This is a genomic window from Streptomyces sp. JLYT201 (assembly GCF_059448825.1).
Genome location: NZ_CM182551.1, coordinates 5,075,875 through 5,132,232 on the forward strand (window position 1 = coordinate 5,075,875; position 56,358 = coordinate 5,132,232).

General features: G+C 72.9%; 47 protein-coding genes, 3 tRNA genes and 1 pseudogene (2 of these 51 cut by a window edge). 23 read left to right on the top strand and 28 right to left on the bottom strand.

Annotation, left to right across the window (positions count from 1 at the left end):
- A protein-coding gene (locus AC5WAM_RS21055) for a M23 family metallopeptidase (protein WP_495518477.1) crosses the window boundary here: on the top strand, positions 1–1,022 show its 3' portion. Its footprint begins 37 nt before the window's first position; 1,022 of the gene's 1,059 nt are visible here — the last part of the coding sequence; its start codon lies off the left edge, out of view; its stop codon occupies positions 1,020–1,022.
- Between the two features lie 91 nt (positions 1,023–1,113).
- On the opposite strand, the gene AC5WAM_RS21060 is transcribed toward AC5WAM_RS21055, so the two are convergent.
- The 8 genes from AC5WAM_RS21060 to AC5WAM_RS21095 form a co-directional block, all read right to left on the bottom strand.
- On the bottom strand, positions 1,114–1,998 hold the full coding sequence (locus AC5WAM_RS21060) for a Cof-type HAD-IIB family hydrolase (protein ID WP_366790827.1): 885 nt from the start codon (positions 1,996–1,998) through the stop codon (positions 1,114–1,116).
- Between the two features lie 134 nt (positions 1,999–2,132).
- The gene (locus AC5WAM_RS21065) at positions 2,133–3,035 is read right to left on the bottom strand and encodes an LLM class flavin-dependent oxidoreductase (RefSeq protein WP_366790828.1); all 903 of its coding nucleotides are present in this window, start codon (positions 3,033–3,035) and stop codon (positions 2,133–2,135) included.
- A 106-nt stretch (positions 3,036–3,141) separates the two neighbouring features.
- Complete coding sequence (locus AC5WAM_RS21070) at positions 3,142–3,588, bottom strand: hypothetical protein (protein ID WP_495518478.1); 447 nt, start codon at positions 3,586–3,588, stop codon at positions 3,142–3,144.
- Positions 3,589–3,607: 19 nt separating this feature from the next.
- Positions 3,608–4,132, bottom strand: a complete 525-nt coding sequence (locus AC5WAM_RS21075; RefSeq protein ID WP_495518479.1) for an RNA 2'-phosphotransferase — start codon at positions 4,130–4,132, stop codon at positions 3,608–3,610.
- A gap of 318 nt (positions 4,133–4,450) precedes the next feature.
- Complete coding sequence (locus AC5WAM_RS21080) at positions 4,451–5,410, bottom strand: MerR family transcriptional regulator (RefSeq protein WP_495523620.1); 960 nt, start codon at positions 5,408–5,410, stop codon at positions 4,451–4,453.
- Positions 5,411–5,528: 118 nt separating this feature from the next.
- Positions 5,529–6,461, bottom strand: a complete 933-nt coding sequence (locus AC5WAM_RS21085) for a metal-dependent hydrolase (RefSeq protein ID WP_495518480.1) — start codon at positions 6,459–6,461, stop codon at positions 5,529–5,531.
- Positions 6,458–8,233, bottom strand: coding sequence for an SDR family oxidoreductase (locus tag AC5WAM_RS21090; protein ID WP_495518481.1), 1,776 nt, complete (start codon positions 8,231–8,233; stop codon positions 6,458–6,460). The genes AC5WAM_RS21085 and AC5WAM_RS21090 overlap by 4 nt, the downstream gene beginning before the upstream one ends.
- Positions 8,230–9,090 (bottom strand): M24 family metallopeptidase, encoded by an 861-nt coding sequence (locus tag AC5WAM_RS21095; protein ID WP_366790834.1) that lies wholly within the window; start codon positions 9,088–9,090, stop codon positions 8,230–8,232. The genes AC5WAM_RS21090 and AC5WAM_RS21095 overlap by 4 nt, the downstream gene beginning before the upstream one ends.
- A 363-nt stretch (positions 9,091–9,453) precedes the next feature.
- Here AC5WAM_RS21095 and AC5WAM_RS21100 point away from each other — a divergent pair, with 363 nt between their 5' ends.
- From AC5WAM_RS21100 to AC5WAM_RS21120, 5 genes are all read left to right on the top strand, one after another.
- Positions 9,454–10,473 carry an ABC transporter ATP-binding protein gene (locus AC5WAM_RS21100; RefSeq protein ID WP_366790951.1) on the top strand — a complete coding sequence of 340 codons (1,020 nt, stop codon included), beginning with the start codon at positions 9,454–9,456 and terminating at the stop codon, positions 10,471–10,473.
- Complete coding sequence (locus AC5WAM_RS21105) at positions 10,470–11,378, top strand: ABC transporter permease (RefSeq protein WP_366790835.1); 909 nt, start codon at positions 10,470–10,472, stop codon at positions 11,376–11,378. The genes AC5WAM_RS21100 and AC5WAM_RS21105 overlap by 4 nt, the downstream gene beginning before the upstream one ends.
- Positions 11,375–12,286, top strand: a complete 912-nt coding sequence (locus AC5WAM_RS21110) for an ABC transporter ATP-binding protein (protein WP_138960644.1) — start codon at positions 11,375–11,377, stop codon at positions 12,284–12,286. The genes AC5WAM_RS21105 and AC5WAM_RS21110 overlap by 4 nt, the downstream gene beginning before the upstream one ends.
- 12 nt (positions 12,287–12,298) lie before the next feature.
- Positions 12,299–13,021: an ABC transporter permease gene (locus tag AC5WAM_RS21115; protein WP_366790836.1), complete on the top strand. Its 723-nt coding sequence runs from the start codon at positions 12,299–12,301 to the stop codon at positions 13,019–13,021.
- A gap of 89 nt (positions 13,022–13,110) precedes the next feature.
- Positions 13,111–13,350: an SGM_3592 family protein gene (locus AC5WAM_RS21120; protein WP_366790837.1), complete on the top strand. Its 240-nt coding sequence runs from the start codon at positions 13,111–13,113 to the stop codon at positions 13,348–13,350.
- Positions 13,351–13,786: 436 nt separating this feature from the next.
- On the opposite strand, the gene AC5WAM_RS21125 is transcribed toward AC5WAM_RS21120, so the two are convergent.
- The 9 genes from AC5WAM_RS21125 to AC5WAM_RS21165 all read right to left on the bottom strand — a co-directional run bounded on the left by AC5WAM_RS21125 (position 13,787) and on the right by AC5WAM_RS21165 (position 24,322).
- On the bottom strand, positions 13,787–14,602 hold the full coding sequence (locus tag AC5WAM_RS21125; RefSeq protein ID WP_366790839.1) for an HAD family hydrolase: 816 nt from the start codon (positions 14,600–14,602) through the stop codon (positions 13,787–13,789).
- Positions 14,599–15,888 carry a serine--tRNA ligase gene (gene serS, locus AC5WAM_RS21130; protein WP_366790840.1) on the bottom strand — a complete coding sequence of 430 codons (1,290 nt, stop codon included), beginning with the start codon at positions 15,886–15,888 and terminating at the stop codon, positions 14,599–14,601. The genes AC5WAM_RS21125 and serS overlap by 4 nt, the downstream gene beginning before the upstream one ends.
- A 675-nt stretch (positions 15,889–16,563) precedes the next feature.
- The gene (gene pheA / locus AC5WAM_RS21135) at positions 16,564–17,499 is read right to left on the bottom strand and encodes a prephenate dehydratase (protein WP_138960639.1); all 936 of its coding nucleotides are present in this window, start codon (positions 17,497–17,499) and stop codon (positions 16,564–16,566) included.
- Positions 17,500–17,602: 103 nt separating this feature from the next.
- Complete coding sequence (gene efeB, locus AC5WAM_RS21140) at positions 17,603–18,862, bottom strand: iron uptake transporter deferrochelatase/peroxidase subunit (protein ID WP_495518482.1); 1,260 nt, start codon at positions 18,860–18,862, stop codon at positions 17,603–17,605.
- Positions 18,863–18,867: 5 nt separating this feature from the next.
- Positions 18,868–20,955: a copper resistance CopC/CopD family protein gene (locus AC5WAM_RS21145; RefSeq protein WP_495518483.1), complete on the bottom strand. Its 2,088-nt coding sequence runs from the start codon at positions 20,953–20,955 to the stop codon at positions 18,868–18,870.
- A gap of 16 nt (positions 20,956–20,971) precedes the next feature.
- A complete protein-coding gene (locus AC5WAM_RS21150) occupies positions 20,972–21,649 on the bottom strand; it encodes a copper chaperone PCu(A)C (RefSeq protein ID WP_495518484.1) in 678 nt (225 codons plus the stop codon).
- Positions 21,646–22,371, bottom strand: a complete 726-nt coding sequence (locus AC5WAM_RS21155) for an SCO family protein (protein WP_495518485.1) — start codon at positions 22,369–22,371, stop codon at positions 21,646–21,648. Before AC5WAM_RS21155 ends, AC5WAM_RS21150 begins: the two co-directional genes overlap by 4 nt.
- 92 nt (positions 22,372–22,463) lie before the next feature.
- Positions 22,464–23,219 carry a YcnI family copper-binding membrane protein gene (locus AC5WAM_RS21160; protein ID WP_495518486.1) on the bottom strand — a complete coding sequence of 252 codons (756 nt, stop codon included), beginning with the start codon at positions 23,217–23,219 and terminating at the stop codon, positions 22,464–22,466.
- A 269-nt stretch (positions 23,220–23,488) separates the two neighbouring features.
- Complete coding sequence (locus tag AC5WAM_RS21165) at positions 23,489–24,322, bottom strand: hypothetical protein (protein WP_495518487.1); 834 nt, start codon at positions 24,320–24,322, stop codon at positions 23,489–23,491.
- Between the two features lie 320 nt (positions 24,323–24,642).
- On the opposite strand from AC5WAM_RS21165, the gene AC5WAM_RS21170 reads away from it, so the two are divergent.
- Complete coding sequence (locus AC5WAM_RS21170; protein WP_366790847.1) at positions 24,643–25,227, top strand: ATP-binding protein; 585 nt, start codon at positions 24,643–24,645, stop codon at positions 25,225–25,227.
- An 81-nt stretch (positions 25,228–25,308) separates the two neighbouring features.
- Here the strand turns inward: AC5WAM_RS21170 and AC5WAM_RS21175 are convergent, their stop codons facing one another.
- On the bottom strand, positions 25,309–26,124 hold the full coding sequence (locus AC5WAM_RS21175; RefSeq protein ID WP_366790848.1) for an NAD(P)H-binding protein: 816 nt from the start codon (positions 26,122–26,124) through the stop codon (positions 25,309–25,311).
- A gap of 118 nt (positions 26,125–26,242) precedes the next feature.
- On the opposite strand from AC5WAM_RS21175, the gene AC5WAM_RS21180 reads away from it, so the two are divergent.
- Together AC5WAM_RS21180 and AC5WAM_RS21185 are read left to right on the top strand one after the other, a co-directional pair.
- Entirely contained in the window at positions 26,243–26,770 is a 528-nt protein-coding gene (locus AC5WAM_RS21180) for a winged helix-turn-helix transcriptional regulator (protein ID WP_495518488.1), read from the top strand.
- A gap of 247 nt (positions 26,771–27,017) precedes the next feature.
- Positions 27,018–27,458, top strand: a complete 441-nt coding sequence (locus tag AC5WAM_RS21185) for a cupin domain-containing protein (protein WP_495518489.1) — start codon at positions 27,018–27,020, stop codon at positions 27,456–27,458.
- Positions 27,459–27,506: 48 nt separating this feature from the next.
- Here the strand turns inward: AC5WAM_RS21185 and AC5WAM_RS21190 are convergent, their stop codons facing one another.
- The gene (locus AC5WAM_RS21190) at positions 27,507–28,433 is read right to left on the bottom strand and encodes an aldo/keto reductase (protein WP_495518490.1); all 927 of its coding nucleotides are present in this window, start codon (positions 28,431–28,433) and stop codon (positions 27,507–27,509) included.
- Between the two features lie 133 nt (positions 28,434–28,566).
- Positions 28,567–30,102 carry a MocR-like pyridoxine biosynthesis transcription factor PdxR gene (pdxR, locus tag AC5WAM_RS21195; protein ID WP_495518491.1) on the bottom strand — a complete coding sequence of 512 codons (1,536 nt, stop codon included), beginning with the start codon at positions 30,100–30,102 and terminating at the stop codon, positions 28,567–28,569.
- A gap of 47 nt (positions 30,103–30,149) precedes the next feature.
- On the opposite strand from pdxR, the gene AC5WAM_RS21200 reads away from it, so the two are divergent.
- Entirely contained in the window at positions 30,150–30,761 is a 612-nt protein-coding gene (locus tag AC5WAM_RS21200) for a carboxymuconolactone decarboxylase family protein (RefSeq protein ID WP_495518492.1), read from the top strand.
- A gap of 233 nt (positions 30,762–30,994) precedes the next feature.
- On the opposite strand, the gene AC5WAM_RS21205 is transcribed toward AC5WAM_RS21200, so the two are convergent.
- Both AC5WAM_RS21205 and AC5WAM_RS21210 read right to left on the bottom strand, forming a co-directional pair.
- Positions 30,995–32,491, bottom strand: coding sequence for an aminopeptidase P family protein (locus AC5WAM_RS21205; RefSeq protein WP_366790853.1), 1,497 nt, complete (start codon positions 32,489–32,491; stop codon positions 30,995–30,997).
- 121 nt (positions 32,492–32,612) lie between these two features.
- The gene (locus AC5WAM_RS21210) at positions 32,613–34,010 is read right to left on the bottom strand and encodes a PP2C family protein-serine/threonine phosphatase (RefSeq protein ID WP_366790854.1); all 1,398 of its coding nucleotides are present in this window, start codon (positions 34,008–34,010) and stop codon (positions 32,613–32,615) included.
- Between the two features lie 735 nt (positions 34,011–34,745).
- Here AC5WAM_RS21210 and AC5WAM_RS21215 point away from each other — a divergent pair.
- Positions 34,746–35,510, top strand: a complete 765-nt coding sequence (locus tag AC5WAM_RS21215; RefSeq protein WP_495518493.1) for a bifunctional DNA primase/polymerase — start codon at positions 34,746–34,748, stop codon at positions 35,508–35,510.
- Between the two features lie 54 nt (positions 35,511–35,564).
- A complete protein-coding gene (locus tag AC5WAM_RS21220) occupies positions 35,565–36,269 on the top strand; it encodes a hypothetical protein (RefSeq protein WP_495518494.1) in 705 nt (234 codons plus the stop codon).
- 508 nt (positions 36,270–36,777) lie between these two features.
- On the opposite strand, the gene AC5WAM_RS21225 is transcribed toward AC5WAM_RS21220, so the two are convergent.
- From AC5WAM_RS21225 to AC5WAM_RS21235, 3 genes are all read right to left on the bottom strand, one after another.
- The gene (locus AC5WAM_RS21225) at positions 36,778–37,743 is read right to left on the bottom strand and encodes a DUF5926 family protein (RefSeq protein ID WP_366790857.1); all 966 of its coding nucleotides are present in this window, start codon (positions 37,741–37,743) and stop codon (positions 36,778–36,780) included.
- A 361-nt stretch (positions 37,744–38,104) separates the two neighbouring features.
- Positions 38,105–38,749, bottom strand: a complete 645-nt coding sequence (locus AC5WAM_RS21230) for an ATP-binding protein (protein ID WP_366790858.1) — start codon at positions 38,747–38,749, stop codon at positions 38,105–38,107.
- 53 nt (positions 38,750–38,802) lie between these two features.
- A complete protein-coding gene (locus tag AC5WAM_RS21235) occupies positions 38,803–39,636 on the bottom strand; it encodes a glycerophosphodiester phosphodiesterase (RefSeq protein ID WP_366790859.1) in 834 nt (277 codons plus the stop codon).
- A 487-nt stretch (positions 39,637–40,123) separates the two neighbouring features.
- Between AC5WAM_RS21235 and AC5WAM_RS21240 the strand changes: the two genes are divergently transcribed.
- The gene (locus AC5WAM_RS21240) at positions 40,124–41,668 is read left to right on the top strand and encodes a S1C family serine protease (RefSeq protein ID WP_495518495.1); all 1,545 of its coding nucleotides are present in this window, start codon (positions 40,124–40,126) and stop codon (positions 41,666–41,668) included.
- A 53-nt stretch (positions 41,669–41,721) separates the two neighbouring features.
- Positions 41,722–41,806: transfer RNA gene (locus AC5WAM_RS21245), tRNA-Ser, on the top strand.
- Positions 41,807–41,972: 166 nt separating this feature from the next.
- On the opposite strand, the gene AC5WAM_RS21250 is transcribed toward AC5WAM_RS21245, so the two are convergent.
- Entirely contained in the window at positions 41,973–42,974 is a 1,002-nt protein-coding gene (locus tag AC5WAM_RS21250; RefSeq protein ID WP_495518496.1) for a bifunctional DNA primase/polymerase, read from the bottom strand.
- Between the two features lie 369 nt (positions 42,975–43,343).
- On the opposite strand from AC5WAM_RS21250, the gene AC5WAM_RS21255 reads away from it, so the two are divergent.
- The 7 genes and pseudogenes from AC5WAM_RS21255 to AC5WAM_RS21285 all read left to right on the top strand — a co-directional run bounded on the left by AC5WAM_RS21255 (position 43,344) and on the right by AC5WAM_RS21285 (position 50,394).
- Complete coding sequence (locus tag AC5WAM_RS21255; RefSeq protein ID WP_138960620.1) at positions 43,344–43,655, top strand: hypothetical protein; 312 nt, start codon at positions 43,344–43,346, stop codon at positions 43,653–43,655.
- Positions 43,656–43,933: 278 nt separating this feature from the next.
- Positions 43,934–44,968, top strand: coding sequence for a bifunctional MaoC family dehydratase N-terminal/OB-fold nucleic acid binding domain-containing protein (locus AC5WAM_RS21260; RefSeq protein ID WP_495518497.1), 1,035 nt, complete (start codon positions 43,934–43,936; stop codon positions 44,966–44,968).
- A gap of 74 nt (positions 44,969–45,042) precedes the next feature.
- A pseudogene (locus AC5WAM_RS21265) lies at positions 45,043–45,432 on the top strand (MaoC family dehydratase); the annotation flags it as partial.
- Between the two features lie 215 nt (positions 45,433–45,647).
- Positions 45,648–46,814 carry a lipid-transfer protein gene (locus AC5WAM_RS21270; protein ID WP_495518498.1) on the top strand — a complete coding sequence of 389 codons (1,167 nt, stop codon included), beginning with the start codon at positions 45,648–45,650 and terminating at the stop codon, positions 46,812–46,814.
- Between the two features lie 52 nt (positions 46,815–46,866).
- Positions 46,867–47,739 carry a DUF1906 domain-containing protein gene (locus tag AC5WAM_RS21275; protein WP_495518499.1) on the top strand — a complete coding sequence of 291 codons (873 nt, stop codon included), beginning with the start codon at positions 46,867–46,869 and terminating at the stop codon, positions 47,737–47,739.
- 183 nt (positions 47,740–47,922) lie between these two features.
- The gene (locus tag AC5WAM_RS21280; protein WP_495518500.1) at positions 47,923–48,486 is read left to right on the top strand and encodes a SigE family RNA polymerase sigma factor; all 564 of its coding nucleotides are present in this window, start codon (positions 47,923–47,925) and stop codon (positions 48,484–48,486) included.
- Positions 48,487–48,744: 258 nt separating this feature from the next.
- A complete protein-coding gene (locus AC5WAM_RS21285; RefSeq protein WP_495518501.1) occupies positions 48,745–50,394 on the top strand; it encodes a long-chain fatty acid--CoA ligase in 1,650 nt (549 codons plus the stop codon).
- A 51-nt stretch (positions 50,395–50,445) separates the two neighbouring features.
- Here AC5WAM_RS21285 and AC5WAM_RS21290 read toward each other — a convergent pair whose 3' ends face one another.
- Together AC5WAM_RS21290 and AC5WAM_RS21295 are read right to left on the bottom strand one after the other, a co-directional pair.
- A complete protein-coding gene (locus AC5WAM_RS21290; protein WP_495518502.1) occupies positions 50,446–55,026 on the bottom strand; it encodes a PAS domain-containing protein in 4,581 nt (1,526 codons plus the stop codon).
- A 292-nt stretch (positions 55,027–55,318) separates the two neighbouring features.
- Positions 55,319–55,795: an SSI family serine proteinase inhibitor gene (locus tag AC5WAM_RS21295; protein ID WP_495518503.1), complete on the bottom strand. Its 477-nt coding sequence runs from the start codon at positions 55,793–55,795 to the stop codon at positions 55,319–55,321.
- 221 nt (positions 55,796–56,016) lie between these two features.
- Here AC5WAM_RS21295 and AC5WAM_RS21300 point away from each other — a divergent pair.
- A tRNA-Ser gene (locus AC5WAM_RS21300) sits at positions 56,017–56,108 on the top strand.
- Positions 56,109–56,350: 242 nt separating this feature from the next.
- Positions 56,351–56,358, top strand: a tRNA-Arg gene (locus AC5WAM_RS21305) (it continues 65 nt past the right edge of the window).

Consider the following 56,358-nt stretch of genomic DNA (forward strand, 5'->3'; position numbering starts at 1 on the left):
CGCCGCCGCCCGCGGCTGCCGACGGGGCCGACGGGCCCGCCGCCATGGACGGCCACGACGGGTCGGGCACCAGCGCCGAGGTGGCCCGCCTCTACGAGGACGCGGCGAAGGCCACCGAGCGCTACGAGGGGGAGCGGCGCGCCGCCGAGGTACAGCGCGGCCGCGTCAAGAAGCTCGACCGGCTGCTCGCCGAGGAGCGCTACCAGGTCGCCGTCCTGCACGAGGACCTCGGCCGGATGGCCAGCGCCCAGTACCGCACCGGCGGCGGCTTGCCGCTCACCGCGCGGCTGCTGCTCGCGGACAGCCCCGACGAACTGCTGCGCGGCAGGCGCGCCCTGGGCCAGGCGGACCTCGCCGTCACCAACGCCGTCGCCAAGACCCAGCGGGCCGCCGCCCGGCTCACGACCGCCAGGCGGTCGGCGGAGCGGGCGCGCGGTGTCCTCGACCGGCGCACGGCACGCCTCGCACGCCTCAAGCGGGACATCGAGACGAAGCTGGAGTCGGCGCGCTGGACCCTCCAGGGAGAGGCCGACGCGTCCGTCGCGGCCGGTCAGTGCCGGGGCGCCGTCCGCCTGGAGCAGCCGGAGGCGGCCGGCACGCGCGCGTGGGTGACGCCGGTGGAGACGTACGAGCTGTCCGCGGGCTTCGACAGCGCGGGCGAGCGGTGGGCGCGGCGGCACACGGGGCAGGACTTCGCCGTCGACATCGGCGCCCCGGTGCGGGCGGTGGGCGCGGGACGGGTGGTGCGGGTCGCCTGCGGCGGGGGCTTCGGCATCGAGGTCGTGGTGCGCCACCCGGACGGCTACTACACGCAGTACGCGCACCTGGCGGCCGTGACCGTCGACCAGGGGGAAGCGGTCCGCGCCGGGCAGTGGGTCGGGCAGGCGGGCACGACCGGCAATTCGACCGGTCCGCACCTGCACTTCGAGGCCCGCCTCACACCGGACCTGGGCTCGGGAGTGGACCCGGTGAAGTGGCTGGCCGAGCGCGGGGTGAGCCTGAAATCGGCCTCTACGGGTTGATCGTTGCCCTGCGTTGACCGTCCGTAGAGGTGGATCGTCCCTGTAAATCGTCCCTGTAAGGGGGTCGGCCCCTCTTGGTGCACCGGCCCGGTCAACCGGCCTCTACGGAGAGGCGGTCCGCCAGGATGCGTTCGATGACGACGGCCACGCCGTCCTCGTTGTTGGCGACCGTACGGCCCGACGCCGCGGCGATCACGTCGGGGTGGGCGTTGCCCATCGCGTACGACACTCCGGCCCAGGAGAGCATCTCCACGTCGTTCGGCATGTCTCCGAAGGCGACGACCTCGTCGGGGGAGATGCCGCGCTCGGCGCAGCACAGCGCGAGGGTGCCCGCCTTGGTGACGCCGGGGGCGCTGATCTCCAGGAGGGCGGTCGGGCTGGAGCGGGTGATCTCCGCGCGCTCGCCCGCGGCCTCGCGCGCGAGGGCCAGGAAGTCGTCCGGCGTCATCTCGGGGTGGTGGGCGAGCAGCTTGAGGATGGGCTCGTCCGCGCAGGCGGCGTCCGCCACGAGGAGCTTCTCGGCGGGTGCCACGCTGCCCGCGGGGTCCATGCGCAGCGGCGGGTACTGCGGCTCGTGGTGCACCCCGCCGGTCCGGTCGACGGCGAAGGACGTGCCCGGGGCGGCGGCGCGGAGCAGCTCGACGACCTCCAGGGCGTTCTGCGCGCTCAGACCCCGCACCTTGGTGAAGCGGTGCGCGCCGGGGCCGCCGTGCAGATCGACGACCGCCGCGCCGTTGGCGCAGATCGCGAGGCCGTGACCGTGCACGTGGTCGGCGACCACGTTCATCCAGCGCGCGGGGCGCCCGGTCACGAAGAAGACCTCGATCCCCGCGGTCTCGGCGGCGGCGAGCGCGGCGACCGTGCGCTCGGACACGGACTTGTCGTCGCGCAGCAGCGTGCCGTCCAGGTCCGTGGCGATCAGCCGGGGCGGGACGGAGGGGGCCGGGGTCCGGGGCCGGGCGGTAGCTGAGGTCACGTAGCCGATTGTCCCGCATATGCGCGCACGGGTGTGTGGCGGGGCGCACATGTGAGTACAACGCGCCCCCGCACGCCCCGTCCGTACCTCGGGCTACGGCGGACGAGCCCCCGGGCCGCCCCCGCCGCCGACGGCTACAGCTGCGCCAGCGCCTCCGTCGCGATGCGCTCGAAGACCTTCTGGTCCGCGGCGAAGTCCGTGCCGGGCAGCGGCCAGTGCAGCACGATCTCGTCGAAGCCGAGCGCGGCGTGCTTGCCCGCGAACTCCACGAAGGCGTCGAAGGACTCCAGCGGCCGGTCCGGCGTGAAGCCGGTGAGCAGGATCTTGTCCAGCTCGCCGGGGTCGCGGCCGGTCTGCTCGCAGGCGGCGCCGAGGCGGTCGACCTGGCCGCGGATGGCCTCCAGGGACTCCTCGGGGGTGCCGGTGGCGAAGATCTTCGGGTCGCCGGTGGTCACCCACGCCTGGCCGTACCGGGCGGCGAGCTTCAGGCCGCGCGGCCCCGTCGCGGCCACCGCGAACGGCAGCCGGGGGCGCTGCACGCAGCCCGGGATGTTGCGCGCCTCGTGCGCCGCGTAGTGCTCGCCCTCGTAGGTCACGGCGTCCTCGGTGAGCAGCCGGTCGAGCAGCGGCAGGAACTCTCCGAAGTGGTCCGCCCGTTCACGGGGTGTCCAGGGCTCCTCGTCGGCGCGGCGCAGCGCGGTGGCGTCGAAGCCGTTGCCGCCCGCGCCGATGCCGAGGGTGATCCGTCCGTTCGACACGTCGTCCAGCGTGATCAGTTCCTTGGCGAGCGTGACCGGGTGCCGGAAGTTGGGCGAGGTCACGAGCGTGCCCAGGCGGATGCGCTCGGTGGCGGCCGCGGCGGCGGTCAGCGTGGGCACCGCGCCGAACCACGGGCCGTCGCGGAAGGTCCGCCAGGACAGGTGGTCGTAGGTGTACGCGGTGTGGAAGCCCAGCTCCTCGGCGCGCCGCCAGCGCTCCCTGCCGCCCTCGTGCCAGCGGGTCACGGGCAGGATCACGGTGCTCAGACGCAGACTCATGTGATCGAGCCTACGGCGGCCCCCCACGGGCCCCGCCCCGCCTGCCGGACGCCTGCGCAGGCCCGGCCACGGCCACTGCCAGGCACTTCGCCCCATGCCTGGGACTTCAGCGGACCTTTCCGCTGAGCCAGGGAGTGAGCGAGATCATGGGGATCAGTTCCTTGTACGCCGTGTCCCCGGGCAGCGGTACGACCAGCCAGTAGCCGGGCGGGAAGCGCCGCCCCTTGACGTACGCGAGGCCGCCGAAGACGGACCGCAGGAAGGGCGGCACGTGGTCGCGCGGCACGTCGTGGCACTCGACGCCGTCGACGTCGATCAGGGCGTCGTCGTCCGGGTAGAGCCGCACGGACACCCGTGGGGAGCCGCCGAACTCCACGAACGCCTCGTGCGGCAGCGAGCCGTCCGCGTCGGTCGTCACGGCGACGCCGGCGGCGGTGCGGCGGGAGGTCCGGTCGGCGCCTATGTCGTGGTCGACCTCGAACTCCAGGTCGTACTCGCGGGCTATCTCCCGCAGTGCCCTCACGGCGGCCTCGGTGCTGTGCAGATGCTCCATGCCGATCGATATTGCCGGGTCAGTCAGGTGCCGGAAAGCGCAGATAGCGGGCGGGCACGGCGGCGGTGAGCCAGACGCCGTTGGCGCTGACGCCGAAGACGTGGCCGTCGCGGTGCATCGCGCCGGAGTCGACGGTCAGGACGACGGGCCGGCCGCGCCGCGCGCCCACGCGCGTCGCCGTCCCGCGGTCGGCCGAGAGGTGCACCGCGTGCCGGGTCATCGGACGGAGGCCTTCGGCGCGGATCGCGGGGAGGTGGCGGGCCACGGTGCCGTGGAAGAGGTACGCGGGCGGGGCGGCCGGGGGCAGCTGGAGGTCCACGGCGACGGAGTGGCCCTGGTTGGCGCGGATCCGTTCGCCCTCGACCGCGAACCGCTGCTTGTCGCTGGCGGCCACCACGTGGTCGAGCTCGGCCCGGGTGAAGCGGAACCCATGGGCCGCGGCGGCCGCGATCAACGTGCCGATGTCCACCCAGCCCCCGTCGTCGAGCGTGATCCCGATGCGCTCGGGCTGATGGCGCAGGTGCTTCGACAGGTATTTCGACACCTTTACGGCGCGGGGGCCGTCGGGAGGGGCCTCTGCGGTGCGAGGGCCATCGGGCGGTGCTTTCGTGGTGTGTGGGCCGTCCGGCGGTACTTTCACGCTGCTCCGGTCGCCCGGGGGCGCCCCTGCCGCGCCGCGGTCGTCCGGAGGTCGGCCTTCCGGGGCTTGTCGTTCTTTCATCTCTTCAGCGTCGCGGTCCGCCGTTCCCCGCGCACTCGGTTTTCTGCCATCGACTTTTCATCGTGGAATTCGGCTTTCCATGTTTGATCCACAGACAAGTGCAGTTATCCACAGGCTACTTGGGAATTCTGTGGACAACTCTCAGGCAGAAGGCGGCTTTTGATCAACTATGCCGGAATCGTTACCACTTGCCGCAAGTGCATCCAATGTCCTGCCCTGCAGCTCGCGTTCGGCGGCCGCCGTGATGAACGCCGCCACGTTCTCCTGCCCAACCAGTGCCTGGACCGCGTCCATTGTGCTGGCGGGCAGCGCCACGTACTGCAGCTCGGCACGCTGTCGCAAAGGCTCCTCGGCGGCGAGGTGACGGCGGAGGTTCCGGGTGGCGAACAAGCGCATGGCGCGGGCCAGTTCCGCGTCGACCGACTTCTGCGCGAGCGGCCTCAGCCTACGGATGAGGGAGGCCGCCTCCGCCGCATCCGCCTCGCTCGGTGGATGGTTTCCGAGATACCGCGCGAAGACGTGTTCATTGGTGAACTCCAGGAAACGCGCAGCTATGTGCTCGACCTGCCCTCGCAACTCCCGCAAATGCCCGGAGATCGCCGACAGCGGAACACCCGCGGCATGCAACTCAGCCGCCACCGCCAGCTCTTGAGGGCTCGGCACCAGGAACTCGTCGTCCGTGTCCGGCAGCGGCTCCAGCACGCCGAGCGCCACGGCGTCCGCGACCGCGGCGTGGTCCGGGGTACCGCCGAACGCCGCCTCCAGCTCCGCCCGGGTGATCCGGTCGGCCTTCTCGTCCGTCCACGGCCCGTCGACCTCGGCGACCAGGCCGAGGACACCGCCGAGGCCCCGGCCCGCGTCCCAGGCTTCGAGCAACTCCTTGATGGAGGCCAGGGTGTAGCCCCGGTCGAGCAGGTCGGCGATCTGCCGCAGCCGCGCCAGATGGGCATCGCCGTACACATTGGACCGGCCGCGCCGCTCGGGCCGCGGGAGGAGGCCGCGGTCCTGATAGGCCCGGATGGTGCGGACCGTGGCTCCGCTGTGGTGGGCGAGGTCCTCTATGCGGTACTCCACCCGGGGCGCGCCCGGCGGCGCCTCCACCCAGGGCGTGCCCGCCGACTCCACCTGAGGCGCGCCCTGCGCCGAGGCGCGGGCTTCCTCCCTGCGTCCGTCCAACGCTCCCCCGTCCTTTCCCGGTGGCACCCGGTCGTACTCCGCGCTACGCGATGGCCGCGCGCCCGGCCGCCGCCACCGCGGCCCGCGCGGCGGGCGACCACGCCAGATACTCGACGGCCCTGCGCAGCGACCCCTCCTGCGACGGATGGTACGACCGCCGCAGATAGCGGGGCACGGCCGCGCCTATCTGCCGCCACGGCGGCAGCAGGCCCTTCCTGACCGCCCTGTGGTGCGCGAGCAGCGAATACCGCAGGCGCCCCGCGAGCCGCGGATCGTGGCGGACGAGATACGCGGCGCCCCAGAGCCACAGGTACAGCATCACGGGGGCCGTGACCGCCATGCCCGCCACCCGGCGGACGTACCGGGGAGCGCCGGTGCCGCCGCAGTGCTGGTACATGTCGAAGGCGACCGCGCGGTGCTCGACCTCCTCCGCGCCGTGCCAGCGCAGCAGGTCCAGCATCACCTCGTCCGCCCGGGCCCGGTCGAGCCCCTCCGCGTGCAGCACCCAGTCGCCGAGCACGGCCGTGAACTGCTCGATGGCCGCGACGATCGCGAGCCGGAAGCGCAGCCACTCCTGCGTGGCCACGGGCGCGCCCAGTGGCGGCCGCTCGCCGAGGAGCTTCTCGAACAGGAAGTCCACGTACTTCGTGAACCCGGTGGTGTCCAGGCGCTGCGCGGCCAGATGATCGAGCACGTACGCGTGCTGCACGCTGTGCGTGGCCTCCTGCCCCATGAACCCCTTGACGTCCGCGCGCAGCACCGGATCGGTGATCAGCGGCAGGCCCTCCTTGAAGACCTTCACGAACCATCGCTCGCCCGCCGGAAGCAGCAGGTGCAGGACGTTGATGACGTGGGTGGCCGTGGGCTCGTCCGGGATCCAGTGCAGCGGGGTGGCGTCCCAGTCGAACGAGACCCGGCGCGGAACGATCGTGTAGTGCTCCTGCGGGGGCGGTGTGGTGCCGTGCTCCGTGCTCACAGCGGTGGCTCCAATCGGGCCAGCGCGCGCAGGGCCCTGGGCGAGAACCGGGACATGAGGTGGGCGCCGCGTGCCTCCGGGGTGACCGGCACCACGGCCTGATTGCGGACCACGGCGCGCAGCACGGCGTCGGCGACCTTCTCCGGCGGGTAGTTGCGCAGGCCGTAGAGCCGGGCGGACCTCTTCTGGCGGCGGGCCTCCTCGGCGGCGGAGACCCCGGCGAAGCGGGCCGTCGCCGTGATGTTCGTGTTCACGAAGCCCGGGCAGATGGCGGAGACGCCGATGCCCCGGCCCGCGAGCTCGGCGCGAAGGCACTCGCTGAGCATCAGGACGGCCGCCTTCGACGTGCTGTACGCGGGCAGGGCGCGCGAGGGCTGATAGGCCGCGGCCGACGCGGTGTTCACGATGTGGCCGCCCTGGCCGCGCTCGGCCATCTGCTTGCCGAAGAGGCGGCAGCCGTGGATGACGCCCCACAGATTGACGTCCAGGACCTTCTTCCAGTCCTCGGCGCTGGTGTCGAGGAAGGAGCCGGACAGGCCGACGCCCGCGTTGTTCACCAGGACGTCCACCACGCCGTACTCCGTGGCGACCTTCTCGGCGAGCTTCTCCATCGCCTGCTCGTCGCTCACGTCGACCGTCTCGGCCCAGGCCGCGGGGGCGCCGATCAGCCGGGACAGCTCGGCGGTGCGGGCCGCGCTCTCCGCGTCCCGGTCGACGGCCACCACGCGCGCGCCCGCCTCGGCGAACGCGAAGGCCGTGGCCCGCCCGATGCCGCTGCCCGCGCCCGTGACGAGGACCAGCTGGCCGGAGAAGCGCTCGGCGTGCTTTCCGGGGGCTTCGGCGGCGCTCGCCACCGGCGGCACGCCGTCCTCGTGGGTGGTGACGAACTCGGTGATCCAGGCGGCCAGTTGGTCCGGACGGGTGCGCGGCACCCAGTGCTTGGCGGGCAGCGTGCGCCGGGTCAGCTCCGGGGCCCACTGGTCCAGGTCGTCGTACAGCCGCTGGGACAGGAAGGCGTCGCCCGACGGCGTGATGAGCTGCACCGGCGCGTGCGCGTACGCGTCGGGGCGGGGGCGGCGCAGGCGGGCGCGGACGTTGTCGCGGTAGAGCCAGGCGCCGTGCGCGGCGTCCGTGGGCAGGGACGGCGTCGGGTAGCCGTCCGCAGGCACCTTCTCCACGCGCTGGAGGATCTTCGGCCAGCGCCGGCCGAGCGGGCCGCGCCAGACCAGCTCGGGGAGCACCGGGGTGTGCAGCATGTACACGTACCAGGACTTGGCGCCCTGGTTGACGAGTTGGGCGGCCCGGCGCGGGGTCGGCCGGGACAGGCGCTTCTTGATCCAGTGCCCGAAGTGGTCGAGGGACGGACCGGACATCGACGTGAAGGACGCGATCCGCCCCTGGGTGCGCGCGACCGTCACGAACTCCCATGCCTGCACCGAGCCCCAGTCGTGGCCCACCAGGTGCACCGGCTCGTCCGGGCTGACCGCGTCGGCGACCGCGAGGAAGTCGTCGGTCAGCTTCTCCAGCGTGAAGCCGCCGCGCAGCGGCCTCGGGGCCGTCGACCTGCCGTGGCCGCGCACGTCGTACAGCACCACGTGGAAGCGCTCGGCCAGGCGCGTGGCGACCTCGGACCACACTTCCTTGGAGTCCGGATAGCCGTGCACCAGCAGCACTGTGGGCCGCTCGGTCTCGCCCAGCTCGGCGACGCACAGCTCCACCCCGCCGGTGCGCACCCAGCGCTCGCGCGCGCCCTTCAGCTCCACGGTCGTCATACGGCAGCCCTCTCAGCGTCTTCCACGGACCAGCGCCGCACGTGCGGCAGGTCGTCGTCCAGCCAGAACGCGCTCTCCTCGGGGTCCCTGGAGTCGGTGACGACCAGGATCTCCTCGAACTTCGCCCCCGTGCCCCGGAATCCGAGGTGCGGCTCGACCGCCCACAGGCCGGGCTGCGGCGGGTGGTCGGAGAACTTGTACGGCGACCACAGGGGGGACCAGCCGTCCCGGTGGCCGTGCAGCGCGTCGCTCGCGAGGCCCTTCAGGGACTGGGTGCCGAAGCCGAACACGTGCGGCGAGAAGCGGCGTTCCTTGACCCGGTCGACCTTGTGCGCGATGACGCCGAAGGGATAGGCGCGATGGCGGTTGGCATAGCCCTGGCGGACCATGAGCCGGTCCACGTGTTCGTAGATCTCGCGCAGCGGGCGGCGCTCGCGCACCTCGCGCAGGATGAGCTCGCGGTGCGCCTGGAGGTCGGCGAGGAGCCGGTCGTGCACCGGGTTGAGCCCGAGGCAGCCCGAATAGCCGATGTCGGCCGTATAGCCCTCGAACACCGGGGCCATGTCGAGGATGAACGGCATCCCCGGCTCCAGCCTGCGGTGGGTGGGGAAGAACTGCAGAGGCACCCGGAAGTTCACGAACGCCGTGCGGTCGCCGAACCAGGCGAAGGGCAGGTGGAACCAGTCCCGCACGCCTCGCTCGCGCAGCCACACCCGCTGCATCCGCGCCGCCTCGCGCTCCGTCACCCCCGGCTTGAGCTGGGCGGCGACCGCTTCCGCGCATTCGTACGCGAGGGTCTGCACGCGGCGGAACCCCTTTAGCTCCGCGGAGAGTTCACCCTTCACTGCTGAGGTCATGCCACCGTCCGTCCCGTGTCCGGTCCACGCCCGCCGAGGCGGCACCGCGACGCACCGCGTCACCGCGCCGTCTCCGTACGCGCCCGCCCGTCACCCGACCGCCGCCCCTGAAGGAGCCCACTGCGCGGGCGCGGCGTTAATTGACACTGATGAATGTGACAATGCTTGGCGGCTGCGTCAATAGGTCTGCGTGAGCCTTCGGGACAGGTCCGGAAGAACCCTGAGGGGACCACCGGAAGAACCCTGAAGGGTTCGACCTTCGGACGACCCCTACGGGCCCGTAATACTCGAGAGTGAGGGCGGAGACAGCCTGTGGAGTGACGCCCCGGTGTGGTCCGCGCCACTACCGTCGAACACGTGACTGTGATCGCGACCGAAAGCCTGAGCAAGCGGTTCCCGAAGGTGACCGCGCTCGACCGGCTGACCTTGGACATCGGACCCGGTGTGACCGGACTCGTCGGAGCCAACGGCGCCGGCAAGTCAACGATGATCAAGATCCTGCTGGGTCTCTCCCCCGCCACCGAGGGCACCGCGTCCGTGCTCGGCCTCGACGTCGCCACCAGCGGCGGCGAGATCCGCGAGCGCGTCGGCTACATGCCCGAGCACGACTGCCTGCCACCCGACGTCTCGGCCACCGAGTTCGTCGTCCACATGGCGCGCATGTCCGGCCTGCCGCCCGCCGCGGCCCGCGAGCGCACCGCCGACACCCTGCGCCACGTCGGTCTCTACGAGGAGCGCTACCGCCCCATCGGCGGCTACTCGACCGGCATGAAGCAGCGCGTGAAGCTCGCCCAGGCGCTCGTGCACGACCCCCAGCTGGTCTTCCTCGACGAGCCGACCAACGGCCTCGACCCCGTCGGCCGCGACGAGATGCTGGACCTGATCCGGCGCGTGCACACCGACTTCGGCATCTCCGTCCTGGTCACGTCACATCTCCTCGGCGAGCTGGAGCGCACCTGCGACCACGTCGTCGTCATCGACGGCGGCAAGCTCCTGCGCTCCAGCTCCACCACGGACTTCACCCAGAGCACCACGACCCTCGCCATCGAGGTCACCGACAGCGACGAGCACCCCGACGGCACCGGCGCGCTGCGCGCGGCCCTGCACGCCCACGGCGTGACCACCCACGACGACGGGGGCGGGCTGCCCGGCGCGGGCCACATCTTCCTGCTCGACGCCGCGGACGAGGCGACCTACGACCTCGTCCGGGACACCGTCGCCGACCTCGGCCTCGGCCTCGTCCGCATGGAACAGCGCAGGCACCACATCGCGGAGGTCTTCCGCTCCCAGGACGAGCCGCAGCAGGAGCAGGTCTCCGGGCGCGCGGCCGCCTGGGCGGCGACCGCGGCCGCCGCCGAGCAGAAGGGAGGCGGCAAGCGATGACCGCCGAGTCGACACGGGCGCGCGACGCCGACTCCACCCAGATCCACAACATCGGATACCGCACCTACGACGGCCCCCGCCTCGGCCGCGCCTACGCCACCCGCTCGCTGTACTCGCAGAGCCTGCGCGGCGCCTACGGCCTCGGCCGCTCGGCCAAGTCCAAGGTGCTCCCGATGATCCTCTTCGGGGTCATGTGCGCCCCCGCGCTGATCATGGTCGCGGTCGCCGTCGCCACCAAGGCCGACGAACTGCCCGTGGACTACACGCGCTACGCGGTGCTCCTCCAAGCCGTCATCGGCCTCTACTTGGCGGCCCAGGCCCCGCAGACCGTCTCCAGGGACCTGCGGTTCAAGACCGTGCCGCTGTACTTCTCCCGCCCCATCGAACGCGTCGACTACGTACGCGCGAAGTTCGCGGCCATGGCGTCGGCCCTGTTCATTCTCACCGCGACACCGCTGATCGTGCTCTACGTAGGCGCCCTGTTGGCGAAGCTGGACTTCGCGGAGCAGACGAAGGGGTTCGCCCAGGGGCTCGTCTCCGTCGCCCTGCTGTCGCTGCTCTTCTCCGGGATCGCGCTCGTCATCTCCGCCGTGACCCCCCGCCGGGGCTTCGGCATCGCCGCCGTCATCGCCGTACTGACCATCTCCTACGGAGCGGTGTCCACCGTCCAGGCCATCGCGCACGAACAGGGGGGCAACGGCACCGCCATCGAGTGGCTCGGCCTCTTCTCGCCGATCACCCTCATCGACGGCGTACAGACCGCCTTCCTCGGCGCGACCTCCTCGTTCCCCGGGAACGAAGGTCCCTCGGCGGGTGTGGGCGTCGTCTACCTCCTCCTCGTTCTCGCCCTCGTAGCGGGCAGCTACGCCGCTCTCATGCGCCGCTACCGGAAGGCCGGACTATGACCACGATCAGCATCGACCACGTCTCTCGCTGGTTCGGCAACGTGGTGGCCGTCAACGACGTCACGATGACCATCAGCCCCGGAGTCACCGGCCTCCTCGGGCCCAACGGCGCCGGGAAGTCCACCCTCATCAGCATGATGGGCGGCTTCCTCGCCCCCTCCACCGGCTCCGTCACCCTCGACGGAAAGCCCACCTGGCGCAACGAGGAGATCTACAAGCACCTCGGCATCGTGCCCGAGCGCGAGGGCATGTACGACTTCCTCACCGGCCTCGAATTCGTCGTCGCCAACGCCGAGCTGCACGGCCTGGGCAAGAAGGCGGCCCAACGGGCCCTCGCCACGGTCGAGATGGAGTACGCGCAGGACCGCAAGATCTCCACGTACTCCAAGGGCATGCGGCAGCGCGTGAAGATGGCCTCCGCGCTCGTCCACGAACCGTCCGTGCTGCTGCTCGACGAACCCTTCAACGGCATGGACCCGCGCCAGCGCATGCAGCTCATGGACCTGCTGCGGCGGATGGGCGACGAGGGCCGCACCGTCCTGTTCTCCTCCCACATCCTCGAAGAGGTCGAACAGCTCGCCTCGCACATCGAGGTGATCGTCGCCGGGCGGCACGCCGCGAGCGGCGACTTCCGCCGGATCCGCCGTCTGATGACGGACCGGCCGCACCGCTACCTGGTGCGTTCCAGCGACGACCGCGCGCTCGCGGCCGCGCTGATCGCCGACCCGTCCACCGCGGGCATCGAGGTCGACCTCAAGGAAGGCGCGCTGCGCATCCAGGCCGTCGACTTCGGCCGGTTCACCAGCCTGCTGCCCCGCGTCGCCCGCGAACACGGCATCCGACTGCTCACGGTCTCGCCCTCGGACGAGTCCCTCGAGTCGGTCTTCTCCTACCTCGTCGCGGCCTGAAAGGGAGCCATCGTGTACGACCCCACTGTCGCCCGGCTCACCTACCGGGCCCTGCTCGGCCGCCGCCGGGCACTGATCCTCTTCGCCCTGCCCCTGCTGCTCATCGTGATCGCGGCCGCGGTGCGCGGCTTCAGCGGAGCCGACGACCAAGTGGCCTCCGACCTGCTCGGCGGCTTCGCGCTCGCCACCATGGTGCCGATCATCGGCGTCATCGCGGGCACCGGTGCCATCGGCCCCGAGATCGACGACGGCTCCGTGATGTACCTGCTGTCCAAGCCGGTCAAACGCCCCACGATCATCGTCACCAAGCTCACCGTCGCCGTCGCCGTCACCATGGCGTTCTCGGCGGTCCCGACGTTCATCGCGGGCCTGATCCTCAACGGCAACAGCCAGCAGGTCGCCGTCGCCTACACCATCGCCGCCCTGGTGTCCTCCATCGCGTACGCGGCGATCTTCCTGCTGCTCGGCACGGTCACCCGGCACGCCGTGGTCTTCGGGCTCGTGTACGCGCTCGTCTGGGAGGCCCTCTTCGGCTCCCTGGTCTCCGGGGCCCGCACGCTGAGCGTCCAGCAGTGGTCGCTCGCCGTGGCCCACAAGGCCGCCGACGGGGGCCAGCTCGTGACCTCCGACGTGGGCCTGCCCGCCGCGGTGATCCTGCTGGTCGTGGTCACGGCCGGGGCCACCTGGTACGCGGGCCAGAAGCTGCGGACCCTGACCGTCGCCGGGGACGAGTAGTCCCGGCGAGCCGCCTTGACGGCGTCTTCACCCTCCTGCCGGGACACTGGTGGGAGGGGGATGCGCAGGAGTGTCTAGGAGGTGCCGCGATGGCATCGGACGAGGGACGGGGCGACGGTCCCGGGAGCGACGCCTGGGACGAGGTGGTCCTCGACGACGACTTCATACGGTCCGCCGAGTCCGCCGAGCCCTCAGCGCGGGCCCGGATGCTCACCGCCCGCTGGCGGCAGCAGGCCCCCGAGCCGCAGCCGTGGCGGTCCGACGAGCCGCCCGCCGGGTGGTTCTTCAGCCGGGCCCGCAAGCGCAGGCGCAAGCGGCGCGAGGGCTGAGCCCGGGAGCGCGCCCAGACCGGCCCGCGAGAGAGCGCGCCCGGGTCGGCCCGCGAGGAAGCGCGCCCGGGTCGGCCCGCGAGAAATTCAGTGGCGGGCAACCACACGGCCCGGCACAGTAGTTGTGTCACCACGCGCCGGAAGCCACTCCTCCGGCGCTCTCCTACCGGGAGTGAAGCCGACGGTCCGCAAGGGGCGTCGCGCTTCCGGCAGGGCGGTCCGCGGCAGGCTCCGGAGTCATCACCCGCTCCGTGAAGCCCCGTCACGGGGGAGACCGCCCGGGGGCGGCCGCTTCGAGCGCGCAGCAGTGCGCGGGCCGCCCCTCCCGGAGGGGGTGTGCCGGGCCGGAGCCCGGCGCCCTGTCCTAGCCGCCGGAGCCCGGCGACACGGCCTGGCTGAGCCCGGCGACGCGCCCTGGCTGAGCCCGGCGTCCCGTCTAGGCCAGCAGCCGTTCCAGGACGACCGCGATGCCGTCGGCCTCGTTCGACGTCGTCACCTCGTCCGCCACCGCCTTGAGCTCCTCATGGGCGTTGGCCATGGCCACGCCGTGGGCGGCCCAGGCGAACATGGGGATGTCGTTGGGCATGTCGCCGAACGCGATCGTGTCCACGGCCTTCGCGCCGAGCCGACGGGCGGCCAGGGACAGGCCCGTCGCCTTGGTCAGACCCAGCGGCAGTATCTCCACGATGCCCTCGCCGGCCATCGTGACGCCCACGAGGTCCCCCGCGACCTCCCGCGCCACCGCCGTGAGCGCGTCGTCGTCGAGGCCCGGGTGCTGGACGTACAGCTTGTTCAGCGGAGCCGACCACAGGTCGGCCGGGTCGGCGAGCGGGACCGCGGGGAGCGGGCCGTCCTGGACCACGTACCCGGGGCCGACGAGGACCTCGCCGTCGATGCCGTCACGGCTCGCGGCGAGCGCCAGCGGGCCGATCTCCGCCTCTATCTTCGCCAGGGCCAGGCCCGCCAGCTGCCGGTCCAGCGTGACCGAGGTGAGCAGCCGCTGCTCGCCCGCGTGGTAGACCTGCGCGCCCTGGCCGCACACGGCGATGCCCTCGTAGCCGAGGTCCTCCAGGACGTGCCGCGTCCACGGCACCGAGCGGCCGGTGACGATGATGTGGGCCGCGCCCGCCGCGGTGGCCGCGGTGAGCGCGTCACGGGTGCGCGCCGACACCGAGTCGTCGGGGCGCAGGAGCGTCCCGTCGAGGTCGGTGGCGACGAGCTTGTACGGAAAGGCGGGGCCGTCGGAGCTCACTTGGCGAGGGGCTCCAGGATCTCGCGGCCGCCCAGGTACGGACGGAGCACCTCGGGGACGCGCACGGAGCCGTCCGCGAGCTGGTGGTTCTCCAGGAGCGCCACGATCGTGCGCGGCACGGCGCACAGCGTGCCGTTCAGGGTGGCGAGCGGCTGCACGTTCTTCTTGCCGTCCTTGTCCTCGCGCATGCGCACGGAGAGCCGGCGGGCCTGGAAGCTGTCGCAGTTCGACGCGGAGGTCAGCTCGCGGTACTTGCCCTGGGTGGGGATCCACGCCTCGCAGTCGAACTTGCGGGAGGCGGACGCGCCCAGGTCACCCGTGGCGACGTCGATCACCTGGAAGGGCAGTTCGAGGCTGTTCAGCCACTGCTTCTCCCAGTCGAGGAGCCGCTGGTGCTCGGCCGCGGCGTCCTCGGGGGCGACGTACGAGAACATCTCGACCTTGTCGAACTGGTGCACCCGGAAGATGCCGCGGGTGTCCTTGCCGTACGTGCCCGCCTCGCGGCGGAAGCAGGGCGAGAAGCCCGCGTACCGCAGGGGGAGCTTGTCGGCCTCGATGATCTCGTCCATGTGGTACGCCGCGAGCGGGACCTCGGAGGTGCCGACCAGGTAGAAGTCGTCCTTCTCCAGGTGGTACACGTTCTCCGCGGCCTGGCCGAGGAAGCCCGTGCCCTCCATGGCGTGCGGGCGGACGAGCGCGGGGGTCAGCATCGGGATGAACCCGGCCTCGGTGGCCTGCGCGATGGCCGCGTTGACCAGTGCGAGCTCCAGGAGCGCGCCGACGCCCGTCAGGTAGTAGAAGCGCGAACCGGAGACCTTGGCGGCGCGCTCGACGTCGATGGCGCCGAGCGCCTGGCCGAGCTCCAGGTGGTCCTTCGGCTCGAAGCCCTCCGCGGCGAAGTCGCGGACCGTGCCGTGCGTCTCCAGGACGACGAAGTCCTCCTCGCCGCCGACGGGGACGTCCGGGTGCACGAGGTTGCCGAGGCGGAGCAGCAGGCGCTTGGTCTCCTCGTCGGCCTCGTCCTGCTCGGCGCTCGCGGCCTTGACCGCGGCGGCCAGCTCGCCCGCCTTCTTCAGGAGCTCGGCCTTCTCGTCACCGGAGGCCTTGGGGATGAGCTTGCCGAGCGCCTTCTGCTCGGAACGGAGCTCGTCGAAGCGGACCCCTGACGACCTGCGCCGCTCGTCGGCGGAGAGGAGGGAGTCGACGAGGCCGACGTCCTCTCCACGGGCGCGCTGCGAAGCGCGAACACGGTCGGGGTCCTCACGGAGCAGGCGAAGGTCAATCACCCCCCCAGGCTACCTTCGTGCGCTTCCGGCCCACGACTTGATTTTCCCCTGCCCACCGATATGACCGAAATGCCGGAATGTGAATTTCTCGCCCATCGCTCCGCCCGCCGCCCCGGCTTTCGCCGGTGGGGACGAGTGCTCACCGGGCGCTTGTCGCGGCCTCGACGCACGGCCCGGCAGGGTCAATAAAACGGGCGTCATTCCCCGAATCGGGGCAGATGGGCCTTGCCGCCTTGACCGGATTCCCTTGTGAGAAACGGGACTTGGGGAACCGGTTGTCCACAGGAATCGGGGTCTCCGGAAAGTTATCCACAGGCTGTGCGAAAGATCTGTGGATGCCGGATCGGGGCCCTTTTCATGGTCTCCCACGGTGAAGGATTCCCTTCCCAAACCTGCTCAGCGCCAACTTTCGAGTGGAATTGGTTAACTCCAAAGTGTCACCACATGGAAAAAGGTGGACGAAGGAGTGACGGGAGTGGCTGTGGGCGGACTTGGGTGCTGAGTGCCGTTTTGTCGACGATGTCGCACCGCCTTGTCGACTTGTCCCCAGGTCGAGAAGGGGACCTGTGGATAACTTCTGTGGACAACATAAATCTGCAGGTAGGACTACCGATCCGGATCTGTGCACAGGCAGGCGGAAGCGCCGGGAAGACCCGGTGGCGGGGCGTCAAACGCTCAGAATCGGCCGTCCTGGCTGCGCGCGAGCCAGTCCGACGCCGACGTGAAGTCCTCGTCGGAGGTCCCGGGCCGCAGCGGCCGTACGTTCTCCGGAGCCACTCCGGCACGCGGATACGAGCCGAGGAAGCGCACCTTCGGGCAGATCCTCTTCAGGCCCATCAGGGCCTCGCCGACGCGGCGGTCCGTGATGTGGCCCTCGGCGTCCACGGAGAAGCAGTAGTCGCCGATGCCGCGACCGGTCGGGCGGGACTCGATGCGCATCAGGTTGACGCCGCGTACCGCGAACTCCTGGAGCAGTTCGAGCAGCGCGCCGGGGTGGTCGTCGCCGAGCCAGATCACCAGCGAGGTCTTGTCCGCACCCGTCGGCGCCGCGGGCCGGGCCGGGCGGCCCACGAGGACGAACCGCGTCTCCGCGTTCGCCGCGTCGTGGATCTCGGTGACCAGCGGTTCGAGCCCGTACGTCGCCGCGGCGAACTCGCCCGCGAACGCCGCGTCGAAGCGGCCCTCCTGCACCAGGCGGGCGCCGTCCGCGTTCGACGCCGCCGACTCCCACACCGCGTCCGGCAGATGGGCGGCCAGCCAGTTGCGCACCTGCGGCTGGGCCACCGGGTGCCCGGTCACCGTCTTGACGTCCTTGAGCGCGGTGCCCGGACGCACCAGAAGGGCGAAGGCGATCGGCAGGACCACCTCGCGGTAGATCATCAACGGCTCGCCCTTGGCGAGCTCGTCCACGGTGGTCGTGACGCCGCCCTCCACCGAGTTCTCGATCGGCACCAGCGCCGCCGCGGCCTCGCCCGCGCGCACGGCGTCGAGGGCCGCGGGCACCGAGACCATCGGCACCAGCTCGCGGGTCGCGGCCTCCGGCAGGGTGCGCAGGGCGGCTTCGGTGAAGGTGCCTTCAGGGCCGAGGTAGGTGTAGCGCGTCGCCGACATGCCGTCACCCTAATGCGGCGGACGGGGCGGGCGTACGCGTCCGCCGCATTGCCCCTCCGCCACTGCCCGCCACCGATGGCCCTCCGCCACCGCCCGGCGCGGGTCAGCCCTCCAGCAGCGCCTGCCCCACGTACCCACCGGCTTCCGCCCCGCCCGGCACCGCGTACACCCCGCTCGCCTCGTGCCGGATGAACTTCGACAGGGCGTCGCCCCGGTCGAGCTTCCGCTGCACCGGGACGAAGCCGCGCAGCGGGTCGGACTGCCAGCAGATGAAGAGCAGGCCCGCGTCCGGCTCGCCCTTGCCGGTGAAGCCGTCGTGGTACGAGAACGGACGGCGCAGCATCGCGGCACCCCCGTTCTGGTCGGGGCGGCTGATGCGGGCGTGCGCGTCGAGCGGGACCACGAGGTCGCCGCCCGCGGTCGTCTTCTCCAGCTCCATCTCGGTGGTCTCCGTGCCGCCCGTCAGCGGTGCGCCGTCGGCCTTGCGGCGGCCGATGACGTCCTCCTGGGCCTTGGCGGAGAGCCCCTCCCAGTCGTCCAGGAGCATCCGGATGCGGCGTACGACGGCGTACGAGCCGCCCGCCATCCAGGCGGGGTCGGCGTCGGCGGCCTTGGCGGGCACGAAGACGCGCTTGTCGAAGTCGTCGTCGGACGGCTTCGGGTTGTTCGTGCCGTCGATCTGGCCCATGAGGTTGCGCGTCGTCATGGGGCGGGCGGTGGCGCCGGGCGAGCGGTTGAAGCCGTTCATCTGCCAGCGGAGCCGCGCCGCCGAGCCCGTCTCGTTCTGCAGGGCGCGCAGCGCGTGGAAGGCGACCAGGGCGTCGTTGGCGCCGATCTGCACCCACAGGTCACCGTTGCTGCGGGCCTTGTCGAGGCGGTCGGAGGAGAACTCCGGCAGCGGGTCGAGGGCGGCCGGGCGCTGCTTCTCCAGACCGGTGCGGCCGAAGAAGCTGTGGCCGAAGCCGAAGGTGACGGTCAGCGAGGACGGCCCCGCGTCGCGCGCGATGCCGGTGTCCTGGCCGCGGCCCTCCACCGGCTTGCCCGCCATCAGCCGCTGCGCCACCGCTGACCAGCGGCGCAGCAGGGCCGTCGCCTCCTTGCGGCCGGCGCCCGGGGCGAGGTCGAAGGCGACGAGATGGCCGCAGGACTGCACGGGCGTGGTGATCCCGGGCTGATGTTTCCCGTGAAACATCACCTCATCGGCCCCGAGCGACGACAGCGGCGTGCCCGTCGTGTCCGAGCCGCCGGACGAGCCGGAGGACGCCGCGGCGTATCCGGCCGCGCCTCCTGCCGCGCCGAGTGCGAGGCCGGTGGCGCCCGCCGTACCGAGCAGGCGCCGTCGCGAAATGGTGTGGTCCGCCATGGGGTTCAGCCGATCTGCACGTTCTTGTCGAGGGTGACCTGGTCGATGTCGGAGGTGCGGACGGTGACCGCGACCTTCCAGTCGCCGGCCATGGGAATCTGCACGCCGCTCGCGCTCCAGTGTCCGGTGGCGATGCGGTCGGGGGCGACCGGCAGGGGACCGACGTCCTTGGCCTTGAGCGTGAAGGCGATCTTCACCTCGGGGATGTCGAAGGCGCTGCCGTTGGGCCGGGTCGCGTACACGTGCAGGTCGTTGCGGCCGGTGCGGCCGGGGTCGAGTTCGAGGCGCACGGTGCCCTTGCCGTCCTGGCCGCCGGTGTCGAACGGGATCTTGATCTTGACGGGCCCGGTGTTCCGGGGCGCGGAGGAGGTGGCGTTCTTGGCCTCTTCCTCGGTGCGCCCCGGCTCGGTGGTGGTCAGGGCCGTGGTGACGGCGAGCAGGACGACGGCGACACCGACCTCGGCGAGCACCGAGCGGCGCAGGCCGGAGCGGTGCGGATCGGCGTCGCGGACCCGCTTCTCCCGGGCGGCGTCCACGGCGGCCCGCTGCCGGGCGAGCTGGGCGGCGCGCTCGTCGCCGCCGGCGGCCTTGTCGCCAGCCTTGTCGCGGGGCTTGTCCTTGGCCTTGTCGGGGGACCTGCCGCCGGTCTCGGCGTCCGTGTCCACCGTCGCCGACACCCCGGTCTTGGAGCTGTGCGCGACGGCGACGGGCTTCTTCTTCTTGGTGCTCGCGCCCTTGGCCGTGGTGCTCTTGGTGGCGGTGGAGTTCTTGGCCGTGGTCGCCCGCGTGCGCTGTTCGACGACCGCCGTCGCCGCCGCCTCGGGTGCCAGACCGCCCGCCTCGGCGAGGATGCGCCCGGTCCAGCGGCGGGACACGGAGGCGATGCCGACGAGGACGACGACGAGCCCGATCTTGATCAGGAGCAGCTGCCCGTAGTCGGTCTCCACGAGCGCGGTCCAGGAACCGACCTGCCGCCACGACTGGTAGAGCCCGGTCCCGGCGAGGGCCACGACGCTGCCGAAGGCCACCCCGGAGAAGCGCCGTACGGCACTCGCGTCGATCAGCGGCGCCCGGTACAGGCACAGCAGCAGTGCCACGACCCCGCCGAGCCAGACGGCGACGGCGAGCAGGTGCAGCACGTCGACGGGCATGGCGAGCCCGGCCTGGATGCCGGTCGAGGCGTGCTCGGCGAGCGCCCAGGTCGCCGCGATGCCGATGGCGACGACCCCGCCGCCGACGGCCAGGCCGAAGGCCAGGTCCCGCTTCTCCTTGGGGTCCTCGCGCTTGTCGTACGCGCCGAACAGGACGGCGATGAACAGCGCGGCGGCCGCGAGGAGCAGCAGTCGCGAGACGAGCGCGGCGCCCGTCTTGGTCTGTAGGACGTCGCCCAGCTTCGCGAGGTCGAAGGCGTCGGCGAGCTTCCCGGAGCCGGTGTAGGGCGCGCGCAGCAGGAGCGTCGCGAGGGTGGCGCCGGTCAGGGTGAGCCAGCCGGAGACGACGAGGCGCTGGAGCGGCCGGACGCCCGCGCCGCGCGGCCAGCAGCCGAGGACGAAGGCGGCACCGCCGACGACGACGATGAACCCGGCGTACGAGAGGTAGCGCGCCGTGTCGTAGAGCGTGCCGACGAGGCCGCCGCCGACCTCCTGGTCGGGCAGCGCGACCTTGGTGTCGGAGGGCGCGCCGATGGAGAAGGTGAAGGCTCCGGCGATGGGGTGGCTGTCGGCGGAGACGACCTGGTAGGCGACGGTGAAGGTGCCGTCGGGCAGGCCGGGCTTGAGCTGCACGCCGTACGTGGTGGAGCCGAGGTCGGTGGTCTTGCCGGTGTCGGCGCGCTTGCCCGCGGGGTCGAGGACCCGTACCGAGCCGTCGGACATGGCGACCTTCTCGGAGAAGGTCAGGGACACCTGGTCGGGAGCCTTGGCGACCACCGCCCCCCGCTTGGGATCGCTGCCGGTCAGCGCGGCGTGCGCGTCGGCGGGCGCCGCGGTGGCGAGGACGGCGCCGAGCACGGCGGAGACCAGGGTCGCGGCGACGAGCAGCAGGCGCCCGAGTCCGGCGAGGTCCGGCCCCGGGCGGGGAGCGGTGGTCCGCATCAACTCTTCAGTCCCCTCAGTGCGACGAGTGCGAGGCGTGCGACGAGTGCGAGGCGTGCTGATCGGCCTTGGAACCGTCGGCCGTGGCGTGCTGGTCGTGCTCGGAGTGCGTCTTCGGGTCGCCGGAGTGCGTCTTCTTGCCGGAGTCCGTCTCGCCGGAGCCGGTCGCGCCGGTGTCGGTCTTGTCGGAGTCCGCCGTGCCGGAGCCCGGCTTCGGGTTGTACGTCGCGGCCTTCACCGGCATCTCGACCGTGATCGGGTCCGACTTCTCGAAGCGGAGCGTGACCTTCACCTTGTCGCCCAGCTTCGGCTTGTGCTTCAGCTTCTCGAGCATGATGTGGTTGCCGCCGCGGGCGAAGACGAGTTCGCCGTTCGCGGGCACGGCGAAGGACTTCTGCTCCTTCATCGTGCTGCCCTTGGTGGCGTGCAGGGTCACGCTGCCCGCGAGCGGGCTGGACGCCGAGGTGAGCGTGTCGGCGGCGCCCTTGTTGGTGAGGGTGAAGAAGCCGCCCGCCATGTCGTCCATGGCGGGGGCGGGGATGTAGGCGCCGCTGACCTTCAGCTCGGGCTTCCCGGACGCGTCCTTCGAGCCCTTGGCGTCCTTGTCGTCGTTGCAGCCGGTCAGGGCGAGGCCCGCGGTCAGTGCTATGGCACAGCCGGTGAGGAGGCGGCGCCGGGTGGTGCGGTGGTTCACGGGTTCTGTCCCTTGATGATCTTGGGGAGGTCCTGCGCGTACTCCTCGGCGCGGGTGTCCTGGCCGTTGTAGACGACGTATCCGGCGTCGGTCTTCGGGGAGAAGGCGATGACCTGGGTGCCGTGCATCGACTCGATCTTGTTGTTCTTGAGCTTCTTGGACGGCTCGATGCTGATGCCGACCGTGCGGGCGCTGGCCTGGATGGTCGGGAAGTCACCGGTGAGGCCGATGAACTCGGGGTCCTGGGCCTTCAGCCACTTGCCGAGTGCCTTGGGCTTGTCCCGCTCGGGGTCGGTGGTCACGAAGACGACCTGGAGCTGGTCGAGCTCCGCCTTGGTGACGGCCTTCTTGCGCAGCATGTCCTTCTTGGCGACGGCGATGTTGCTCATCGTCAGCGGACAGACGTCGGGGCAGTTGGTGTAGCCGTAGTACAGCAGCACCGGCTTGCCCTTGGTCCGCTCGCGCAGGTCGTACTTCTTGCCGTGGGTGTCGGTGAGGACCAGGTCCGGCTTCTTGAACGGCTTGTCGAGGACGGTCGCGGCCTGCTTCGACTCCGCCTCCATGGAGACGTCGGCGATCGGCTTGTCCTTCTTGTCGCCGTTGTCCCCGTCGCAGGCGGTCAGCGTGAGTCCCGCGGCGGCGAGCAGGGCCGCGCCGGCGAACGCGCGCCTCTTCGTGGTCTTCGGGCCCGACGTGGTGGTCTGGTTGCTCAACTTGCGCATACGAAAATGTCCCAGATGTGAGGGGGCCGGGGCGCGCCGGGGCCGGGTGTCCGGCACCGGCGCGTCCCGAGGGCGGCCTGGGCGGCGACGCCTCAGCTGGTGGCGCGGCGGCGCTGGGCGACGACGCCGAAGGCGACCCCCGCCACACCGACGACGATGCCGACGATGCCGAGGACGCGGGCGGTGGTGTCGCTGCTGTCGCCGTCCGACGCGGTCTCCTGCTTGGCGTCGCCGGACTTGGCGTCGGACTTGTCGTCCTTGGCGGCGGAGGCGCCGTGGTGGTCGTCGGACGCGGCGGTCAGTGCGAGCGTCGGCGCCGGGTACTCCGGCTCCTCGTCGCCCTTCTGCGGCTCGATCCAGCGGACGACTTCCTTGTTGTCGTACGTCTGCAGGGCCTTGAAGACCAGCTCGTCGGCGTCCTCCGGCAGCTGGCCGATGGACAGCGGGAACTTCTGGAAGTAGCCGGGCTCCACGCCCTTGCCGTCGGCGGTCCAGGTGACCTTGGAGACGGCCTCGTTGATCTTCTCGCCGTGGATCTCGATCGGCTTGTCGAGCTTGGTCTTGGTGACCTTCGCCTTCCAGCCGGGCACGGGCTGCGGCATCACGGACGCGAGCGGGTGGTCGGCGGGGAAGGTGACTTCCAGCTTGGTCGTCGAGGCGTCGTCGCGCTCGTTCGGGACCTTGAAGTTGACGGTCGCGTAGCCGCCCTTGGCCGCCTGGCCCTCGGGGGTGACGCTGACGTGCGCGAAGGCGGGCACGGACAGCAGGAGGACGGCGGAGGCGGCGACGCCGCCCACGACGGAGGCGCGGGTGAGGGCGGCGGACTTCGGGGACTTCTGGGTCGTCATCGCGGAATGCTCCAGTTTCGGCAGGAGTGCGCGGCGGCCGGGCCGTCGTGGCGGGACCCGTGGGACCCCCGACGAGCGGAGGCACGGCCGTGCGTACGTGAGGTGTGCGGAAGGGGACGCGGTGCGGCTGGCCGACTGGCCGCGCACCCGTGCGGGCGCGCCGAGCGGCACCCCTCCGACAGCAGTACGTCCGTACGCCGGTGCGTCACTCGGCACGCCGTACGTCACTGCGTGCGCGTACGCGTCGGTGTCGCGTGGAGCGGGCCGCGTCAGGCGGCGAGCGAGAACACGGCGGGCGCGGGCGGGCCGCGCCGGATCACCGTGTGCTGGAGCGCGGCCGCCCGGAGCTCGGGCGGCGCGAGGGCGCGGGCCGCGCACGCCGGACCGGAGGCCGGCTCTGCCGCCCCGGGGAGCCCGGCGCGCAGCGCGCGCACCAGAGTGAGGGCGGCGCGCAGGGAACGCATGAGCGCTCCTTGGGCGACCCCCTGTGCCCCCTGGGCGGAGAGCCGGACGAGCCGCATGAGCGCCACGTCGCCGCGGCGCAGCAGCCAGCCCGCGGCCACCGCCGCGAGCACGTGCGCGAGCAGCATCGGCAGCGTCGGCAGGAGGGACATCGTCGGGCCCGGGACCATCGCGGACTGCGCGCCCGCCCCGCCGGTGGCGTGGGCGTGCGCGCCGTGGCCGCCGGACGGGTCGAGCCCCGCGGTCTCCAGGATCTGCCGGGCCTGGACGGGGGTGATGGTCGCCCCGCCCGCCCCGCACACGATGCGGGCCGCGCGCTCGACGAGCGAGCCGCCGCCCGTGTCGCCCACCGTCATGGCCGTGCCGTGCTGGCCGAGCCCGAACAGCGCGTGCAGCCCGAGCTGCCCGACCGCGAGCGCCCCGGCGATGCCCGGGAGCGACCGCTCCCGTCCGGCGAGGGGCACCGCGAGCACGAGCACGGCGAGGAACCCGGCGCCGAGCGTCCACAGCGGGACGGTGGCGCAGGAAGCGAGCACATGGCCCCCGGCGGACAGCACGAGGCACACCGCGGCGAACATCGCGGCCCGCAGCAGTCGGAGATCGGCTCCGGCGCGCGCCTGGCGCTGGTGGGGGGCAGTCATGGCCGGGCCATCATCGCACTGGGCCGCCCCGCCCCGTACGGCAGGTCCGCAAGCTCCCGTCCATGCCGCAAGGCGACGGAATCACCCGAAATGATCCATAAGTGTCGGGAAGGCCCTGATGGGAGGGGCTCCGGGAGTTCACCGCCCCCGTGCCGGGTAGGCGCAGCGGTATGTCCCGCTACACCGGACACAGTCCTCGCCGCGTCCGCCGTATGGGCGGCGTCACGTCAACTGGGCGCTTATCCCGGGGCGCTGGCGGCAATACGTATCGGTATGTCGAGCCGCGGCCAGAGGGCTGGAGCATGCCAGGAGGCTGAAGCATGAGCATCTGGTGGTCCCTCCATTTGCGGCGCGAAGCCGCGAGCGTCCCGCTCGCGAGGCGCCTGCTCATCGGCACGATGGAGACGGCCGGGGTGGACCCGGACGTCTCGTACGATCTGTCGCTCGCGCTCACCGAGGCCTGTGCGAACGCGGTGGAGCACGGCGGTGCGACGGGTGCCGCGACGGGTGCGTACCGCGTCACCGCCTATCTCGACGGCGAGAAGTGCCGCATCGAGGTCGCCGACTCCGGCCCCGGCCTGCCGCCGGGCCGGGTCTTCATGAGCGCTGCGAACACCCCCGCCACGAGGACGAAGGGCCGAAGGGGTACCGGGCGCGGCCGCCGCACGCGCCGCCGCGCGGGCGCGCAGGCCGCCCCGGCCCCGCGCCAGTCCCGGACGCAGGCCCCGCCCTCCGCGCCCACGCCGCCTTCCGAGGTCGCCGAGAGCGGACGCGGCCTGTGCCTCATCCGGGAGCTCGCCGACGACGTGCACTTCGGCAACAGGCCGGGCCGCGACGGCGGCGCGGTGATCAGCTTCGACAAGATCCTCAAGTGGCGGGAGGGCGCCCCGCTGGCGGCCGTGTGATCCGCCCGGGCCCGGCCTCAGGGCTCGGCCCCGGTAGGACCCGGGGCTCGGCCCCCGGGTGGCTCCGGTCCGTCCCGGGGCTCAGCCCCGGACCGCCGCCGCATAGGTGTCGAGGGCGGAGCGCGGGGCGCGGCCCAGCAGGGCACGCAGGGCGTTGTCCGCTATGGAGGTGCCGTCGAGGAAGCCGCCCGCTATCGACGCGTACGTGCTGAGCAGCATCGGCACCTGGAAGGGCAGGGCCTGGCCGGACGCGGTGATCGCGGCGCGGGTCGCCTCCAGCCCGCCGGGCTCGTACGAACCGCCGGTCGCCGCGGCCAAGTCGGCGCCGCCGAGGGGCTCTTCGCCGACGAGTTCGTAGGTGCGCCCGGCGTGGGCGGCGGGATCCGTGGCCACGCGGACGGCGACCTCGGCCAGGTCCTCGCGGGCGACTGCGGCGAGCCGTCCGGCACCGAGCGGCGCGGCTATCGTCCCGTCCGGGCCCGGCGCGGCCACGGCGGCGAGGAACTCCGCGTACAGGCCGTTGCGCAGCACCGTCCAGTTCAGGGAGGAGCGGCGCAGTCTGCGCTCGGTCCAGCGGTGGGCGAGCGCGTACGTCAGATGGTCGCCGTCGCCGCTCAGGCTGGTGTAGACGAGGTGGCCGACGCCGGACTTCTCGGCGGCGGTGACGACGGCCTCGTGCCGGGCGATGACGACGTCGTCCTCGGCGGCGCCCGCGGAGATCACGAGGAGCGTGTCCACGCCGGTGAAGTCCAGGGAATCCGGGTCGTCGAAGTCGACGCGGCGCTGGCCGGGCGCGGGGGTGCGGGTGCCGACGGCGAAGGGCGTGTCCGCGCGGTCCGCGAGCTTCGCGGTGACGAGCCGGCCGAGTGCGCCGGTGGCGCCGGTGACGAGCAGCATGGGAACGATCCCCCGAGAAGAGCAGTTGGACTGGGTGACGACCGGTGCGAGATGTGCTGTGCACTCGGTACGTGACCATCGTGAGCGATGGCGGGGGAGCACGTAAGGAGGCACTTTGATGTCAGTGGGGCACACGGTGGTAACCACCCCCGAGGCCACGGCGGCCGGGGTTTCCGAGGTTTCCGGGGAGGCGCCCGCGGAGCCGTCGCCTCCCGGCCGGGCGCCCGCGGCGGCGCTCAAGGCGCTGGTCGGCGAGCCCGTGATCGCGTGCGAGACACCGCAGGACGAGTGCGGGGTGAGGGACGTCCTGGACCGCCTCGGCGACAAGTGGTCGGTGTACGTCGTGGTCGAACTGGCGGGCGGCGTACTGCGGTTCAAGGAGCTCCAGCGCCGCATCCACGGCGGCATCTCGCAGCGCATGCTCACGCTGACGGTCCGCCGCCTGGAGCGGGACGGCCTGGTGAAGCGGACGGTGCACCCGACGATCCCGCCGCAGGTCGAGTACGAACTGACGGAGATGGGCCACAGCATGACCCACCTCATCAAGTCCCTCGCCGACTGGTCGATAGCCCACCGTCCGGCGATAGCGGCGGCACGGGAGGCGTACGACGGGGCGCAGAGGGCCTCCGGCCCCGGTGGGTCTTAAGCCCCCGATGGCTCCCGGCCCCGCCAGGCCCCGGCCCCGTCAGGCCCCGGCCCCGTCAGGCCCCGGCCCCGTCAGGCCCCGGCCCCGTCAGGCCCCGGCCCCGTCAGGCCCCGGCCCCGGCTCCGCCAGGGGAGCGTCTTGGTCAACTTGCTGTTACGGCAACAATAGTTGCCGCTCCCGACGCGTAGATCCCAGTCTGGTGCCAGTCCAGAAGGCGCTCGAAACGTCAGGAGGCCACGCGGTGCCCATGCAGAACACACCCCAGACCACGCCCCAGAACACGTCCGGGACCACGCCGCCGAACAACCGCGTCCACCACGTCCGCGCCGGAGAGCTCGACGGCTACACCGCGCTCAGCGGCGGCACCGTCGGCTCCCGGAAGCTGTGGATGGGCCTCGTGGAGCACGAGCCGATGAGCTCGACCGACAACCACCACCACGGCGAGTCCGAGGCGGGCGTCTACGTGGTCAGCGGCCACCCGGTGTTCGTCTTCCACGACGGCGAGCAGGAAGTCAGGATCGAGGCGGGCCCCGGCGACTTCCTGCTCGTGCCCCCGTTCGTCCCGCACCGGGAGGAGCACCCCGACCCGGACGAGCCGGTCGTCGTGGTGATCGCGCGCACCACCCAGGAGCCCATCAAGGTCTCCGTGCCCGAGCTGTACCAGCTCACGGCGGCGGACGCGCGCTAGCGCGCACTCAGCGCCCGGCGAAGGCCCCAGCGGACCCCCGGCGGAGGCCTAGGCGGAGCCCCCGGCGGAGGCCTCGGCCACCCCGGAGAGCCGGGCGAACTGCTCGTCGGACAGCTGCACGTCCAGCGCCCGTACGTTCTCCTCCAGGTGCCCCACCGACGTCGTGCCGGGAATCGGCACGATCACGGGGGAGCGCCGCAGCAGCCAGGCGAGAGCCGTCTGGGCGGTGGTCGCGCCCAGCTCCGCCGCCACCTCCGCGACCACGCCGCCCGCCCGGGCGTGGGCGCCCATCGCCACGGGGAAGAACGGCAGGAACGCGATGCCCTGCTCGGTGGCGTAGTCGACGACGGCCTCGTGCTGCCGGTCGGCCAGGTTGTACAGGTTCTGCACGCTGGCGATCGGCGTGATCGCGGACGCCTCGCGCAGCTGCTCCACGCCGACCTCGGACAGGCCGATGTGCCGCACCTTGCCCTCGTCGCGCAGCTGCTTGAGGGCGCCGATCTGGTCGGCGAGCGGATAGGCGTCGTCGAGCCGGTGCAGCTGGAGCAGGTCGAGCTGCTCCACGCGCAGGCGGCGCAGGCTGAGTTCGGCCTGCTGGCGCAGGTACGCCGGGTGCCCGAGCGGCACCCACTCGGTCGCCGACGGGCGGACGACGCCGATCTTCGTGGCGATCGTCAGGTCGTCGGCGTAGGGGTGCAGTGCGTCGGCGATGAGCTCCTCGCCGCCGCCGATCATGTACGAGTCGGCCGTGTCGATCAGGTTCACGCCGAGCCCGACGGCCTTGCGCAGCACGGCGGCAGCGGCGGCGCGGTCCGTCGGCGGCTTCCACACGTGGCCCGCGCCCGGCTCGCCGTCGGCAGGGTCAGGCGCCGCCGTGAGCCGCATCGCGCCGTAGCCGATGCGGCTCACCGGCAGGTCGCCGCCGATCGAAAACGTCGTCTGTTCCGTGCGTTCCCCAGTGCCCTTGTTCGTCATCACTGCTCCCCCGTACGTGGTTGATGAGGCCTGTTGCGTACGTCCCTTCGTGAGGGGCGTGTCAGATCCCAACCAGCGCCGACGGGCCCTTATTTCAGCAGCTCAGAAGGGGGCGCCAGGCTTCACACGCCGTTCACGTCCGGCTGTCCGGCTGTCCGGCTGTCCCGCTGTCCGGCTGTCCCGCTGTCCGGCTGTCCGTCCGGTCGGCCGGACGGACGTCCGCGTCCGTTCCGTGGTCGGGTGCGGGCGGCAGCGCCCGGCACAGGGCCTCGATCGCCGCCGTGTACGCGTGCTCGGAGGGTGTCGCGTAGCCGACGACGAGCCCGTCGGGGGCCGCCCCCGTCGCCTCCGGATGCCGGTAGTCGGCCAGCCCCTCCAGGCCCACGCCGTGCCATGCGGCGGCCTTCACGGCGGACGCCTCGGTGCCGGGCGGCAGTTGGAGCACGGCGTGCAGACCCGCCGCGATGCCGGTGACGGTGATGTGCGGGGCGCGTTCGGCGAGCGCGGTGACGAGCTGGTCGCGGCGGCGCCGGTAGTGCTGCCGCATGCGGCGGACGTGGCGGTCGTACTGGCCGGACTCGATGAGCTCGGCGAGCGTGAGCTGGTCGAGGACGCCGGCCCACGCCTCCCGTTGGCCCTTGGCGGCGACGACGGCGTCCACGAGGTGCTCGGGCAGGACCATCCAGCCGAGCCGCACGGCCGGGGACAGGCTCTTGCTCACCGAGCCGACATACACGACCCGTTCGGGGTCGAGCCCTTGGAGGGCGCCGACGGGCTCGCGGTCGTAGCGGAACTCCCCGTCGTAGTCGTCCTCCAGGATCAGTCCCGCGCGCGTGCGGGCCCAGTCGACGACGGCGGTGCGGCGCGCGGGGTGCAGCGGCCCGCCCGTCGGGAACTGGTGCGCGGGCGTGAGCAGCACCCCACGGACCGGACCGGGGGCGTCCGGCAACTCCTCGACGCGGGCGCCGTGTTCGTCGAGGGACAGCGGCACCGGCCGCACCTTGGCCGTGGCGAGCAGGGAGCGGTGGAAGCCGAGCCCGTACGCCTCCACGGCGAGGGGGCCGCGCAGCACTCCGCCGGAGCCCGTGCCGAAGAGGAGCCGCAGGGCGTGCGCGAAGCCGGAGCACACCACGATCCGCTCCGGGTCGGTCCGCACCCCGCGCGAGCGCGCCAGATAGCCGGCGAGGGCGCGCCGCAGCTCGACCCGGCCGCGCGGGTCGCCGGGCCCGAACGCCTCGGTGGGCGCGGCGGTCAGGGCCCGGCGGGCGGCGGCGAGCCAGGCCGTGCGCGGGAAGGAACCGGCGTCCGGCTGGCCCTGGAGCAGGTTGTGCGCGGGGGGCGCGCCACCGGTGGGGGCGCGCTTGGGGACACGTACGCGCGGGGGCGGTGCGACCCGCTCGGCGACCCGCGTCCCCGAGCCCTGGCGGGCGGTCAGCCAGCCCTCGGCCACCAGCTCCGCGTACGCGTCAGCGACGGTGTTGCGGGCGATCCCGAGGTCGGTGGCGAGGGAGCGGTACGGCGGCAGGCGGGTGCCCGGGGCGAGCCGCCCGGAGCGCACCGCCTCGCGCAGGGCGTCGGTCAGGGCGGCGCGGCGGCTGCCGCTGCCGGAGAGGTCCAGGTGCAGGTCAGCGCCGATGCGCCCCGCAGAATTGACCCGTGATTCCGCCATGGAAGTGCACCCTATCCAAGGTCTTTGCGGCTCGTAGATTCATGGTCATGACGAACAACACCGCAGTCACCGCGCCCGCCGCCACGCCGTCCACCACCGCCGCGTCCGCAGTCGCGCCGTCCGCCACTGCTGCGCCCGCCGCCGCGCCGTCCGCCACCGCCGCGCCCGCCGCCACCGCACCCGCAGTCGCCGACTCCGCCGCCCAGGCCCCCCGCCTCGACTTCGCCAAGGTCGCGCCGAAGGTCTTCAAGGCCGTCATCGGCCTGGACGCCGCCGCCCGCGACGGCCTCGACCCGGCCCTGGTCGAGCTGGTCCAGATCCGCGCCTCACACCTGAACGGCTGCGCGTACTGCCTGCACATGCACACCAACGACGCGCGCAAGGCGGGCGAGAGCGAGGACCGGCTGCACATGGTGGCCGTCTGGCGCGAGGCCAGGAACTTCTTCACGGCCAAGGAGCAGGGGGCGCTCGCGCTGACCGACGCGGTCACCCGCCTCGCCGACGCGGGGGTACCCGACGCCGTCTACGCGGAGGCCGCCGCCCACTTCGACGAGGCCGAGCTGGCCCAGGTCCTGTCCCTGATCTTCACGATCAACACGTGGAACCGGATCGCCCTGGCCACGGCCAAGGTCGCCGGCACGGACGAGCGCCAGGGCTGAGCTCGCCGCGCTGGACAGGTTGCCTTCCCTGCGGGCGCCCCCAAGCCGGGGCGGCACTGGCGCTGTCGGCCGGCGGCCTCGCCCTCGAACGCCGGGCGGTCTCCTACGCCTGTTCATGGGCCACTTGGACTCGGTGCCAAAGCACGCAAAACGCCGGGCGGGGCTGGGAAATCCAGCCCCGCCCGGCGTTCGAGGACGAGTGCGCGGTGCGATCGGCCGCGCGGGGACGGACCTCAGCCCTTGAGCTGGGCCATCCACGCCTCGACCTCGTCCGCGCGGCGCGGCAGCGCGGCGGACAGGTTCCGGTTGCCGTCCTCCGTGACGAGGATGTCGTCCTCGATGCGCACGCCGATGCCGCGGTACTCCTCCGGCACGGTCAGGTCGTCCGCCTGGAAGTACAGACCGGGCTCGACCGTCAGGCACATGCCGGGCTCAAGGGTGCCGTCCACGTACGTCTCGGTGCGCGCGGCGGCGCAGTCGTGGACGTCCATGCCGAGCATGTGGCCGGTGCCGTGCAGCGTCCAGCGGCGCTGCAGACCGAGCTCCAGGACGCGCTCGACCGGGCCCTCGACGAGGCCCCACTCGACCAGCTTCTCGGCGAGCACGCGCTGCGCGGCGTCGTGGAAGTCGCGGTACTTCGCACCCGGCTTCACCGCCGCGATACCGGCCTCCTGGGCCTCGTACACGGCGTCGTAGATCTTCTTCTGCAGCTCGCTGAACCGGCCGTTGATCGGCAGCGTGCGGGTGATGTCCGCCGTGTAGTACGTGTGCGTCTCCACGCCCGCGTCGAGCAGGAGCAGGTCGCCGGAGCGCACCGCGCCGTCGTTGCGCACCCAGTGCAGGGTGGTGGCGTGCGGGCCCGCGGCGCAGATGGAGCCGTAGCCGATGTCGTTGCCCTCGACGCGGGCGCGCAGGAAGAACGTGCCTTCGATGTAGCGCTCGCTCGTCGCCTCGGCCTTGTCGAGGACCTTCACGACGTCCTCGAAGCCGCGCACCGTGGAGTCCACGGCCTTCTGCAGCTCGCCGACCTCGAACTCGTCCTTGACCAGGCGCTGCTCGGAGAGGAAGACCCGCAGCTCCTCGTCGCGCTCGGCGGTGACCTTGTCGGTCAGGGCCGCCTCGATCCCGGCGTCGTAGCCGCGCACGACGCGGACGGGACCGGTGGCCTCGCTCAGCAGGCCCGTCAGCTCGCGCACGTCGGAGGCGGGGACGCCGTACAGCTTCTCGGCCTCGGTGAGCGAGTTCCGGCGGCCGACCCACAGCTCGCCCTGGCCGTCGAGCCAGAACTCGCCGTTCTCCCGGTCGGAGCGCGGCAGCAGGTAGATCGTCGCCTGGTGGCCGTCGCGCGTGGGCTCCAGGACGAGGACGCCGTCCTCCGTCTGGTTGCCGGTGAGGTAGGCGTACTCGACGGAGGAGCGGAAGGCGTACTCCGTGTCGTTCGAGCGGGTCTTCAGGTTGCCCGCGGGGATCACCAGGCGCTCGCCGGGGAAGCGCGCGGACAGCGCGGCACGGCGGGCGGCGGTGTGCCCGGCCTGGGCGATCGGCTCCAGGTCGCGCAGCTCGGTGTCGGCCCAGCCGGACTTCATGTTCTCGGCGAGCTCGTCGGAGACACCCGGGTACAGGCCGTTCTTCCGCTGCTTGATCGGCTCTTCGTCCTCAGCTTCCGGGGTCTCCGGGTTGAGAGCGTCCGACACGGTCTGCCTCCTATGTACGACAACGGGCCTTCTCATCGTACGGCGGTCAGGAAGGGGGTCCAGAGGCAGAAGGACCCTTACAGTACGCAGTCAGGAGGTCACACGGAGCCTGGTGTACCCGCCGGAACAGCAACCGGGGCAGCGACCGAAGGGTGCCCTATTCGAAGCGGGCCGCGAGCAGGACCACGTCCTCGTCGGGCCCGGCGGTGCCGTCGATCCCCTCCGGCAGCACGGTCCGCAGGACGTGGTCGGCGACCGCTCCCGGGTCATCCCGGGCGGCCTTCGGCACGCTCGCCGCCGCCGCGTGCAGGCGCGCGAACGCCCGGTCCATCGCGTCGCCGGTGCGGTGCAGCAGACCGTCGGTGTAGAGCAGCAGGGTCTCGCCGGGCTCCGGGCGGATCTCCACGCTCGGCGCCTCCCAGCAGGCGAGCATGCCGAGCGGCGCGGACAGCGAGGTCTCCACGAACTCCGTGCGCCGCTCCCCGACGAGCAACGGCGGGCTGTGCCCGGCCCCGGCGAGGACGACCTTGCGCAGCGCGGGTTCGCAGTACGCGAACAGAGCCGTCGCCGAGCGCGCGGGTTCCGTCAGGCGCAGCAGCAGCTCCAGGTCGGACAGGACGGCGACGGGGTCCTCGCCCTCCATCACCGCGTACGCCCGCAGGCTCGCGCGCAGGCGGCCCATCGCGGCGACCGCGCTCGGCCCCGACCCGGTGACCGAGCCCACCGAGAGGCCGAGCGCCGCGTCGGGCAGCGGCAGCGCGTCGTACCAGTCGCCGCCGCCGCGCGCCCCGGCGCGGTGCCGCGCGGCCAGCTGCACGCCCGCGACCCGGGACAGGCGCGAGGGCAGCAGCTCCTCGCGCAGGGTCGCCACGGTGGTGCGGGCACGGGTGAGCTCGACGAGGCGGGCCAGGTGCTCGGCGGCGTAGCGGACGTACAGGCCGATCAGATGGCGTCGGCGCGGCGCCGGTTCGGCGGGCTCGTCGTACAGCCAGACGGCCGCGCCGACGCCGCCCGTCGCCTCGGTGGCCAGGGGCAGCGCGTAGCTCGCCGCGTAGCCGAGGCGGCGGGCGACCTCGCGGTGCCGCGGGTCGAAGGTCTCGTCGGCGAAGAGGTCCGGCTGCGCGATCTCGGTCATCTCCGCGAGCGGGGTGCCCGCGGCGCTCGCCTCCAGGAGCCGGCCGTACGCGGTGGTGGCGCGCGGCACCGTCTCCAGATATCCGAGGTCGGCGCGGGCGAAGCCGAGGCCGACGGTGGTGTCGGGGCCGAGGCCGTCGGCGGGCTCCACGACGACGAGGCCGCGGCGGGCGCCGACCAGGGCGGCACCGGCGCGGAGCACTTCGTCCAGGGCCTCGTCCAGGGCGGCGGTGCGGGACAGGCGCTCCGTGAGTTCGTGCAGCGTGGTGAGGTCGGAGACCCAGCCGGCCAGGCGGTCCTGGATCAGCGCGCCGGGGGCGCCGGGGGCTTCCGGGACGGGCGCGGCGGGCGGGGCAGTGTGCGCCGGTGGGGGAACAGTGGAATCGATTCCGGCCACTTTCGGCAGGTGCGGGGCGTTCATGGCTGACCGCTTTCCGGCCAGTGCGTATTGCTCAATAGCATCGCAAACCCCCTGTCATTCTGCGCCGCCAGCAATGTCTCCACATCTACACGCACTGGAGAGGGGATGTCCAGCATTGTCCTGCTGGGATTCCTGGTGTCCAGCGTGCGGCGTGAGAATTTTGTGAACTGGAAGTGATCTTGAGAACTTGGCTCAAAAGTGTTGCAGGGAACGCCATATTGCGGTCGACTGACATTGTTCGAAGGAGCGTCACAGCGGCCGTGATGGGTACGGATTCAAGTGGTGGCTCGGGGCTGGACCAGGGCAGTTGCGCGACGCCCGGAACCTGTCGCCGGACCCGGACGTCTTAACCCACGGCGACCGTGCCCCATCGTCCCGTGGCACCGGGGGCAAGAAGAACGCGGGACGGCAAACGCCAGGCGCCGCCACCCCACGCCACGTTAACGCTCGGCCCATAGGGGTTCCCCATGCCGCAGGCTGGGGTGTGACGCGCCAGCTTGTACGCACCTTGCATGCACCTTGTACGCGCACCTCGTACACAGCGATAGAGATCCACACATGGTGTGATGTGGCCCGAAGTGTCCCTCTGCGTGTAACGGAAAGGAACGAGCGCTCATGCGCGAGATCCTCGGAAGGCGACGCAGGCTCCTGTCCTGGCGAATCGGTAGGAAGTCTGACCAGAGTCCCTCTCTGATCGGTGCGGCCCTGACCTTCGCGACAGCATGGCGCTGGCCCGTGCTGCCCGGTGTCGGTATCGAAGGGCAGAGCAGGCAGTTCCTCGACGGCATCGCCGGACTCGACGGGCGCGCCGGACTCGCCGGTCCCGGCGAGCGGCAGGGCGACACGCGTGGCGGCAAGAGTGCCGGAAGGACCGGCAAGCGGGGTGCGAAGCGGGGGCCGCGCGCCGCACGGCGGGGAGCGGCCGACGAGCGGCCGGAGACGCCGGTCGCCCAGCGTGACACCGCCCGCGGCGGCCGGGCCCGGTGTGCCTGCCCCGACCCGGAGTGCGTCGTTCCAGGCGCCCACCCGCTCGACCCGGGGCTCCTCGCCGCCACCACCGACGAGCGCATGGTCCGCTGGTGGTGGACCAACCGGCCCGGCGCACCCATCCTCCTCGCCACCGGCGGACGCGCCCCGTGCGCCGTGAGCCTGCCCGCGGGCGCCGGAGCGCGCGCCCTCGCCGCGCTCGAACTCGCGGGCATCCGCCTCGGCCCCGTCGTGGCCACGCCGGCCCGCTACTTCGTCCTCGTCGCGCCGTACTCCATGGAGCAGTTGGGCGAGCTCCTGTACGCCAAGGACCGGGTGCCCGGCTCGCTGCGCTTCCACGGAGAGGGCGGGTACATCCCCCTGCCCCCGTCCGAGACGGGGCAGGGCCAGGCGCGCTGGGAGCGGGCTCCGCTGCCCGGCTCCGCCGCCCCCTGGGTGCCCGACGTGGAGGCCGTCGTGGACGCGGTGGTCGACGCGCTCACTCATACGGGTGTGAGCGCGCCCGAGTTCTAAGGGAATCGGGCGCGCGGCGCGGGGCCGGACGCCCGGGGTCGTTATCTTCGGCGCATGCACCCGCGCCCGGCCATGAACCCCCGCCTGCTCGCGCTCCTGGGCATCGTGGCCGTCGCCGCGCTGCTGCCCCTCGCCGGGGCGGCCGCGGGGCCGGTGTTCGACGACACCAAGGCGCCCGCCGATCCGGGGCACGCGGGAGCACGGCCCCCGGAGCCGGGCACCACGGTGCCGCAGGCCGGGGCCCGCGGGGCTTCCCGGGCCGAGCCGCCGCTCCGGCCGCAGGGGGACGGGAGCGGTTCCGCTGCGGCGGGTGGACGGGGTGCCGCAGACGGCCCCGGTGCCCCAGACGGCTCTGGTGCCCCAGACGGCGGCCCTGGTGCCGCGCGTGCCGCCGCCGACGCCGCGTCCCAGTCCGACACCCTCTCCCACTGCGGCCCCGAACTCTCCTCGCCGGATGGCGTCGAGGCCCAGACCTGCGTCCTGACCCAGGGCGCGGACACCTGGGCGCGCACCTACTACCGCAATGTCACCGGTGAGGCCCTGGAGGCCGTGCTGAGTGTGATGGGCCCCAGGGGGCGCACGGTGCAGATGTACTGCGCGGTGGGCGCGGGGGACGAGCCGGGGGCGTGCGACACCCCAAGGGAGCGCACCTCGGGAGCCGCGGCGCGCTACACGGCGGTCGCGGAGTTCGCGAGTGAGAGCGGCGACGCCCTGCTGCTGCGATCGGGCAGCAACTCCGCCGCGCCACAAGGCAGTTGAGCGCGTAACTTCTGCCGGGGCATGGAAACGCCCGGTTGCTGGCGACGGGGGATGCACCAGCAACCGGGCTACCTGAACGGTAACAAGAGATCCGCGCTTGGCAAATTCGATCTCAGTTATCCGGACAGGGATTCACCTGCGCCCATGGGGAGTTGTGACAGGAGTCACGCGTTCGCTCCGGCTGGCCCGTGGGTCGGAGAGACAGAGGTGAGGCGCCTGCGCGGCCTCCGCCCGGTCACCCGGCGCACTCGCCCGGTTAAGAAAGCGTGACGGGACGAGGTCCACGGGCCGCTCCCCGGCGCCCGGCACCACCCACTTGTTCGAAATCCGACGTGATACCTCAGCCGAATGTCATCCGTGGAGGAGCCGCGCTGCTCGGCGAAGCGCCGGTGGGAGGGCCATCCCGAGGTCCGGGAAGCGTGCGCGAGGGGCGCTGCTCCCGCGCACGGGGACAGGCCCCCGCGCGCGGTGCCGCACCTCCGACGGACGGACCGGCGACGGAAGCGGATCAGCTGAGCGTGACCTGGCGGTTGGTGAGGCCGCCGCGGGCGCGCCGCTCCTCCGCGGACAGCGGCTCCGTGGCCGCGAGCGCCGCCGCGAGCCGCTCGGCGAACTCGGCCGCGGGCTTCTCGACGTCCTGCGCCTCCATGCCGCTCGGCAGGTCCCACACCGGCACGGTCAGGCCGTGCGCGCGGAAGGAGCCGACCAGGCGGGTGCCCTCGCCGAGGCTCGACGCACCGGCGGCGTGCAGGCGCGCGAGCGCGTCGAGGAGCTCCTCCTCGGCGTGCGGCATGACCCACCGCAGGTGGTTCTTCTCCGGCGTCTCGCACCAGTACGCCGAGTCGACGCCGGTCAGCTTGACCGTCGGGATGGCGGCGGCGTTGGCCCGCTCCAGGGAGGCCGAGACCTCCGCCGTGGCGTTCTCCGCGTCCGGCACCCAGAACTCGAAGCCGGAGTGCACGACGGGCGCGAAGGGCGCCTTGTCGTCGAGGACGTCCTGTAGGCGCGGCCCGTCGGCGGGCGCCCTGCGGCCCGCCACCGGCTGGCCCGGCTCCGTGGTGAGCGCGCGGCCCAGCGTGTCGGCGAGGTCGCGGCTGATGTCGCCGGACGAGGTGTCGTTCTGCAGGCCGAGCAGGACCGAGCCGTCCTCGCGGCGCAGCGCGGGCCAGGCCATCGGCAGGACCGTCGCGAGGGTCACGGAGGGCACGCCGTCGGGCAGGCCGTCCTTCAGGGTCAGCTCGACCGTGGCGGCGGGCACCAGCTCGCGCAGCGCCACCCAGTCGCACTCGCCGGACAGCCCCTCGAAGGGGCGCTGCACCAGCTCGGTGACCGCGTGCGCGGCGGCCCGGCCGTGGCAGGCCTTGTAGCGGCGGCCCGAACCGCAGGGGCAGGGCTCCCTGGCGCCGACCACCGGGACCTCGTGGTCCTTGAGCTGCGGCTGCTTGCCCTTCGACTGCGGGCGCTTCTTGGCCATCGTGGGTGTCTCCCGGTTACGGCTCGCTTGCGTACGGGCGCGAGCCTAGCCGTTCGAGGGGGGAGCGACTCGGCGCGATGTGCGCGCGGGCCCGCGGGCCGCGGTGGCCTTCGGACACGGCCCCGGTCCGGCGGCGGGTTCCGGTCCGCGTGGGCTGCGCGGAGCGCGGTCCACGTCCGCGGTCGGTCCACGTGCGCGTACGCCGGTCCACGTGCGCGTACGTCGGCCCACGTGGTCGGGATCCGTGGTCGGGCTGTCGCCGGACCGCCGTCGGGGCTGTCACCGGACTTCCGCCCACGTCGTCTTGAGTGCGCTTCAGTCCGCTTGAGTGCGCTTCAGTCCGCGTCGTCTTCAGTCGACTTCAGTCGACGTCGTCGAACGGGTCCGAGAAGCCCAGCTCGGCTATCGCGGAGGCCGACGGGGCGGCGACGCGCGTAGCGAAGTCCTCGGCGCGGTGCCCGGCGTGCACGAGGGCCCAGACCGTGACCTCGCCGCGGGCGTCGTCCCGCACTCCCCAGGCCTCGGCGAGGGCCGTGATGATGTTCAGCCCGCGGCCGCCGTGGGCGGTGACCGACGGGGTGGCCGGAACCGGGCGGGTCGGGCCGCCGCCGTCCGTCACCTCGACCGTCAGGCGTCCCGCCTTGTCGACCTGCCAGGCGGCGCGCACGTCTCCGTCGCCGCTGCCGTCACTGCCCTGCGGGCTGTCGTGCAGCCCACTGCCCAGTGGCCTGCCGTGCCGGCAGGCGTTGCTGAGCAGTTCGGAAAGGATCAGTACGGCGTCGTCGATGACCGACTCCGACACCCCGCTGACGCGAAGCTGATCGCGCATCCGGTGTCTGGCTTCCCCCACGCCCGCAGGGCCATGGGGTACGGCCATGCTCGACGACGTGGGCACTTCCCGTGCCACCACAAACGCCACCCCCGAGACCTCCTTTGCCCCACGCCACGGAGTGGATGCCCCAATGGACTGGACCGGAAACCGGCCAACACCGGGATGGTGACGCACTCGTCACGATCGAATACGGAACGAACGCGCCGGTGCACACCCCGTAACGGAAGTTAGTCGCGGCCCAGTTGGGACAGAACCTGCTTCGGGCGGTTGGTGATGATGGCGTCGACGCCCAGCCGGGCACAGAGCTCGACGTCCTGGGGCTCGTTCACGGTCCACACGTGGACCTGGTGGCCCGCGCGCTTGAGCTTGGCGACGTATCCGGGGTGGCTGCGGATGATCCGCATGCTCGGTCCCGCGACGCGCACCCCTTGGGGAAGCCGTCCGTCGCGGTGGCGCGGTGAGACGAACTGCATCAGGTAAACGGTCGGCAGGGTCGGCGACGCGGCGCGGACACGTTGCAGCGACCGTGCCGAGAAGCTCATCACCCGCACCGGGGAGGGCTCCTCCGGAGAGGGCGCGTCCAGACCGAATCGCTTCAGGAGGTGCAGCAGCCGCTCCTCGACCTGGCCCGCCCAGCGCGTGGGGTGCTTGGTCTCGATGGCGAGCTGGAGGCGCCGCCCGGAGGCGTTGTTTTCAGCCACGAGCTCCAGGAGGCGCTCCAGGGTGAGGACCGAGGTGTCCTCGGGGGCCGGGCCCTCCTCCCAGTCGGGGTCCTCGGCGTACGGGCCCTGTTCGCGGTTCTTCCAGGAGCCGAAGTCGAGCGCGGCCAGCTCGGCGAGCTCCAGGGCGGAGACGGCGCCGCGGCCGTTCGACGTGCGGTTGACGCGCCGGTCGTGGACGCAGACCAGGTGCCCGTCGGCGGTGAGCCGGACATCGCATTCGAGGGCGTCCGCGCCGTCCTCGACGGCCTTCTTGTAGGCGGCCAGTGTGTGCTCCGGGGCGTCCTCGGAGGCCCCTCGGTGGGCGACGACCTGGATGAGGTGCTGTCGTGCGTGGGTCACCGCGTCATGGTGCCACCGTCCGGGGGCGGGGGCCCGCGGGGCGGGGTGCGAGGGCCGCGGCGGGTCGGGCGTGCGGGCCGCCGTCGGCCCGGGAGCGGTCGGGTGTGCGGGCCGCCGTCGGCCCCGGAGCGCGGACCGGCGGCCCCGGGGCGCGGCCTTTCTCAGACTCCTCTCACGCAGCCTTCAGGTGGCTCTGTGACTTGGCTGTGAACCTCTGGATGAGCTTTCCGGGGACTCGGGAGGCTCCGGGGACTTCCGGACGGTGCACACGGCCTTCCCCGGAGCTTTCCGGAGCCTCCCGGAGCTTTCCGAATGCGGCGGTTTCGCCCGTCGTGAACGCACAGCGTCGGCTTATGGTGGCCTGACAGCCCATGGGAAAAGCTGACTGGGACAACTGAACGGTCGACCGGGTACCCGACCTGTGCTGCCCCGGGCCGATCTTTGGCCGTGACCGAGTACGACAGCGTGGACCGAGGAGAAGAAAGCTGTGAGCACCGAGAACGAGGGCACTGCGGTCCCCCCGGCCCCGTCCGCACCTCCTGTGCCGGTGGACACTCCCGCTGCTCCCGCCGCCCCTCCCGCGGCGGAGGCGTCCGCGAGGCAGGAGCCCGCGTCCGCCCCCGCCCATGAGCCCACCGCGGCGCCCGCGCCCGAGTCGACGCCGCAGGACGCCGCGCAGGCCCAGGCCCAGCCCGAGGCGCCCGCCGCGCAGCCGGCGCCCGCGCCCCAGATCCCGGACCCGTACGCCCACACGGCGGCCGCGCACGCCCAGGCTCCCGGGGCCGCGTCCGGCGGCTCCTGGCCGCCGCCCCCGCCCCCCGCCGTGCCGTCGTACGCGCAGGGCGGAGGCTCCGGGTGGGGTTCCTCCTGGACGGCCGAGCAGCCGTCCGCGCCCAAGCCGGGCGGCCGCCGTCGCGGCGGTCTGGTCGCGACCGTGCTCGCGGCGGCCCTCGTCGCGGGCGGCGTGGGCGGCGGCATCGGCTACTGGGCGGCGGACCGCAACGACGACAGCAGCACGGACTCCACGACGGTCTCCGCCTCGGACGCCCCCGCCGACCTCAAGCGCGAGCCTGGCTCGGTCGCCGGCATCGCGAGCAGGGCGCTGCCGAGCGTGGTCACCCTGGAGGCCCAGAGCGGCAGCGGCGAGGGCGGCACGGGCACCGGCTTCGTGTACGACAAGGAAGGCCACATCCTCACGAACAACCACGTGGTGGCCTCCGCCGCCGAGGGCGGCAAGCTGTCGGCCACGTTCTCGAACGGCAAGAAGTACGACGCCGAGGTGGTCGGCCGCGCGCAGGGGTACGACGTGGCGGTCATCAAGCTCAAGAACAAGCCGGCGAACCTGCGCCCGCTCGCGCTCGCCGACTCCGACAAGGTCGCCGTCGGCGACTCCACCATCGCGATCGGCGCCCCCTTCGGCCTGTCCAACACGGTCACGACCGGCATCGTCAGCGCGAAGAACCGCCCCGTCACGTCCAGCGACGGCGCCAGCAGCAAGAGCTCGTACATGAGCGCCCTGCAGACCGACGCCTCCATCAACCCGGGCAACTCCGGCGGCCCCCTCCTGGACGCGCGCGGCGCCGTCATCGGCATCAACTCCGCCATCAAGCCCGCCGACAGCGGGGGCGGCGTCGGCGGCGGCCAGTCCGGCTCCATCGGCCTCGGCTTCGCGATCCCGGTCAACCAGGCGAAGAACGTCGCGCAGCAGCTGATCAAGACCGGCCAGCCCACGTACCCGATGATCGGCGCCTCGGTCTCCCTGGCCGACGCCTCGGACGGCGCGGTGATCTCCGCCCGCGCCGCCACCGGCTCGGGCCCCGCGGTCGAGCCGAACGGCCCCGCGGCCAAGGCGGGCCTGAAGCCCGGTGACGTCATCACGCAGCTCGACGACACGGTCATCGACAGCGGCCCGACCCTGATCGGCCAGATCTGGACCCACAAGCCGGGCGACAAGGTCAAGATCACCTACGAGCGCGACGGCAAGGAGCACACGGTCGATGTGACCTTGGGCGAGCGCAAGGGCGACAGCTGACCCGCTACTCTTGACCCCGCGCGAGCCCGCCCGATCACACGGCGGCAGCGCGGGGTGGGTTGCCCGAGCGGCCTAAGGGAACGGTCTTGAAAACCGTCGTGGCGCGAGTCACCGTGGGTTCAAATCCCACACCCACCGCGGGTGCTGGCCCAGAGCCAGCCGTCGAAGGGGCGTCCGGAGAGATCCGGGCGCCCCTTCGTGTGTGAGGGACGTGTGTGAGGGACCGCCCGTAGGGGCGCCCGGTGGGTGTGGCTGGTTCGTGGCGTGGGGGTGGGGCCGCGTCATGTGGGGCGCGTGCGGGGGGTCAGGCGTGGCCGGTCAGGCGGGCCGCTGAGGCGATCGTGGAGCGGGCCTCGCGGAGGGTGAGGCCGACGCGCAGGGCGGCCTCGGTGAGCGGGGCGGCGAGGGTCTCGCCCAGGCCGTTCTCGTAGGCGCGGCAAGCGGCCCAGAAGAGCCGGGTGTTGCGCTGGCCCTCGTGCGCGGCGAGGACGAACTGGACCAGGCCCTGGCCCTGTTGGGCGGCCTCGGGGCCGCCCGTGCGCGGGGGCGTCGCCGGGCGGCGGTGGAGCGGGGGCACGAGCAGCCGCAGGAGGGCCTCGGGGCACGGGGCCGGGGGCAGGTGGGCGGTGCCGGGCACGGTGCTGTACACGCCCTGCTCGGTGCGCGAGCCGGGGCCGACCAGATAGCCGCCCGCGCCCCGGATGTCGATGCCGGGGGCCAGACGGCCCGCCGAGTTGGGCACGACGACGTCCGGCGGCCCGGAGAGCCAGACGTGCCGCCCGCCGCTGGGCGTGGTGACGACGACGGTCTCCGGGATGGTGAACAGGTGCCGCAGCGCCAGCTCGCGCAGCGCGGCGGGGGCGTCGGCGCCGGACTTGGTGTCCAGGTCGATGCCGATCAGGTGGTACGGCGGCAGCCCGCACGCGATGCCGTAGCCCGAGGCCCAGGGCGCGGCGGCGAACAGCTCGCGGATGCGCACCGGGTCGGTGGACGCGTCGTACACGCCGTGGCCCATGCGTCCGCACTCGCCGTGGCACGGCGGAGGGTGCGGGTCGTCGTGGTGCGGCGAGCGCAGCGCGGGGAGCTTGCCGCGGGACAGGGGGATGACGGCGAGGCCCCGCTCGGCGGCGGACAGGGCGTGGGCCAGCGCGAGGGTGGCGGTGTGGCGCTCGGCGGCGTGGCGTGCCCGCGCGCGGGGCGCCGGATCGCGGGGCCGTGGCTCGCGGGCGGACGGGTGCTCGGCGGCCGGCTCGTGCGGGCCGTCGTGGGCGGGGCGGTCTTCGGCATGGCGGTCGCTGGGAGCCATGATTTCATTTTCGTACTAGCGTTCGATGAAGGGAAGAGGGGGGAGCGCGTGGGGTGGCCGGATGGGGGCAGCGCCCCCTTTTGCCGGGGTTTTGCCGGAACGCTTCAGCCCGTGCGGCGTCTGGGGTCGGCTGGGGTGGGGGTGTTGAACTGGGGCGTTGGCGGAGCGAAGCGGGTTTATCGACTTGTCCTCACGCTTGCGGGGGAATAGTGGCGTCCGGGGTGGTTCGGCGGGGATTCGGTGGGCAACTCTGGATGCGCGACGTCGTGCAGATCTCCAGGGCGGTCGGCCAACTGCCTTGGAACAAGCCGTATTTCAGGTGGGCCCGGCAGGGGCTGGAGCTCACCTCCCGTTCTGGAGGAAATAGACATGGCAAGCATCCGTACCGCCCGTGCCCTCGCCGCCGTCGCCGCTCTGCCGCTGGCCGCCGCCCTCTTCTCGGGTGTCGCGATGGCCGACAACGGCTCGTTCGCGGACAACGGATCGAACGCGGGTGTTGCGGTCGTCAACGGCAGCGGTGTCGGCGATGACAACAACGGCAACTCCTCGACCACTCAGCAGCAGGCGGTCGGCAACGGCGCCTCCAACCAGAGCAACACGGCTCAGGTGAACGGCTCCGCGTTCACGGACATCGACCAGTCGAACGCCAACGTCGCCGTCAACTTCAGCGAACTGTGGTGAGCCCGGGCCTCGTCGGGGAGTGATCCTCGGGGCCTGCTCTGTGGGGTGATGTGACAGTTTGCGCGGCGGTGCCTCGGGCCCGCCGCGCAGCTGTGCGTGCGGGGTGCGGCGGCGGGCGTCGGCTCCGCGTCTTGACACCCGTACGGGAACTGACGGACAGTCAGAAACCAGTGGCGTGGCGGCGGGGCATCCGTGGGGGGCCGATGCGGCGGCTGCGGTGCACCGAGTGTGTCAGGACCTCGCGGGGGCGGTCGATCAGGGCGGCGGAGGGGACGACGGTGACGGGCGGCGCGCGCAGCAGGGCGGACGGACCGGCGACGGGACCGGACGGACCCGACCGGTGGTACGGACGGCTGAAGGCGTACGAAGGCCGGTCCGCGGCCGCGTCCGGCCACGGCAGGGACCCGGTCAACGCGCCGATGATCCGGCACTGGTGCGAGGCCGTCGGCGACACCCACCCGGCCTATCGGGGGCCCGACGCCATCGCCCCGCCGACCATGCTCCAGGCCTGGACGATGGGCGGCCTCGCGGGCCACGCGACCCGCTCCGAGGCGTACGACGAACTGCTCGCGCTGCTCGACGACGCCGGATGCACCTCGGTGGTCGCCACCGACTGCGAGCAGGAGTATCTGCGCCCGCTGCGGCCGGGCGACGAGATCACGTTCGACGCGGTGATCGAGTCGGTGTCGGACCGCAAGACGACCAAGCTCGGCGCGGGGTACTTCGTGACGACCCGGATGGACGTCCGCGCGGGCGGCGAGCTCGCGGGCACCCACCGCTTCCGGATCCTCAAGTACCGCCCCGCGAAGCGGCGGCCGACGGCCGCCCCCGCCGGCCGGGGACGCGGGGCCGCCCCGGCCACCCGCCCCCGCCCGGTGGTCAACAGGGACAATGCCGGGTTCTGGGAGGGCGTGGCCCGGCACCGCCTGCTCATCCAGCGCTGCGGGGCCTGCGGCACGCTCCGCTTCCCCTGGCTGCCGGGCTGCGGGGCCTGCGGCTCCCCCGAGTGGGACACGGTCGAGGCGAGCGGCGAGGGCACCGTCTATTCGTACGTGGTGATGCACCACCCGCCGTTCCCCGCCTTCGCGCCGGACGGGGCCTCCGGCGGGGCGAGTCCGTACGCGGTGGTGCTCGTCGAGCTCGCGGAGGGCGTGCGGATCATCAGCAATGTGGTGGGGGTACCGCACCGGGCCGTGCGGATCGGGATGCCGGTGCGGCTGGAGTTCCAGCGGGTGGACGAGGACCTGGAGCTGCCGGTGTTCCGGGCCCTGGAGGGTGCGGCCGTGGCCGCCCCGGAAGGGGGCGAGGGCTGATGGGCCGCGCGGACACGGGCCACGCGGGCGCGGGGCGCGCGGAGCGGGGGGATCCGCCGAAGGCCCCGGCCGCCCTGAGGGCGGGTGACGCGCTGCCGCCGCTGGAGATCCCGATCACGCGCACGCTGATCGTCGCGGGAGCCATCGCCTCCAGGGACTACCAGGACGTGCACCACGATGTGGAACTCGCCAAGGAGAGGGGCTCCCCGGACATCTTCATGAACATCCTCACCACCAACGGCCTGGTGGGGCGCTACATCACCGACCACTTCGGCCCTCGCGCGGTCCTCCGCCAGGTGAAGATCAGGCTGGGGGCGCCCAACTACCCGGGCGACACGATGGTGTTGACGGGCATCGTCGAGGAGGTCACCCGCGCCCCGGAGGGCGTCACGGCGACGGTCAGGGTCGTCGGGGCGAATGGCATCGGCAAGCACGTCACCGGCATGGTGACGGTGACCGTGCGGGGCGCGGCGGCACGGGCGGGCGGGGCGGCCCCGGCGAGCAAGTCGGATCCGGCGGGCAGGGCCGACGGTGCGCCCCCGCTCGGCGCGACCCCAGCGGACAAGGCGAGGTCAGCGGGCGGCCCGGCCCCAGCGGAAGAGGCGAGGTCAGCGGACGGCCCGGCTTCGGACGGCCCGGCCTCCGACGGCCCCTCCCCAGTCGTGGCAGGAGGTGCCGCATGAGCGCGCGAGCGCGGGACGATCTCGGCGGCAGGGCGGCGATCGTCGGGATCGGCGCCACCGAGTTCTCCAAGGACTCCGGGCGCAGCGAGCTGACCCTGGCCGTGGAGGCGGTGCGGGCGGCGCTCGACGACGCGGGCCTCGCCCCCGCCGACGTCGACGGCCTGGTCACCTTCACGATGGACACGAGCCCGGAGATCACGGTCGCCCAGGCGGCGGGCATCGGCGAGCTCTCCTTCTTCTCCCGTGTGCACTACGGCGGCGGCGCGGCCTGCGCGACCGTCCAGCAGGCGGCGCTCGCGATCGCCGCGGGGGTGGCCGAAGTGGTGGTCTGCTACCGGGCGTTCAACGAGCGGTCCGGGCGCCGCTTCGGCGCCGGAGTCAGCCATCGCGAGCCCTCGGCGGAGGGTGTCGCACTCGGCTGGGCGCTTCCCTTCGGACTGCTCACCCCGGCGTCGTGGGTGGCGATGGCCGCGCAGCGCTATCTGCACACCCATGGGCTGACCCCGGAGGTCTTCGGCCACGTGGCGGTCACCGACCGGAAGTACGCGGCGACGAACCCGGCGGCGTACTTCCACGGCAGGCCCATCACGCTGGAGGAGCACGCGGCCTCCCGGTGGATCGTGGAGCCGCTGCGGCTCCTCGACTGCTGCCAGGAGACCGACGGCGGCCAGGCCCTCGTCGTCACCGGCGTGGAGCGGGCCAGGGACCTGCCGAAGCCGCCCGCGGTGATCGCCGCCGCCGCGCAGGGCGCGGGCCGGGCGCAGGAGCAGATGACGAGCTACTACCGCGACGACCTCACCGGCCTGCCGGAAATGGGCGTGGTGGCACGGCAGTTGTGGCGCACCTCGGGTCTCGGCCCCGGCGATGTCGACGTCGGGATCCTCTATGACCACTTCACGCCGTTCGTGCTGATGCAGCTGGAGGAGTTCGGGTTCTGCGCGCCGGGCGAGGCCGCGGAGTTCGTCGCCGAGGAGCGGCTGCCGCTGAACACCCACGGCGGACAGCTCGGCGAGGCCTATCTCCACGGGATGAACGGCATGGCGGAGGCCGTGCGCCAGCTGCGCGGCACCGCGGTGAACCAGCTGCCCGGCGCCGCGCACGCCCTGGTCACGGCGGGCACCGGCGTCCCCACTTCGGGGCTGATTCTGACGGCGGACGGCTGAACGCGGCGCGTGTCCCGGTCCTGGCACCCACCCCGGCCCGTTCACTCGCCGTATGCGCCACCGGAAGAAGATCACTGGCCTCGTCCTCGCCCTCGCCCTGGCGACGCTGGCCCTGGACACCTCGGGCCCGCCCGGGGGTTCGGGGCCCGCGCGCCCGGCGGTCCTCGGGGGACCGACGGGCCCGGACCGGTATGCGGCGGCGGCCGGGCTTGGGGTCTTCGACGGCCGGGCCTTCGATACCTGTCTGACGCCGTCGGCCGACACCATGCGGCGCTGGCTCGACTCGCCGTACCGCGCGGTGGGCGTCTACTACGCCGGGCGCGGCCGGGCCTGTCAGGACCAGTCGCAGCTGAGCCGCGCCTGGCTGTCGGCGGTCGACGAGATGGGCTGGGGCGTCCTTCCGGTGTACGTCGGCTCGCAGTCCCCTTGCGTACGGGCGGAGAACAAGCAGCACGTCCGCATCGGAAGCGAGCCCGGGCCCCAGGGCACCCGGGAGGGACACGACGCGGTGCTCCGGGCCGCGGCGCTCGGCATCGGGCCGGACAGTCCGCTCTACCTGGACATGGAGGCGTATGCGTACCAGAACGGGAAATGCGCAACGGCCACGCTCGCTTTCGTACGGGCCTGGAGCCGCGAAGTGCGCAGCCACGGCTACGTACCGGGCTTCTACAGCAGTGCCGATTCCGGCGTAGCGCACCTGGAGTCGGCGCGCCGGGCGGGCGTCGACGACCTGCCGTCGATCATGTGGTTCGCCCGCTGGAACAACCGGCCCGACCTGTACGGCGAGCAGGGACTTCCCTGGTACGCCTGGCATCCGGAGCGCCGGATCCATCAGTACGCGGGCAACGTCACGGAGCGGTACGGCGGGCGCACCCTGCAGATCGATCGCAACCTGGTGCACGCGCCGGTGGCCCTGCTGGAGTGAGCGGTGTGCGGAGCCGAGTGGGCAAGCGGTTTCCGGTTCCTCAGGGTCGAACCCTCAGGGGTGTGCTCCTTCTCCTCCACCTTCAGGAGGTGAGGCCACCTCCCCTCGTACAACCTGAGGCGGACACGGCTTCGGGACCTGCGGCCGATCCGCAGATGTAGGGGGCGCTTCTAGCGTGGAGCCATGACCGCATCCATGGTGTCCGTGTGCACCAGCGCATCGAAGGCCGCGACGCGGGGCGCGGGTCCTTCCGCCTACCCGTCGTTCGCCTCGTACGTCCGGGCCCGCCAGCCCGTGCTGCTGCGCACCGCCCGCTCGCTGACGGCGAACCCGAGCGACGCCGAGGACCTGCTGCAGACGGCCCTGACCAAGACCTATGTGGCCTGGGACCGGATCGAGGACCACCGGGCGCTCGACGGGTACGTGCGCCGGGCCCTGTTGAACACGCGCACGTCGCAGTGGCGCAAGCGCAAGGTCGACGAGTTCGCCTGTGACGAGCTGCCCGAGCCGGAGAGCGTGCCGGCCGGTGACCCCGCCGAGCAGCAGGCGCTGCACGACGCGATGTGGCGCGCGATCATGAAGCTGCCGGCGCGGCAGCGGGCCATGGTCGTCCTGCGGTACTACGAGGACCTGAGCGAGGCCCAGACGGCCGAGGTGCTCGGGGTGTCCATCGGCACGGTCAAGAGCGCGGTGTCGCGGGCGCTCGGCAAGCTCCGCGAGGACCCGGAGCTGACGCCGGTCCGCTGAGCGACCGGCCAGCCGACCAGCCAGTCGACCAGCCCGCCAGGCCGCTGGCCGACCAGCCAGCCGGTCGGCCGGTCGGCCGTTCCGGAGGCGTGTCGTCCGGCCCGGGCGCCGGGCGGGTGGCGGTCGTAGCTCAATTTGCGTTCTTGTGCGCTCGCGGTAGTGACATACCGCTCGGTATGCGGCGAGAATCTGGGGCTACCGCCAGGTAGAGCGCCGGGAGCACCCGGCCGCCTGCCGCCCGCCGACCGGGAGGACGCCGTGCTGAGCACCATGCAGGACGTACCGCTGACCGTGACCCGCATCCTCAACCACGGCATGACCGTGCACGGGACATCGCAGGTCACCACCTGGACCGGCGACGGGGCGCCACAGCGCCGCAGCTTCCGGGAGATCGGCGCCCGCGCCGCCCAGCTCGCCCACGCCCTGCGCGAGGAGCTCGGGGTCAGCGACGACGAACGCGTCGCGACCTTCATGTGGAACAACACCGAGCACGTCGAGGCCTACTTCGCCGTGCCGTGCATGGGTGCCGTCCTGCACACGCTCAACCTGCGGCTGCCCGCCGAGCAGCTCACCTGGATCGTCGGCCACGCGGCGGACCGCGTCATCATCGTCAACGGCTCCCTGCTCGGCCTGATCGCGCCGCTGCTCGACCGGATGCCGACCGTCGAGCACCTCGTCGTCTCCGGCCCCGGCGACCGCGCCCTCCTCGACGGCGCGCGGGCCCAGGTCCACGAGTACGAGGAGCTGATCGCGGACAGGCCGACCGGCTACGACTGGCCCGAGCTCGACGAACGCCGGGCCGCCGCCATGTGCTACACCTCCGGCACCACCGGCGACCCCAAGGGCGTCGTCTACTCCCACCGCTCCATCTATCTGCACTCCATGCAGGTCAACATGGCCCAGTCCATGGGCCTCACGGACGCCGACACCACCCTCGTCGTCGTACCGCAGTTCCACGTCAACGCCTGGGGGCTGCCGCACGCGACGTTCATGACGGGCGTCGGCATGCTGATGCCGGACCGCTTCCTCCAGCCCGCGCCGCTCGCCGAGATGATCGAGAGCGAGCGCCCCTCGCACGCCGCGGCCGTGCCCACCATCTGGCAGGGCCTGCTCGCCGAACTCACCGCGAAGCCCCGCGACGTGAGCTGTCTGCACCAGGTCACCATCGGCGGCGCGGCGTGTCCGACGTCCCTGATGGAGGCCTTCGACCGGCTCGGGGTGCGCGTCTGCCACGCCTGGGGCATGACGGAGACCTCCCCGCTCGGCACGGTCGCGCGGCCGCCCGCGCACGCCGTGGGCACCGACCAGGAGCTGTCCTACCGCCTCACCCAGGGCCGCTTCCCGGCCGGGGTCGAGGGCCGCCTCGTCGGCCCCGACGGCAGCCACCTCCCCTGGGACGGCGAGTCCGCGGGCGAACTGGAGGTCCGCGGCCCCTGGATCGCGGGCTCCTACTACGGCGGCGCGGGCGGCGAGGATGTCCGGCCCGAGGACAAGTTCAGCGCCGACGGCTGGCTCAAGACCGGGGACGTCGGCGTCATCTCCGCCGACGGCTTCCTGACCCTCACCGACCGGGCGAAGGACGTCATCAAGTCCGGCGGGGAGTGGATCTCCTCCGTCGAGCTGGAGAACGCCCTGATGTCCCACCCCGACGTCGCCGAGGCGGCCGTCGTCGCCGTCCCCGACGAGAAGTGGGGCGAGCGCCCCCTGGCCACCGTCGTCCTCAAGGAGGAGGCGACCGCCGACTACGCCGCCCTGCGCGATTTCCTCGCCACCCGCGTGGCCAAGTGGCAGCTCCCCGAGCGCTGGGCCCTCGTCGCCGCCGTCCCCAAGACGAGCGTCGGCAAGTTCGACAAGAAGGTGCTGCGCAGGCAGTACGCGGCCGGAGAGCTGGACGTGACCCGGGTCTGAGAACCCGTCCCCCTGCCGCCCCTGCTGTTCCCTCCGGCCCCTGCCGTCCGCTCAGTTCGTGCCGATCTTCGCCAGCAGGTCGACGATCCGGGTCTGTACCTCGCTGCTCGTGGAGCGTTCGGCGAGGAACAGGACGGTCTCGCCCGCCGCGAGCTTCGGCAGGTCGGTCTCGTCGACGGCGGCGGTGTAGACGACCAGCGGCGTGCGGTTCAGCTGGCCGTTGGCGCGCAGCCAGTCGATGATTCCGGCCCGCCGGCGGCGTACCTGGTGGAGGTCCATGACCACCAGGTTCGGCCGGGTCTGGGCGGCGAGCGTCACCGCGTCGGCGTCGCTCTCGGCCCGTGCGACCTGCATGCCGCGCCGCTCCAGGGTCGCGGTCAGGGCGAGGGCGATCTCCTCGTGCTCCTCGATGAGCAGGACCCGCGGCGGGTGCTGCTCGCTGTCGCGCGGCGCGAGGGCCTTGAGGAGCACGGCGGGGTCGGCGCCGTACGCCGCCTCGCGGGAGGCCTGGCCGAGCCCGGCCGTGACGAGCACGGGCACCTCGGCGGCGACGGCGGCCTGGCGCAGCGACTGCAGCGCGGTGCGCGTGATCGGGCCGGTGAGCGGGTCCACGAAGAGGGCCGCGGGGAACGCGGCGATCTGCGCGTCGACCTCCTCGCGCGAGTGCACGATGACGGGCCGGTAGCCGCGGTCGCTCAGCGCCTGCTGCGTGGTGACGTCGGGCGCGGGCCAGACGAGCAGCCTGCGCGGGTTGTCCAGCGGCTCGGGCGGCAACTCGTCGTCCATGGGCCGCGGCTGGGGCCGGTTCGTCACCTCGACGGCGCCACCGGGGCCGTCCAGCGGCTCGGGGCCCTCGGCGGCGTTCTCGTCCGGTGCGCCGATCGCGTACGAGCGTCCGGTGCCCTCGGTGCCCGGCGAGAGCCGGGGCTGCGGCTGCTGCTTGGGGTGCGGCGGCGCCTGCGGGTGCGGGCGGGCCGCGTTCTCCGGGCGCTCCTCGGCGCCGGGCTCGGGCGGCGTCGCCAGCTTGCGGCGGCGCCCCGAACCCCCCTGCGCGGCCTGAGCGGGCTGCGCGGGGCCGTGCGGCGGCTGGGCCTGCGGCTGGGCCTGCGGCTGTACGGGCGGCTGCGGCTGGCGGCCGAAGGGCACGCCCTGGCCCAGCGTGCGCACGCTGATCGCGCGCCCCTGCGTCGAGTTCGGGTCGACGGGCGCGGCCTCGGCGGGCAGCGGCTGCGCGGCACGCGCGCGTGGGTCACGTTCCGGCGGCAGGGCGGCGCCCTGGGCGGGCGTCGCTCCGGCGTGCGGAACGGCGTGCGGGGCCTGGGGGGCGGCCGCGGCCTGCGGGGCGGCCTGCGGCGGCAGGGCTGTCGACGGCGTGCCGCCGGCGGGGGTGCCCTCGGCGGGCATCGCGCCGGTCGGGACGCCCGCCGCCGGGGTGCCTGCCGCCGGGGGGCCCGTGACGGGCATGCCCTGGGGCGGAGTCGCACCGCCCGTGGGGCCGGCCGTCGGCGGGGCCTGCCGCGCGCGCCTGCGCCCGGTCGGGGCCTGCGGCTGCGCCTGGGCGGGCAGTGACGGGGGCTGCGTCGGGTGCGGCTGCGGCGGGGTGTGGTCGGCGGTGGGGTCCTGCGGCGCCACGGCGTGCTGCCCCGTGTCGTCCTGCCTTGCGTCGTCCTGCCTCGTGTCGCCCTGCCCCACGGGGACGCCTCCCGGCGCGGGAGCGGGCATGGCGCCCCGCGCCACGGCGCCCCGGGCCGGAGCGGGCACGCGGCCCTGCGCGGGCACTCCGCCGCGCGCGGCGGGCTGCATTCCGGCCTGCATTCCGGCCTGTACGCCCGCCGGGACGCTCACCGAGGCGCCGACCTGCGCGGCCCCCGCCTCCGTGGCGACCGCGCCGCGCGCGTCCTGCCCGGCACCGGCGGGGCGCGCACCGGCGAGCTGCCGCGCATTGCCCTGCACCGGCTGTCCGGCGGCCTGCCCGGAGCCCTGCCCGGCGGCCGGACCGGCGTCCTGCCCGGTGACCTGCTCGGCGCCGACCAGCGCTCCGCCGCCCTCCTCGCGGTCCGCCTCGGCCGGAGGCAGCGCGAACACCCGGCTGTTGGAGGCCTCTTCCGCCGCGGCCCGCTCCCGGGCCGCCGCCAGCGCGCGCCGGGCGCGACGGCCGCCGGGGCGCGGGGCGTCGGGGTCGTCGCCCTGCCCGTCCCCGGTCTCCGGAGCGGCCCCGGTCCCCGACGGCAACGCCAGCGCGTGCGACTCGCCCGCGCTCCGGGCACGCCGCCCCGAAGGCCCGCCGTCGCCCTGCGGCGGCACCGCCTGGGACGGCACTCCCTGAGGGGGCACGGTCTCGCCGAGCGCCGCGGAACCGGCGGCGTGCTCGGCCGCCGTCATCACGGCCCCCTCGGCGGGGCTCGGCCGTCCCCGGCGCCGACCGGTGCCTCCCGACGTACCGCCGGAGGTGTCACCGGACGCACCGGACACACCGAACGCACCGTGTACTCCAGGCGCACCAGCCGCACCGGCCCCCGTGTCGCCGGGCGCGACCGGGACGGCTTCCGCCGGGCCGTGCGCCACGGCACGCCGCCTGCGCCGTCCGGTACCACCGGGACCGGGACCGGCCTCGGCGGCGGGTCCGGCGGCACCAGGTCCCGTACCAGGACCGACACCCGTACGCATACCCGCGCCCGGACCGGAGTCGGCGCCCCCGGGGACCCCGGCCCCCGCGGTGTCACCGGAACCCGCCTCCCCGGGAAGGCCGCTGTCCAGGAAGGAGTCCACCGAGGAGCGCCGCGCGCGCCGACGGCCGCCCCCGGCGGGAGCGCCCGCCTGCTCGGGCAGCGCGACACCGGCACCCGCCGTGTCGCCGCCCTGCGCGGGGCCCGCGGCGACGGCCGGAGCCGGTCGCGGGGCCACCTCGACGGACGCCCCGGGAGCGACGGACGCCCCGGCGGCGGAGGCCGCCGCGGCGCCGTCCCCGACCGGCACTTCGAGTACGTACGCGCTGCCGCCCGTGCCCGGCACCTCATGCGTCTGGAGCACGCCGCCGTGGGCCCGCACGATGCCCTGTACGACGGGTTCGTGGACGGGGTCCCCGCCGGTGTAGGGCCCGCGCACCTCGATGCGGACGACCTCGCCGCGCTGGGCCGCGGCGACGACGACGGTGGAGTCGACGTACCCGGCCGCGGCCTCGGGACCGCCCGAAACCACGGCTCCCGCGCGCGTGTTGCCGGTGGCGTCGATTCCGGCCACGTCGGCGATCAGGTGCGCGAGGGCCGTCGCGAGCCGGTGCGCGTCCACGTGGACGCGCACCGGCGGCGCGTGCACGGCGAACTGGGCGCGGCCGGGCCCGATCAGCTCGACGGCCCCGTCGACGCCCGCCGCGACGACGGCGTCCAGCGGCACGACCGTACGGACCAGTTCCTCGGCGCCCGCCTCCAGGCGCTGGAAGCCCAGGACGTTGTCCACCAGGGTCGTCATGCGCGCGTACCCGGCCGACAGGTGGTGGAGCACCTGGTTGGCCTCCGGCCAGAGCTGGCCCGCGTCGTCGGCGGCCAGCGCGGCCAGTTCGCGGCGCATCTCGTCGAGCGGCCCGCGCAGGGACCGGTCGAGGACGGCGACGAGCTGCCGGTGCCGGGCGTCGAGGGCGTCGTAGCGCTCCTGCTCCTGCTCGGCGAACGCCTCGAAGCGGTCCTTCTCGCGCTCGGCGAGCGCCGCGTACCGCTCCTGTTCGGCCGCGAGTTCCTCCGCGCGGCGCTCGGCGGCCTCGCGCAGCTCCTCGGCGTGCTGGGCGAGCGCCGCCTCGTGCTTCTCCGCGAGCGCGTCGTACGGCCGCCGGTCGGTGAAGGTCATGACCGCGCCGACGAGCTGGTCGCCGTCGCGCACGGGTGCCGTCGTCAGGTCGACCGCGACCTTCTCGCCGCTCTTGGCCCACAGGACCTGGCCGCGCACGCGGTGCTTGCGGCCGGAGCGCAGCGTGTCCGCGAGCGGCGACTCCTCGTACGGGAACGGCTCGCCGTCGGCGCGCGAGTGCAGGACCAGCGGGTGCAGTTCCTGCCCGCCGAGGTCGCTGGCGCGAAAGCCGAGTATCTGGGCGGCGGCGGGGTTGACCAGGACGACGCGGCCGTCGGTGTCCGTGCCGACGACGCCCTCGGCGGCGGCCCGCAGGATCATCTCGGTCTGCCGCTGCGAACGCGCCAGCTCGGCTTCCGTGTTGAGCGCGCCGGACAGGTCACGGACGACGATCATCAGCATCTCGTCGCCGCTGTAACCGCTGTAGCCGCCGTGGCCGTAGCGCTCGTCGTAGGCGTTCCTGCTGTCCGCGAGGCTGGAGCTGGTGACCTCGACCGGGAACTCGTAGCCGTCCGTCCGGCGGGCGATCATCCGCTTCGGCTTGGTCCGTCCGCGTTCGTCCGTACTGTCCGGACGGCGCATGGAGCCGGGAATCAGCCGGGAGTCGAACTCCGGCAGCAGATCGAGCAGTCCGCGCCCCACGAGCGCGGTGCCGGGCGCCTCGAAGGCCTCGAGCGCGATGGCGTTCGCGTTCACGACGGTCCCGTTGGCGTTGACCAGCACCAGCGCGTCCGGGAGCGCGTCGAGTATGGCTGCGAGGCGAGCAGCGCCTCGGGATGGCCTGCTGCTCACGACGACGCTTCCTCCCTGGTTACCGCACCTTGCCGACCGCCCAGGCCATCTTGCCCCGCGGCCCGCGGCATGTCACGGGAGGGAAGTCTACGGGGAGCGGTTGCGGGCGCGACGCCGGATGAGAGGGAGTGAGAGGGAGACTGCACGCAGAAGCTGTGAGGGCTTCGGTCCTGCCTGGTCACGGCAGGGGCGTGCGGCGCACTTCACCACGGCACTTCTCCGCGCTTCACGGCATTTCGTGGAACTTCACGGAACTTCGGAAAGTACGCCGCCACGCGCGCGTGGCGGACCGTTACGCGCCGGTGGAGGGCAGGACCGGAACCAGGGTGTTCCACCGCGAGATCTGGCAGCCGTCGGTCCTCTTGAAGGAGGCGTCGACGGGCCGCCCCTGCCAGGTGCCCGTCACACGGGCGGTCTGCGGGCCGCCGTACACCTGGGTGCACATGGCGTCGCGCGCCACCGGCCGGAAGGGGTCGGTGCCCTCGGCCGCGAGCCCGTCCAGGCGCGCGCACGCGTCGGCGGGCGCCGGGTGACTGCCCGCGGCCGGGCCGCATTCCAGCGCGTACGTCGTGCCCGGCGTTCCGTCGTTCTCGGAGTACGTGACCTCGAGGTGGTCGCGGGTGACGAGGCCCAGGTGATCCCGGGCGATCAGGTCGGCGGGGGCCGCGGCGGCGGACGGCGCCGCGAGGGCGGCGAAGGAGGCGGCGACGGTCGTGACGGTGGTCGCGACGGCGGTGAGGAAGGGGCGGCGTTCGCTGAAGGTCTTCACGGAGGCTCTCCCGGGGTGTGCGGATTCCAGCTCGCGCCCGCCGGTGGGGCGGGCGCCTACCGCCTCCTCTAACGCCCCTGGCCGTGCCGCGTTGCGGGGGCCTCGGACGCTTTGCTCTTCGACCCGCGCGACTAGTACCGTGGAAGCCGCGATTGGTGGCGCGGCCCCTGGCTGTGTCATCATCTGCACGCACACCCGCGCTCGCGGGGGTGCATCAGGTTGGAGGCGTCGCCTAGTCCGGTCTATGGCGCCGCACTGCTAATGCGGTTTCGGGGTAACCCCCTGATCGAGGGTTCAAATCCCTCCGCCTCCGCACATGAGCTGAAGCCCCGGTCCACTGGACCGGGGCTTCAGTGCTTCCTGAGCTTCCCGAGCGCTTCCCACCACCGCTCCCGGCCGGCCCCGCCCCCGCCCCGCCCCCCACCCGCGGGAACGTTTTCGCAGGTCACAAGGGGTGGGGCCAATGGATTTCACATGGCGGCGGCAGTCATGTAATGTTCTTCCTGTCGCCGCGAGCGGGCCGAAAGGACCGGGAGTGAGACAAAAACAAAACAAGCACTCGT

Coding starts and splice junctions, on each gene's coding strand:
- AC5WAM_RS21210 (WP_366790854.1), bottom strand. CDS start 34,010: ATGAACGCCCCGCACCTGCCGAAAGTGGCCGGAATCGATTCCACTGTT.
- AC5WAM_RS21180 (WP_495518488.1), top strand. CDS start 26,243: ATGTCAGTGGGGCACACGGTGGTAACCACCCCCGAGGCCACGGCGGCC.
- AC5WAM_RS21255 (WP_138960620.1), top strand. CDS start 43,344: ATGGCAAGCATCCGTACCGCCCGTGCCCTCGCCGCCGTCGCCGCTCTG.
- AC5WAM_RS21225 (WP_366790857.1), bottom strand. CDS start 37,743: ATGGCCAAGAAGCGCCCGCAGTCGAAGGGCAAGCAGCCGCAGCTCAAG.
- AC5WAM_RS21275 (WP_495518499.1), top strand. CDS start 46,867: ATGCGCCACCGGAAGAAGATCACTGGCCTCGTCCTCGCCCTCGCCCTG.
- AC5WAM_RS21165 (WP_495518487.1), bottom strand. CDS start 24,322: ATGACTGCCCCCCACCAGCGCCAGGCGCGCGCCGGAGCCGATCTCCGA.
- AC5WAM_RS21270 (WP_495518498.1), top strand. CDS start 45,648: ATGAGCGCGCGAGCGCGGGACGATCTCGGCGGCAGGGCGGCGATCGTC.
- AC5WAM_RS21145 (WP_495518483.1), bottom strand. CDS start 20,955: ATGCGGACCACCGCTCCCCGCCCGGGGCCGGACCTCGCCGGACTCGGG.
- AC5WAM_RS21200 (WP_495518492.1), top strand. CDS start 30,150: ATGACGAACAACACCGCAGTCACCGCGCCCGCCGCCACGCCGTCCACC.
- AC5WAM_RS21155 (WP_495518485.1), bottom strand. CDS start 22,371: ATGCGCAAGTTGAGCAACCAGACCACCACGTCGGGCCCGAAGACCACG.
- AC5WAM_RS21120 (WP_366790837.1), top strand. CDS start 13,111: ATGGCATCGGACGAGGGACGGGGCGACGGTCCCGGGAGCGACGCCTGG.
- AC5WAM_RS21090 (WP_495518481.1), bottom strand. CDS start 8,233: ATGACGACCGTGGAGCTGAAGGGCGCGCGCGAGCGCTGGGTGCGCACC.
- AC5WAM_RS21190 (WP_495518490.1), bottom strand. CDS start 28,433: ATGACGAACAAGGGCACTGGGGAACGCACGGAACAGACGACGTTTTCG.
- AC5WAM_RS21105 (WP_366790835.1), top strand. CDS start 10,470: ATGACCGCCGAGTCGACACGGGCGCGCGACGCCGACTCCACCCAGATC.
- AC5WAM_RS21160 (WP_495518486.1), bottom strand. CDS start 23,219: ATGACGACCCAGAAGTCCCCGAAGTCCGCCGCCCTCACCCGCGCCTCC.
- AC5WAM_RS21250 (WP_495518496.1), bottom strand. CDS start 42,974: ATGGCTCCCAGCGACCGCCATGCCGAAGACCGCCCCGCCCACGACGGC.
- AC5WAM_RS21065 (WP_366790828.1), bottom strand. CDS start 3,035: ATGAGTCTGCGTCTGAGCACCGTGATCCTGCCCGTGACCCGCTGGCAC.
- pheA (WP_138960639.1), bottom strand. CDS start 17,499: ATGTCGGCGACGCGCTACACCTACCTCGGCCCTGAAGGCACCTTCACC.
- AC5WAM_RS21110 (WP_138960644.1), top strand. CDS start 11,375: ATGACCACGATCAGCATCGACCACGTCTCTCGCTGGTTCGGCAACGTG.
- AC5WAM_RS21220 (WP_495518494.1), top strand. CDS start 35,565: ATGCACCCGCGCCCGGCCATGAACCCCCGCCTGCTCGCGCTCCTGGGC.
- AC5WAM_RS21095 (WP_366790834.1), bottom strand. CDS start 9,090: ATGACCTCAGCAGTGAAGGGTGAACTCTCCGCGGAGCTAAAGGGGTTC.
- AC5WAM_RS21070 (WP_495518478.1), bottom strand. CDS start 3,588: ATGGAGCATCTGCACAGCACCGAGGCCGCCGTGAGGGCACTGCGGGAG.
- AC5WAM_RS21170 (WP_366790847.1), top strand. CDS start 24,643: ATGAGCATCTGGTGGTCCCTCCATTTGCGGCGCGAAGCCGCGAGCGTC.
- AC5WAM_RS21280 (WP_495518500.1), top strand. CDS start 47,923: ATGACCGCATCCATGGTGTCCGTGTGCACCAGCGCATCGAAGGCCGCG.
- AC5WAM_RS21175 (WP_366790848.1), bottom strand. CDS start 26,124: ATGCTGCTCGTCACCGGCGCCACCGGCGCACTCGGCCGGCTCGTCACC.
- AC5WAM_RS21205 (WP_366790853.1), bottom strand. CDS start 32,491: ATGAGAAGGCCCGTTGTCGTACATAGGAGGCAGACCGTGTCGGACGCT.
- pdxR (WP_495518491.1), bottom strand. CDS start 30,102: ATGGCGGAATCACGGGTCAATTCTGCGGGGCGCATCGGCGCTGACCTG.
- efeB (WP_495518482.1), bottom strand. CDS start 18,862: ATGGCGGACCACACCATTTCGCGACGGCGCCTGCTCGGTACGGCGGGC.
- AC5WAM_RS21185 (WP_495518489.1), top strand. CDS start 27,018: ATGCAGAACACACCCCAGACCACGCCCCAGAACACGTCCGGGACCACG.